The 57,671-nt window shown below is 57.5% G+C and carries 46 protein-coding genes and 12 pseudogenes (1 of these 58 running past the window's edge); 22 read left to right on the top strand and 36 right to left on the bottom strand.

Features of this window, described 5'->3' with window-relative positions; translation table 11 throughout:
* The 10 genes from H4V98_RS21520 to H4V98_RS21475 all read right to left on the bottom strand — a co-directional run.
* Positions 1-15, bottom strand: partial view of an acyl-CoA dehydrogenase family protein gene (locus H4V98_RS21520; RefSeq protein ID WP_280758072.1) — the 5' end (the start) only. The gene continues 1,179 nt to the left of window position 1, outside the view; 15 of the gene's 1,194 nt are visible here — the first part of the coding sequence; the start codon lies at positions 13-15; the stop codon falls past the left edge of the window.
* Entirely contained in the window at positions 16-894 is an 879-nt protein-coding gene (locus H4V98_RS21515) for a nitrilase-related carbon-nitrogen hydrolase (RefSeq protein WP_280758071.1), read from the bottom strand.
* 32 nt (positions 895-926) lie between these two features.
* A complete protein-coding gene (locus H4V98_RS21510; RefSeq protein WP_280758070.1) occupies positions 927-1,820 on the bottom strand; it encodes a glycine betaine ABC transporter substrate-binding protein in 894 nt (297 codons plus the stop codon).
* A gap of 31 nt (positions 1,821-1,851) precedes the next feature.
* Positions 1,852-2,586, bottom strand: a complete 735-nt coding sequence (locus H4V98_RS21505) for an ABC transporter permease (protein WP_348535243.1) — start codon at positions 2,584-2,586, stop codon at positions 1,852-1,854.
* A 2-nt stretch (positions 2,587-2,588) separates the two neighbouring features.
* Entirely contained in the window at positions 2,589-3,713 is a 1,125-nt protein-coding gene (locus H4V98_RS21500; RefSeq protein ID WP_280758068.1) for an ABC transporter ATP-binding protein, read from the bottom strand.
* 57 nt (positions 3,714-3,770) lie between these two features.
* Positions 3,771-4,421, bottom strand: a complete 651-nt coding sequence (locus tag H4V98_RS21495; protein WP_280758067.1) for an ABC transporter permease — start codon at positions 4,419-4,421, stop codon at positions 3,771-3,773.
* Between the two features lie 174 nt (positions 4,422-4,595).
* Complete coding sequence (locus H4V98_RS21490; protein WP_280758066.1) at positions 4,596-5,618, bottom strand: GlxA family transcriptional regulator; 1,023 nt, start codon at positions 5,616-5,618, stop codon at positions 4,596-4,598.
* A gap of 294 nt (positions 5,619-5,912) precedes the next feature.
* Entirely contained in the window at positions 5,913-6,335 is a 423-nt protein-coding gene (locus H4V98_RS21485) for a type II toxin-antitoxin system VapC family toxin (RefSeq protein ID WP_280758065.1), read from the bottom strand.
* Positions 6,336-6,344: 9 nt separating this feature from the next.
* On the bottom strand, positions 6,345-6,605 hold the full coding sequence (locus tag H4V98_RS21480; protein WP_280758064.1) for a hypothetical protein: 261 nt from the start codon (positions 6,603-6,605) through the stop codon (positions 6,345-6,347).
* A 370-nt stretch (positions 6,606-6,975) separates the two neighbouring features.
* On the bottom strand, positions 6,976-8,127 hold the full coding sequence (locus H4V98_RS21475) for a HAMP domain-containing sensor histidine kinase (RefSeq protein WP_280758063.1): 1,152 nt from the start codon (positions 8,125-8,127) through the stop codon (positions 6,976-6,978).
* Positions 8,128-8,689: 562 nt separating this feature from the next.
* Between H4V98_RS21475 and H4V98_RS21470 the strand changes: the two are divergent.
* Positions 8,690-9,172: pseudogene (locus tag H4V98_RS21470) on the top strand (IS21 family transposase); the annotation flags it as partial.
* A 109-nt stretch (positions 9,173-9,281) separates the two neighbouring features.
* Here the strand turns inward: H4V98_RS21470 and H4V98_RS21465 are convergent.
* The gene (locus tag H4V98_RS21465; RefSeq protein WP_280757966.1) at positions 9,282-9,902 is read right to left on the bottom strand and encodes a recombinase family protein; all 621 of its coding nucleotides are present in this window, start codon (positions 9,900-9,902) and stop codon (positions 9,282-9,284) included.
* 119 nt (positions 9,903-10,021) lie between these two features.
* Here H4V98_RS21465 and H4V98_RS21460 point away from each other — a divergent pair, with 119 nt between their 5' ends.
* The 3 genes and pseudogenes from H4V98_RS21460 (at position 10,022) to H4V98_RS21450 (ending at position 14,321) form a co-directional block, all read left to right on the top strand.
* Complete coding sequence (locus tag H4V98_RS21460) at positions 10,022-13,006, top strand: Tn3 family transposase (RefSeq protein WP_280757965.1); 2,985 nt, start codon at positions 10,022-10,024, stop codon at positions 13,004-13,006.
* Between the two features lie 63 nt (positions 13,007-13,069).
* Positions 13,070-14,122 (top strand): annotated as a pseudogene (istA, locus tag H4V98_RS21455) (IS21 family transposase); the annotation flags it as partial.
* Between the two features lie 22 nt (positions 14,123-14,144).
* Entirely contained in the window at positions 14,145-14,321 is a 177-nt protein-coding gene (locus tag H4V98_RS21450; protein WP_280758062.1) for an ATP-binding protein, read from the top strand.
* A 21-nt stretch (positions 14,322-14,342) separates the two neighbouring features.
* Here H4V98_RS21450 and H4V98_RS21445 read toward each other — a convergent pair whose 3' ends face one another.
* Entirely contained in the window at positions 14,343-15,413 is a 1,071-nt protein-coding gene (locus H4V98_RS21445) for an IS3 family transposase (RefSeq protein ID WP_196864798.1), read from the bottom strand.
* On the bottom strand, positions 15,410-15,916 hold the full coding sequence (locus H4V98_RS21440; protein ID WP_196864799.1) for a transposase: 507 nt from the start codon (positions 15,914-15,916) through the stop codon (positions 15,410-15,412). The genes H4V98_RS21445 and H4V98_RS21440 overlap by 4 nt, the downstream gene beginning before the upstream one ends.
* 66 nt (positions 15,917-15,982) lie before the next feature.
* On the opposite strand from H4V98_RS21440, the pseudogene H4V98_RS21435 reads away from it, so the two are divergent.
* A pseudogene (locus H4V98_RS21435) lies at positions 15,983-16,591 on the top strand (ATP-binding protein); the annotation flags it as partial.
* Between the two features lie 166 nt (positions 16,592-16,757).
* Here the strand turns inward: H4V98_RS21435 and H4V98_RS21430 are convergent.
* The 4 genes from H4V98_RS21430 to H4V98_RS21415 form a co-directional block, all read right to left on the bottom strand.
* Entirely contained in the window at positions 16,758-17,189 is a 432-nt protein-coding gene (locus tag H4V98_RS21430) for a hypothetical protein (protein ID WP_280758061.1), read from the bottom strand.
* A complete protein-coding gene (locus H4V98_RS21425; protein WP_280758060.1) occupies positions 17,186-19,618 on the bottom strand; it encodes an ATP-binding protein in 2,433 nt (810 codons plus the stop codon). The genes H4V98_RS21430 and H4V98_RS21425 overlap by 4 nt, the downstream gene beginning before the upstream one ends.
* A complete protein-coding gene (locus tag H4V98_RS21420; protein WP_280758059.1) occupies positions 19,615-20,706 on the bottom strand; it encodes a PAS domain S-box protein in 1,092 nt (363 codons plus the stop codon). The genes H4V98_RS21425 and H4V98_RS21420 overlap by 4 nt, the downstream gene beginning before the upstream one ends.
* Before the next feature lie 766 nt (positions 20,707-21,472).
* A complete protein-coding gene (locus H4V98_RS21415) occupies positions 21,473-22,849 on the bottom strand; it encodes an AAA family ATPase (RefSeq protein ID WP_280758058.1) in 1,377 nt (458 codons plus the stop codon).
* 185 nt (positions 22,850-23,034) lie between these two features.
* Between H4V98_RS21415 and H4V98_RS21410 the strand changes: the two genes are divergently transcribed.
* A complete protein-coding gene (locus H4V98_RS21410; protein ID WP_280758057.1) occupies positions 23,035-23,220 on the top strand; it encodes a hypothetical protein in 186 nt (61 codons plus the stop codon).
* Between the two features lie 293 nt (positions 23,221-23,513).
* Here H4V98_RS21410 and H4V98_RS21405 read toward each other — a convergent pair whose 3' ends face one another.
* Positions 23,514-26,261 carry a relaxase/mobilization nuclease domain-containing protein gene (locus H4V98_RS21405; protein WP_280758056.1) on the bottom strand — a complete coding sequence of 916 codons (2,748 nt, stop codon included), beginning with the start codon at positions 26,259-26,261 and terminating at the stop codon, positions 23,514-23,516.
* Positions 26,258-26,569, bottom strand: a complete 312-nt coding sequence (locus H4V98_RS21400; RefSeq protein ID WP_280758055.1) for a MobB mobilization protein — start codon at positions 26,567-26,569, stop codon at positions 26,258-26,260. Before H4V98_RS21400 ends, H4V98_RS21405 begins: the two co-directional genes overlap by 4 nt.
* Before the next feature lie 266 nt (positions 26,570-26,835).
* On the opposite strand from H4V98_RS21400, the gene H4V98_RS21395 reads away from it, so the two are divergent.
* From H4V98_RS21395 to H4V98_RS21385, 3 genes are read left to right on the top strand one after another with little or no spacing between them, the layout of a single operon-like run.
* Positions 26,836-27,279, top strand: coding sequence for a hypothetical protein (locus H4V98_RS21395; RefSeq protein WP_280758054.1), 444 nt, complete (start codon positions 26,836-26,838; stop codon positions 27,277-27,279).
* 19 nt (positions 27,280-27,298) lie between these two features.
* On the top strand, positions 27,299-27,982 hold the full coding sequence (locus H4V98_RS21390) for a protein mobD (RefSeq protein WP_280758053.1): 684 nt from the start codon (positions 27,299-27,301) through the stop codon (positions 27,980-27,982).
* A complete protein-coding gene (locus H4V98_RS21385; protein WP_280758052.1) occupies positions 27,982-28,833 on the top strand; it encodes a hypothetical protein in 852 nt (283 codons plus the stop codon). The genes H4V98_RS21390 and H4V98_RS21385 overlap by 1 nt, the downstream gene beginning before the upstream one ends.
* A gap of 138 nt (positions 28,834-28,971) precedes the next feature.
* Here H4V98_RS21385 and H4V98_RS21380 read toward each other — a convergent pair.
* The 9 genes and pseudogenes from H4V98_RS21380 to H4V98_RS21340 all read right to left on the bottom strand — a co-directional run.
* Positions 28,972-29,121: pseudogene (locus tag H4V98_RS21380) on the bottom strand (helix-turn-helix domain-containing protein); the annotation flags it as partial.
* 14 nt (positions 29,122-29,135) lie between these two features.
* Positions 29,136-30,322 (bottom strand): IS3 family transposase gene (locus H4V98_RS21375; protein WP_280758051.1). Its coding sequence is split into 2 segments (ribosomal slippage): positions 29,136-30,028 and positions 30,028-30,322, totalling 1,188 coding nucleotides; the frame shifts between segments, so codons are not numbered across the junction.
* A gap of 98 nt (positions 30,323-30,420) precedes the next feature.
* Positions 30,421-30,653 (bottom strand): annotated as a pseudogene (locus H4V98_RS21370) (recombinase family protein); the annotation flags it as partial.
* A gap of 403 nt (positions 30,654-31,056) precedes the next feature.
* Positions 31,057-31,296 (bottom strand): annotated as a pseudogene (locus H4V98_RS21365) (type II toxin-antitoxin system PemK/MazF family toxin); the annotation flags it as partial.
* A 41-nt stretch (positions 31,297-31,337) separates the two neighbouring features.
* Positions 31,338-33,596: pseudogene (locus H4V98_RS21360) on the bottom strand (Tn3 family transposase); the annotation flags it as partial.
* An 82-nt stretch (positions 33,597-33,678) separates the two neighbouring features.
* Complete coding sequence (locus H4V98_RS21355) at positions 33,679-36,681, bottom strand: Tn3 family transposase (protein ID WP_280758050.1); 3,003 nt, start codon at positions 36,679-36,681, stop codon at positions 33,679-33,681.
* 4 nt (positions 36,682-36,685) lie between these two features.
* Entirely contained in the window at positions 36,686-37,309 is a 624-nt protein-coding gene (locus H4V98_RS21350; protein WP_280758082.1) for a recombinase family protein, read from the bottom strand.
* Positions 37,310-37,420: 111 nt separating this feature from the next.
* Positions 37,421-38,237: pseudogene (locus tag H4V98_RS21345) on the bottom strand (DUF4158 domain-containing protein); the annotation flags it as partial.
* A complete protein-coding gene (locus tag H4V98_RS21340; RefSeq protein ID WP_280758049.1) occupies positions 38,234-38,827 on the bottom strand; it encodes a recombinase family protein in 594 nt (197 codons plus the stop codon). The gene H4V98_RS21340 and the pseudogene H4V98_RS21345, both read right to left, overlap by 4 nt.
* A gap of 297 nt (positions 38,828-39,124) precedes the next feature.
* On the opposite strand from H4V98_RS21340, the gene H4V98_RS21335 reads away from it, so the two are divergent.
* From H4V98_RS21335 to H4V98_RS21320, 4 genes are all read left to right on the top strand, one after another.
* Positions 39,125-39,520, top strand: a complete 396-nt coding sequence (locus H4V98_RS21335) for a transposase (RefSeq protein WP_280757188.1) — start codon at positions 39,125-39,127, stop codon at positions 39,518-39,520.
* Complete coding sequence (tnpB, locus tag H4V98_RS21330) at positions 39,517-39,864, top strand: IS66 family insertion sequence element accessory protein TnpB (protein WP_280757187.1); 348 nt, start codon at positions 39,517-39,519, stop codon at positions 39,862-39,864. Before H4V98_RS21335 ends, tnpB begins: the two co-directional genes overlap by 4 nt.
* A 137-nt stretch (positions 39,865-40,001) precedes the next feature.
* Positions 40,002-41,606 carry an IS66 family transposase gene (locus H4V98_RS21325; protein WP_280757186.1) on the top strand — a complete coding sequence of 535 codons (1,605 nt, stop codon included), beginning with the start codon at positions 40,002-40,004 and terminating at the stop codon, positions 41,604-41,606.
* Positions 41,607-41,650: 44 nt separating this feature from the next.
* A complete protein-coding gene (locus H4V98_RS21320; RefSeq protein ID WP_280757185.1) occupies positions 41,651-42,277 on the top strand; it encodes a plasmid pRiA4b ORF-3 family protein in 627 nt (208 codons plus the stop codon).
* Positions 42,278-42,454: 177 nt separating this feature from the next.
* Here the strand turns inward: H4V98_RS21320 and H4V98_RS21635 are convergent.
* From H4V98_RS21635 to H4V98_RS21300, 5 genes and pseudogenes are all read right to left on the bottom strand, one after another.
* Positions 42,455-42,535: pseudogene (locus H4V98_RS21635) on the bottom strand (type II toxin-antitoxin system PemK/MazF family toxin); the annotation flags it as partial.
* On the bottom strand, positions 42,532-42,753 hold the full coding sequence (locus H4V98_RS21315; protein WP_196870749.1) for an antitoxin MazE family protein: 222 nt from the start codon (positions 42,751-42,753) through the stop codon (positions 42,532-42,534). The pseudogene H4V98_RS21635 and the gene H4V98_RS21315, both read right to left, overlap by 4 nt.
* An 845-nt stretch (positions 42,754-43,598) precedes the next feature.
* Complete coding sequence (gene trfA / locus H4V98_RS21310) at positions 43,599-44,654, bottom strand: plasmid replication initiator TrfA (RefSeq protein WP_280758048.1); 1,056 nt, start codon at positions 44,652-44,654, stop codon at positions 43,599-43,601.
* A 45-nt stretch (positions 44,655-44,699) separates the two neighbouring features.
* Positions 44,700-45,008 (bottom strand): hypothetical protein, encoded by a 309-nt coding sequence (locus H4V98_RS21305; RefSeq protein ID WP_280758047.1) that lies wholly within the window; start codon positions 45,006-45,008, stop codon positions 44,700-44,702.
* Positions 45,005-45,634 carry a ParA family protein gene (locus H4V98_RS21300; protein ID WP_280758046.1) on the bottom strand — a complete coding sequence of 210 codons (630 nt, stop codon included), beginning with the start codon at positions 45,632-45,634 and terminating at the stop codon, positions 45,005-45,007. The genes H4V98_RS21305 and H4V98_RS21300 overlap by 4 nt, the downstream gene beginning before the upstream one ends.
* Positions 45,635-45,946: 312 nt before the next feature.
* Here H4V98_RS21300 and H4V98_RS21295 point away from each other — a divergent pair, with 312 nt between their 5' ends.
* The 3 genes from H4V98_RS21295 (at position 45,947) to H4V98_RS21285 (ending at position 48,470) form a co-directional block, all read left to right on the top strand.
* Positions 45,947-46,507 carry a recombinase family protein gene (locus H4V98_RS21295; RefSeq protein WP_280758045.1) on the top strand — a complete coding sequence of 187 codons (561 nt, stop codon included), beginning with the start codon at positions 45,947-45,949 and terminating at the stop codon, positions 46,505-46,507.
* 800 nt (positions 46,508-47,307) lie between these two features.
* Positions 47,308-47,757 (top strand): BLUF domain-containing protein, encoded by a 450-nt coding sequence (locus tag H4V98_RS21290; protein WP_280758044.1) that lies wholly within the window; start codon positions 47,308-47,310, stop codon positions 47,755-47,757.
* Positions 47,758-48,056: 299 nt separating this feature from the next.
* A complete protein-coding gene (locus H4V98_RS21285; RefSeq protein WP_280758043.1) occupies positions 48,057-48,470 on the top strand; it encodes a BLUF domain-containing protein in 414 nt (137 codons plus the stop codon).
* Positions 48,471-48,684: 214 nt separating this feature from the next.
* Here the strand turns inward: H4V98_RS21285 and H4V98_RS21280 are convergent.
* Positions 48,685-49,661: pseudogene (locus H4V98_RS21280) on the bottom strand (IS630 family transposase); the annotation flags it as partial.
* Positions 49,662-49,743: 82 nt separating this feature from the next.
* Between H4V98_RS21280 and H4V98_RS21275 the strand changes: the two are divergent.
* The 5 genes and pseudogenes from H4V98_RS21275 to H4V98_RS21255 form a co-directional block, all read left to right on the top strand.
* Positions 49,744-49,842 (top strand): annotated as a pseudogene (locus H4V98_RS21275) (transposase); the annotation flags it as partial.
* A 660-nt stretch (positions 49,843-50,502) separates the two neighbouring features.
* Entirely contained in the window at positions 50,503-51,108 is a 606-nt protein-coding gene (locus tag H4V98_RS21270; RefSeq protein ID WP_280758042.1) for a hypothetical protein, read from the top strand.
* Entirely contained in the window at positions 51,105-52,199 is a 1,095-nt protein-coding gene (locus H4V98_RS21265; RefSeq protein ID WP_280758041.1) for an XRE family transcriptional regulator, read from the top strand. The genes H4V98_RS21270 and H4V98_RS21265 overlap by 4 nt, the downstream gene beginning before the upstream one ends.
* The gene (locus H4V98_RS21260) at positions 52,196-52,717 is read left to right on the top strand and encodes a hypothetical protein (RefSeq protein WP_280758040.1); all 522 of its coding nucleotides are present in this window, start codon (positions 52,196-52,198) and stop codon (positions 52,715-52,717) included. Before H4V98_RS21265 ends, H4V98_RS21260 begins: the two co-directional genes overlap by 4 nt.
* Before the next feature lie 569 nt (positions 52,718-53,286).
* Positions 53,287-55,044: a hypothetical protein gene (locus H4V98_RS21255; RefSeq protein WP_280758039.1), complete on the top strand. Its 1,758-nt coding sequence runs from the start codon at positions 53,287-53,289 to the stop codon at positions 55,042-55,044.
* 78 nt (positions 55,045-55,122) lie between these two features.
* On the opposite strand, the pseudogene H4V98_RS21630 reads toward H4V98_RS21255, so the two are convergent.
* Positions 55,123-55,254, bottom strand: a pseudogene (locus tag H4V98_RS21630) (integrase); the annotation flags it as partial.
* 33 nt (positions 55,255-55,287) lie between these two features.
* Positions 55,288-55,863, bottom strand: coding sequence for a recombinase family protein (locus H4V98_RS21250; RefSeq protein WP_181375641.1), 576 nt, complete (start codon positions 55,861-55,863; stop codon positions 55,288-55,290).
* Between the two features lie 163 nt (positions 55,864-56,026).
* On the opposite strand from H4V98_RS21250, the gene H4V98_RS21245 reads away from it, so the two are divergent.
* Positions 56,027-57,671 (top strand): Tn3 family transposase (locus H4V98_RS21245; RefSeq protein ID WP_280758038.1); only part of this gene is annotated, 1,645 nt, incomplete at its 3' end.

The raw sequence follows: 57,671 nt of genomic DNA, 5'->3' as shown, positions 1-57,671 counted from the left end.
GAGAAAATCTTTCATTTAAGGCCTTTCGCCAGTATCAGGAAGGTCTCGCCGAGCCATCAGCCGACCCATTTCACGACGGACCAGTGGCAGGTTGGAGTCGCGCAGGGTCGGCAATTGAAAGCGTGCGTTTCGAACGCCGCTGTAGTTCAGTTCCGCCGTCAGCAAGCAGGGCTTGTCGTCGGACTGCGCCAGAATTTCGCCAAAAGGATCGACAATCCGCGAGCCGCCCCAGAAACGCGCAGCGCCTTCAGCGCCAACGCGGTTGGCCATGAGAACTGGTACGCCGTACATCATGGCGTAGAAGCGGGTGACCAGATCCCAACCCTTGGGATTTGAAAACTCGTCGCTGACAGCGCCGATGGCCGAATTGATAGGTGCCAGTAAAAGCGTCGCACCTTGCAACATCGACAGGTGTACCAGCGCCGGGTTCCACAGGTCGGCACATGTCAGCAGGCCAGCCGTCCAGTGCGAGGAAACATTAAAGGGATCTAGCTGATGCCCCGCGGCAAACAATTTACCCTCTTCCAGCCTGCCGTAAGTTGGCAAATTGACCTTGCGATGAAGGTGCACGAGTTGCCCGTTTTTGACCATTGCGGCGGCGTTATAAAACTGCGCGGCTGGCGCCTCTTCGACAAAACCGAACACCACGGTCATTCCCTTTGCGGCTTGCGCCAGGGTCTGTATGGTCACGGATTTGCGCGTCAGCGCAAGCTCGGGGACAGCGTTGCCCAGGCCGTACCCGGTAAGGGAAAGTTCGGGAAACAAAAGCAGTTCCACGCCTGCACTGCCGGCCTCGGCGATCAGCTGCAAATGGACCTGCAGGTTATGCGCCAGATCGCCCAGCTTGCAGTCGATCTGCGCAATACCTACTTTGAGACGAGTGTCTGTGCTCATGGTTTTCTTTGGGCTGATTGCGCTATGCCTGCTCAGTTCAAGCCGGCATCTTTCAGAAATTGAGTCGCCACGGCTTCAATCGTTTTTTTGTCGACGTCCACGCTGGCATTGAGCTTGCCCATGATGCTGTCATCGAGCTTGGCAGACAAGGCGTTCAACAGAGGGACAATTTTCGGATTGGCGTCCATCGCCTGTTTGCGGATCACCGGCGTGAGAGCGTAGGCGGGGAAAAAAGTCTTATCGTCCTTCAACAGCACAAAGTCGAATGCAGGAACGCGGCCGTCGGTGGCGAACACCAGCGCGACGTCAACCTGTTTTTCCTTCAGCGCCTGGTAGGTCAGCCCGCTGTCCATGCGGCGAACGTTGTCGCGGCTGAACTCAAAGCCATAAGCTTCCTGCAAGGGCTTGAGCCCGTCTGGGCGCGCGGCGAATTCTGCATTGCTAGCCAGTGACAAACCGGCGCCACCTTTCACCGCCTTGGCCAGGTCGCTCAGGGTTTTGATGTTTTTGCTTTCCGAGTCGGCCCGGCGCATCGCCAGCGCATAGGTGTTGTTGGCTTTGGACGGATTCAGCCAAACCAGACCTTTCGCGGCGTCGAGCTCCTTGACGCGCTTGTAGGTCTCGTCGGCCGTCAGACGGTCATTGATCTTGTTGTAGGTGATCAGCGAGGTGCCGGTGTACTCCCAGTACACATCAATCTGTCCGTTTTCCTGGGCTTGGCGTATCACCGCACTGCCAAGCCCGGCCTTCTTTTCAACCGCAATCCCCTTGGCCTGCAACAGCTGCGTGGTGATTTCGGCCATCAGCTGCTGCTCGGTGAAATTTTTGCCTCCTACTGTTAGCGCTTGCGCTGAATGAAAGCTCAGCGCCAGCGCGCCAGCGGCAAGCAGTGCGCCAAGGCGCTTGAAGGTCGTACGTGTGGTCATGGTTGTCTCCTGTGGGTTGTTTGAAAAATTCTCAGCGCTGGGGGTTAACCCCGCGCGGTACCAGGTAAAAAGCGATCAGGCTTACGGTAAAATCAACAATCACGGCCAGCCCCGCCGTGGGGAGCGCACCGGCCAGCATCATGGCCGGCTCATTGAGGTCGATGCCGGTGAAGATTAATTCCCCCAGGCCACCACCACCAATCAAAAAGGCCAGCGGGACCGTTCCCACATTGATGGCCAGGGCAGTACGCACGCCGGCCAAAATGACATACAAGGCATTGGGTAATTCCACTTGGACCAACAGCTGCACAGGCGTCATTCCCATGCCGCGCCCAGCCTCCAACAAATGAGGCTCAACGCCGCGCAGGCCGGCGATGGTGTTGCGGACAATCGGCAACAAAGTGACTGCCCACAGCGCAAAAACAGCGGGCCGCGTCCCAATGCCCAGCCAGCTCATGGAAAGCGCCAAAATGGCCAGCGTCGGGATGGTCGCGCCGAGATTGAGCACCTGCAACCCCGCCTCGGCGAACCGCGCTACTGAGTCCCGGCTCAGAATGATGCCCAATGAAATTCCGGTCAGTATGGCCAGCCCGCCCGACAGCGCTGCGAGCACAAGGTGCTGCTTGAGCAGGTGCGCAATATCCCCTCCGTACGTGTGCAGCATGCCAGGAAGGCCCAGCGGTATCGATAACAGCGCCAGAACGAGCAGGCCCAGCGCCCACGGCATCGCCGCGAGGCCGACGGATCGAAGTCTTGCGATTGGCATGGTCAAGCCTTCGCCTGTGCGTAGGTTTTGCCCAGCATGTGGGTGACTGTGCGCTGGTCCAGCGTTCCCACGAAGCGCCCGTCCTCATCCACGCAGGCCAGCCATTCGACATTGTTTTCAAACATCTTTGAAACTGCCGCCCGAAGGTCGGCCGTGATCAGAACGCAGGCCGTCAGCTCCGTGGAATGCTCCCGGCAAGTACCCCCGCGCGGCTCCGGGCTGGCGGCAGTGACAAAGCCTTCAGGTTGGCCTGCCGGGTTGGTCACCACCAGGTAGGCAGCGCCAGATTCACGCATCATGGCCTTGGCGTAAACGATGTCGGTTTCGCCTTTTGCGCTTGGCGCGGCTGAGGCCATCAATTCGGACACACGCACCAGGCCAAGTCGCTTGAGGGTTCGGTCGGCACCGACAAAATCAGCGATGAAGGGCTGAGCTGGATGCGCCAGCACATTGTCGGGGGTATCGAACTGCTCGAGCTTGCCAGCGCTAAAAATGGCGATCTTACTGCCCATCTTGACGGCTTCGTCGATGTCATGGCTCACAAACAGAATGGTTTTCTGCAACTTCTTTTGCAGTTTCAAAAATTCGTCCTGAATGGACGCGCGATTGATCGGGTCGATCGCGCCGAAGGGCTCGTCCATCAGCATGACCGGCGGGTCAGCAGCCAGCGCACGAGCAACACCTACGCGCTGCTGCTGGCCGCCCGAAAGCTCTTTCGGGTAACGCTTTAAAAATGTTGCCGGATCAAGCGCAGTCATCTCCAGCAATTCAGCGGCCCGCCTGCGCGAGCGGTTAATGTCCCAGCCGAGCAGTCGCGGCACGACGCAAATGTTTTCTTCAATGGTCATGTTGGGAAACAGGCCCACTTGCTGGATGACGTAGCCAATCTTGCGGCGCAGCTCGACGGTCGGCATGTCCGTTGTGTCCTGCCCGTCGATCAGCACCCGGCCGGAAGTGGGCGCAATGATGCGGTTGACCATCTTGAGCGTGGTCGTCTTGCCGCAACCGGACGGGCCGAGCAGCACGCAGATCTCCCCCGTGGCAACCTCCATGTTGATATGGTCGGCCGCCACAACTTGCCGCGTCGGGGTATTGAATACCTTGGTCAGTTGCTCTAGTTTGATCATGAAATGTCTCGTTGAAAACGACAGGGGTGCTGGCTGCGCGCGGGGTTGGCAGATCAACTAGCGGCGAATGCCGATGGGCGTGAGCCAATGCTGCAGCCGGGCCAGAAAGAAATCGACGAAGATGGCGAGCAAACTGACGGCCAGGGCGCCGGCGATCAGCTGGCGCGGGTCGGTCTGGGAGATGCCCCTGCTAATAAAGGTCCCCAGACCGCCAGCGCCGATGTACGCAGCAATGGCCATGATCCCGATGTTCATGACGACCGCAGTCCGCACGCCGGCCATGATGACCGGAATGGCCAGCGGAATTTCGACGCGCCTAAGGCGCTGCATCGGCGTCATGCCAAGGCCGCGTGCCGCTTCGCGCAGCGCCGGGTCAACGTTGTTGATGGCCGTATAGGTGTTGCGGATGATCGGCAGCTGGGAGTACAGCATCACGGCAATCACCGCTGGCAGGTAGCCAATGCCCTGACCAATCCTGGAAAGAATGGGGATCATGAAGCCAAACAGGGCAATTGACGGGATGGTCATGACAATCGAGGCGATGTAGAGAACAAACTTTGCAGCGCGTTCGTTCTGGGTGATGGCGATGCCTGTGGGTACACCCGTCAGCACCGCAATGCCGACGGCGACACTGACCAGCAGGACATGCTCAAGCGTCTTGGCGCCCAGCAATCCCAGATTTTCTAAAATGAATTGAATTGTCTCCATAGCCTTTTTTTGGTTGCCCCTCGGGGTGGCGCCAGCTTTCTTCTCAGGGGTTCAATGTAATTTTTGATCAACAAACGCAATGCAAAAAAAACGGCATTTAGCGATGTAAAAACGACATTTCTCTACGGTGCGGGTAATCCCTTATCGGTATTCGGACGCCGGTTTTACAGTCCGTTATACGGCACGCAAGCGCAGTCTTATGGCATGGGGCGAGCTGCTAAAAACCTGCACATAAGACGCCGAAAAGTGCGCTGCGGACGAAAATCCGCAGGCCACTGCTATCTCCAAAATCGACATGGATGTTTGCTCTAGCAGCGCTGTCGCACGCTCCAAGCGCATGCGTTTGTAAAAGCGTGCTGGCGTAGAGCCCAAACGATCCTGGAACAGCCGTTCGAAATGTCGTTGCGACAAGCCCACCAGTTCGGCAATCGTGGCGCAGGCCAGCGGATCTTCGAGGTGGGTTTCCATGTGGGAAATGGCCTCAACCAGCCGTGGATGATCGACACTGAACCGCACCGGCAATGCCATCCGCTGCAGATCGTGAGCAGGGCGAATTTTTGGATGAATGCACTGCTCCGCAATGGACTGCGCGAGTGCCTTTCCATGACGCAGGCCAATCAGATGCATCATCAAATCAAGACCGGCAGTTCCGCCCGAACAGGTAAATCGGTCGCGGTCACATTCAAACAGTTCTTCGCTCGTGAAAATGCCGGGATATTGCTCGCGAAATCCGTCCAAATTTTCCCAGTGAATGGTACTTTTATAGCCATTAAGTAACCTGGCGCGGGCCAGTATCAACGGCCCTGTCGAGGTGGCGCCAAGCCGCACGCCTCTTTTAACCATATCGCGCAACCAGCCAAATATTGCGGTATTGCAGTATTTCAGGGGATTGATGCCGGCGACAACGATCAGCGTGTCGATGTCGGCGCTTTCTTCACGCTGTCGGGTAGGCAAAAACTCGATGCCATTGCTCGGACGGATGACATCATCATCAGGGGAAAAAAGCTGCCAGTTGTAGAGTTGTACCTTGCTGATCCGGTTGGCCATGCGCAAAGGTTCCAGGACCGAGGCAAACGACAGCATAGAAAACTCGGGCATCAGCAAAAATCCGAAATATTCTGTCTTGCTGGGTGCTGGGGCGCTCGCAGCAAGGCTTTGGGACAAGCCCGAAAGAGGTGCTTTTCGCTTCGGTTTCATCTGTAGTTGATTGTCCTGTTGATGGAAAGTGTTGTTAACACTGACTGGAAATTGACCCCCCGCCGCACCCCCCCCCTGGGTCAATTTCCAGTGAGCGCCAACTTCCAGGCCAACCGCTTTGACTCTGATCCGTGTGTTTGGATTCGCTTTCACTCACTGAATACACAGGCGAGAACGCCCTGCCAGAACCAGGGAAGGTGTCACTCATGCTTGAGTGAACATAACGCCTGTCGGCAAATGCATGACTGGTGGGCATAGCAAGCCCGACATTTAGCGCAACTGGCTGCAAAAATCTCATGTCACCGCTTCGTGCCATGGATTCAACAGTGTCACCCCTGTGTTGACAAAATCCTGCGTATTGCGCGTGACCACCGTGAAGCCGTGCTCGATGGCCGTGGCCGCGATCATGGAGTCGCGCTCCGAGCGAGGATTGGGCACATGCAGTGAGGCACAGATCGTCGCCGAGTGGTCTGTAAAAGGCAGGATTCGCCCAGCGAATGCGGCTCGAACACCGGTCAACCAGACGCGCAGTGCGCTGCCTTGCGGCGGCGTGCGGCGCTCCAGCGCCAAGATGCCTTGCTCCAGTTCCAGAATCGTGATGGCCGAGAAGAATAGCCTGCCCGTGGACTGCGCTGCAGCCCACCGGCGCACTTCGGGCGACTGGTTGGGCTTGCCGTGGCGCAATTCTGAAATCACATTGGTATCGAGAATGAACATCCAGCGCCTTTAATCAAATTCAGCGGGTTGGATCTGGATGTCCAGTCGCGGCGGGTTGAACTCGATGCCGATTCCACCAGAAATGCCATCCATGACGCTCAGAAATGAGGGTTCGCCCTGGCCAACGATACGGTAGTAGTCCTCAATCTTGAGCAGTGCAAAAGCAGGCCGCCCCCGATCCGTAATGAAAACCGGCCCCTCTATGGCAGCCCGCTTGGCTGCCGATACGTCACGGGTGAAGTCCCGGCTGGAAAACGTGTGGACTGACATGATGATCTCCTTTCGAGGAAGCAATGTTTGTATGTTACGACAAACATTTCAAATCGTCAATTTGTTGGCTTTTGCAACCCTTGAGATATCGTTATGAAGAAAGGTACCTTTTCCTGTCATTGTTTTCTGGAGCGGTTTATTGACACTTTTCAGCCCAAAAACTCAATCTAATCCGAGCTTTTAGTGTGTCAACAAAACGACCGTTTTCGGGAAAGTTTCCACGTAGAAAATGAGCCACTGGTGCGACGTTTAGACGTGTAAAGGTTCTGATCTTGGCGCAACTTGCGCCGCAGCACGGCAAGCTCCTGGCATTGCCATGGGTTTGAAGAGGCTGCGATCAAGCGTAGAGGGCCGGGTCACTGTCCCCTACTCAGCCTAGAATTCTGGCGTTCTGAAACGGTCTGGCATCGACCGGCATGTCGATATAAAAAGTGGTCCCCCGCTCCAGCGAGCTGTCCACCGCGCAGCTGCCGCCATGACTCTCGGCAACTTTGCGGACAAAGGCCAAGCCGATGCCCCAGCCTTCCTTGCCGCCCTCTTTAGCCGCCTGCGCCCGGGCAAACATCTGAAACGCATCCTCCGTCTCGCTTAAGGGAATGGGGTTGCCCACGTTATGCACCGACACGATCAGCCGTCCATCGATGTGCTCGAGGCTGATCGCGATGGAGGTTGTTTGCTCCCCATACTTGACCGCATTGCCCAGCAAATTCTCCAGCGCTCGCTTGACATCCTCGCGGCTCCACAGCACCTGAACCGTGGCCCCGCTGACCTTGAACCTGGGCCCGTGCTGGGCCTCGAACTGCTCGGCCACCTCCTGGGCCAGCGCCAGCATGTCAAAACTGGACAGCTCCAGGCTCAGGCGCGAGCCGCCTTCAAACGTCAGGCCATCGAGAAGCTCACGCAGCATCTTGTCCATGCGCTTTGTATTGGCAAGGATGGTTTTCGCGCTGGCCTGGGCCTGGGCTAGTGAGGTGGTGCGCGTAATGAGCTCGGCCGCCATGCTCACCACGCCTACCGGACTTCTGAAGTCGTGCATCAAGGCTGAGACGATCTGCTCGCGCAGGGCGGCCACAGCGACCACGTAGGCCGTAACGCTCTGGCGGATGGCGCCCTCGATCGAGGTGGTGATGACCTGTAACTGCGCATGGTCAAAGCTCACGTCGTGGCGTTCCATAACGTCCAGTAGCACGCTTTTTAGCAGTTGGTACTCGGCAACGATGGCCTGGGGGTTGTAGTTCGTCAGTCGGGCGCGTTCACCGCCATGCTCGATTGCAACGGTGGTGCCGGCGATCGCATCCGCTCGCGGGTAGCTGGGGGTGATCGCTCTGGCCAGGTTGTCGTAAAACACTGGCAAGGTGTTGATGAGAATGGGCTGTTTGAGGGCGGTAGCTGGCTCAATATCGCTTCGAACGCGCTCGCTCCACTGTTCCAACACTTCGTGCTGCAGTTCAAGCATTCTTTGGGATGTGGGCGAGAGTCTGAAGTCAAGGCTGCCGGGGTTGGGTTCGGCTACAAAAGTCATGGGAAGATGCCTTTCAAGGCTGCACTGGCCTTTGCCTAGTGGCGTTAAAGGCAATATGTGCTCCACAACAGATATTACCTTGCCAGCCTGAAAACAAAGTGACATGGACAAACATCTGCCTTCGGATAGCTTGTTGCTGGTATTTTCAGTGGTCTGGATTACGAAAAAACTCCAGACGACGCATCAACAGAGGTCATCACAGCTTTAGCTGATGACCTGGTAAAAATGGACCCGGTTGCGTTGCTTTTGATTGCTTTGAAGCGTGCAGGGGTCATTCCCAGTGAGGACGTTGTGCCTCTTCATGTGAGTTATTTGCAAGAAAACCTCAATATTCGACTGGGTATTCCGGGCGAACGTGAACAGCCATTCCAGTGAACGTGAACGCTGGAATGAGTAGCTCGCGGGGACCGATTCCGGGCGCGTGAACGCTGATTCCGCTGGCGTGAACAGTGATTCCAGTCATCGTGAACGCGGCTCTGGCCTGGGTTGAAAGTGAAGTTGCGCAAGTCAAGACCACCCTGGCGGGTAGGTAGCCTCACTGCATTTAATTGCAGGAAGCCAGATGCCCGCCCGAAAGATCACCATGCGCAAGATCAAGGAAATACTCCGTTTGACCCTGGACGCCAAGCTGCCCTACGAGCAGATTGCCGCGTCGCTTCAGCTCTCCAAAGGCGTCATCTCCAAATACGTCAAGCTCGCCAGCACTGCCGGGCTTGATTGGCCAGCCATCGCGGCCATGGACGAAGGAGCGCTGGAGCGCCAACTGCTGGGCCCGGCAAGAAGCCCGGTCGTCTACGCCCCGCCCGACTACGGCCAGGTCCACGTGGAGCTGCGAGGCAAAGGCGTCACGTTGATGCTGCTGTGGGAGGAATACTGCGGCCAATGGGCCGAGGACGGTGAGGTCAAGCCTTACCGATACTCTCAGTTCTGCGAGAGCTACCGCCGCTTTGCCAGGACGCTCAAGCGCTCGATGCGCCAGGTGCACCGCGCTGGCGACAAGCTCTTCATCGACTATGCCGGCCCCACCATTGCGCTGTCAGGTGGGGCAGGCGTAAGGATTCGTTCGTAAATGAGTAAGATCGCCCGCAAACCCGCGCCCGGCTTGGATCTCAGGGATTTGAGAGATGCGTTTTGGTGAAACTATCCACTGAACTTCAGCCTGTAATCGCGGCTTGTTTCGCGCGGTCGCGCTTGACGATGTCCAAGACCGTGTTTTTGCTGATGCCCAGACGCAGTCCGACCTCCCGGTACGACTGCCCAGCAGCGACGAGCTCCAGCGCACGCTTTTGATGGCGGTCGGCTTTCACGCGCTGGCCGGGCTGGCGCCCGAAGCGTACGCCGCGCGCTTGCGCTGCGGCAATCCCCGAGCGCACCCGCTCGCGCAGCAGGTCGCGCTCGAACTCGGCCAGCACGGACATGAGCGAGGCGATGAGCTTGCCCTGCGGCGTGCCCAGATCGAACTGCAGGCCCGTCTGGGCGATCAGGGAAATGCCCCACGCCTGGAGTTCGCCCAGCGTGTGAAACAGATCGATCGTCGAGCGGCCCCAGCGGGTCAGTTCGGTGACCAGCACCACGTCGACATCGCGCGCCTGGGCCAGCGCCATGACCTTCTTGCGCTGGGCGCGATCATCCTTAGCGCCCGAGGCCGTTTCCTTCCAGACCCCGACGACCTCAAAGCCCGCTTTTGCGGCAAACGCCCGCAAATCCGCCTCCTGGCGCTCGCAGGTCTGGTCGGCCGTGGAAACCCGGCAGTAAATGGCCGCTCGCTGTCCCAATTGAATCCTTCGCGCAAAACCGCCCGCCAGGGCGCATGGGGCCGTGCCAGAATGGCAGTGCAAATAAAGTTTACTTTAAACGATACAGCTTTGGATTTCAAACTGCCAGGACCGCCCACTTGCAACCCAGCGATACCGCCTATCCACGCTTTAAAAGTCGCCCATCGCCTGCGGAGCTGGAGCGCTTCTATACGCCAACGGAGGAGGAGCAAGCCTATGGCGCCCTCGCTGCGCGCGCACCCACGACGCGACTGGGTTTTTTGCTTTTGCTCAAGTCCTTCCAGCGCCTGGGATATTTCGTAGTGTCGAGCCAGATCCCGCAAGTGATCGTCGAGCATATCGCCACGGCCATTGGGCGGCGCATTGATCGAGAAGATTTGCGCCGCTACGATGCATCCCAGGCGCGGCGAAAGCATCTGGCGGCCGTGCGAAAATTTCTCAACGTCAAGCCTTTTGCCGCCGCCGGCCAGGCGCTGCTGCGTGAGGCGGTCAACGATGCGGCGATGACCAAGGAGGATGTGGCCGACATCGTCAACGTCGGCATCGAGATGCTGGTGCGAAGCCGCTACGAGTTGCCCGCATTCGACACCCTGGTCCGGCAAGCACGCGCGGCTCGCGCAGCGGCCAATCACACCCTGTACGGGCAAGTTCATGGCGCATTGGACGAAGCTGGCGAGGCATTTCTCGATGCGCTGTTTGTCGTCGGGGACAATCCCCGACGGGTCAGTCCTTGGAACGACCTCAAGCAAGACCCCGTCAAGCCAACCGTTCACGGCATGCGCGAGCTGCTGGCACGCTTTGATCAGTTGAGCGGGCTTTCCCGCTACAACGCCATACTCAAATCGGTTCCGCTCATCAAGGTGAGTCAATGGGCGCTGGAGGGCAGTGCGCTGGATGCCGCCAGCATGGCTGACCTGGCAGCTTCCAAGCGGTACGCGGTGACACTGGCCGTGCTGCACCATCGACTCGGCGTCGTGACCGATGACCTGTGCATCATCTTTTGCAAACAGATGGACCGGGTATCGCATGCGGCTGCACAAGCATTGCAGCAGTATTTGGTGGACAACCAGGCAAAGACCGACGAGATTTTGCGCCGCTACGCCTCGCTCGACGCCTTGCTCAAGTCGGCCGAGCCGGGCCAGGCGCAGTTGCTGGCAGTTCGCCAGACCATCGCTTCGCGGCCCGACCTGTGCGAGTTCTCGCGCTTGCATGCCGAATACGGTGGCAAGAACGAATGCCGCTTCATGGCGCCTGTCTTTGCCAACCGGCGCAGCGAATTGCTGCGCATCCTGGGCGCACTGCAATTTGTCTCGACCAGCCAGGATGCCAGCTTCAAGCGCGCCTTCACCTTCATGCTCGCACAGCGGGCACGCTCGGGTGAGTGGATTGTGCTGCAAAGCGCTACGGCTGGGGGTTTGAGCTTGCTAGAGCTGGCCTGGGTGCCGGAGAAATGGTGGAAACTCATCACGGGCATGGCCCAGCGCGAAGCGCCCACGCGGCTGCATCGGCGCCAGTTCGAGGCCTGTGTTTGCGCGCAGATGGTTCGGGAGCTTAAATCGGGCGATATGTGCGTGGTGGGCGCCAATGCATACGCCGACTTTCGCGATGAGCTGGTGCCGCTGGACGAGTGCGCGCGCACCCGCGAGGTGTATGGCCAAGAGGTCGGCCTGCCGGTTCAGGAGAATGCGTTCGTGCAGCACGTTCGTGGCCTGCTGGAAGTGGCCGCGCGCAAGGCCGACGATATGTATCCTGAAAATCCATTCTTCAGGATCATTGATGGCCGTGCGAAGCTGGGGCGCCCTGCCAAAGCGCCGCCCCCCGAAGGGTTCGCGCTGCTGGACCAGGCCTTGACGGCCAAGCTCGATGGGCTGGGACTGTCGCTGCTCGATGTCCTTGCCGATACGTCGCAATGGATCGGCTGGGACCGGCATCTTGGACCGCTCAGCGGACACCAGGGCAAACTCAAGGAAGAGGCGCGGCGAAAAATCCTGACCACGTTTGCGTACGGAACCGGACTGGGGCCGACCCAGACTGCCCGCAATATCGCCGACATCAGCGCGCGGCAGATCTCTTTCGTCGATCAGCGCCAGGCGAGCACTGAAAAACTGGAGGCGGCGATTACCGACACCATCAACGCTTATAACCAGTTCCAGTTGCCCCGGTACTGGGGCGACACGCGGCGCGCTGCGGCCGACGGCACCCAGTGGAACCTGTACGAAAACAACCTGCTTTCCGAGCGGCACATCCGCTACGGCGGTCATGGCGGCATCGCCTACTACCACGTCAGCGATACCTATATCGCCTTGTTCTCGCACTTCATTCCGTGCGGGGTTTGGGAGGCCATCTACATCCTCGATGGCCTGAGCAAAAACGCATCGGACATTCAGCCCGACATCTTGCACGGCGACACGCAGGCGCAAAGTGCGCCGGTCTACGCATTGGCCTTCCTGCTGGGCATCAAGCTGATGCCGCGCATACGCAACTGGAAAGACCTCAAATGGTTCCGGCCCACGCCCCAGGATGCGTATGAGCATATCGACACCTTGTTCACCAGGGAAGCGATCGACTGGGACCTGATCGCCTGCCATTTGCCCGACATGCTGCAAGTGGCCCAATCCATCCGGGCCGGACGGATTTCACCCTCGACGGTGCTGCGAAAACTGGGCACGGCCAGCCGCAAAAACAAATTGTACTTCGCGTTTCGCGAGCTCGGACGGGTGGTTCGCACCACGTTCTTGCTCGACTACATTGGCGATGAGGACTTGCGCGGCATCATCCAAGCCGCGCAGAACAAGTGCGAAGGCTTCAACAATTTTTCCCAGTGGGCCTATTTCGGCGCCGACACCATCACCCGGAACGTTCGCGACGATCAACTCAAGATCATCAAATACAACCACCTGGTCTCCAACCTGGTGATCTTCCACAATTGCCACACCATCACGCGGGCGTTGAAGGAGCTGCAAACGGATGGCATAAAACTCACGCCTGAGCTGCTCGCAGGACTGAGCCCGTACCGCACGCATCACCTCAATCGCTTCGGACTTTACGAAATGAAAGAGCGCCATCCCCTGCCTGTGGACTATGGAGTCGGGTTCGAAACCTAAGCCTGGCGCGGGTTTGCGGGCGATCTTACTCATTTACGAACTAATCCTTACGCCTACCCAGGTGGGGGCAAGGCCAACATCTTCGTGGCGGCCATGGGCGCCTCGGGCTACGCGTTTGCTTGGGCAACGCCAGCGCAAACCACCGCCGACTGGCTCGAAGGGTGCTGCAGGGCGCTCGGCTTCTACGGCGGTGTGCCGCAGCTGATTGTTCCGGACAACCCACGTGCCGTCATTGCACAGGCCAGTCGCTACGAGCCGCGGGCCACCGACACCGTGCTGGACTTTGCGGTGCACTACGGCTGCAGCATACTGCCGGCTCGCGCCTACCACCCGCAAGACAAGGCCAAGGCCGAGTCCACGGTGCAAATCGTGGAGCGCTGGATCATGGCACGGCTGCGTCATCAAGCGTTTCATACGGTGCATGAAGTCAACGCAGCCATGGCCCCTTTACTGGAGCACTTGAACAACAAGCCGTTTCAGAAGTTGCCGGGCTCCAGAGCCAGCGTGTTTGCAGCCATTGACGCCCCGGCTCTGATGGCGCTACCGCTGGAGGCTTTTGAACTGGCGATCTTCAAGACGGTCAAGGTGCACATTGATTACCACGTCGAGTTCGAAGGCCACCGCTACAGCGTGCCCCACGCGCTGGTGGGCCAGACGCTGGAATTGCGCGTAACCCGCAACGCGCTGGAAATCCTCAATCGTGGTCAACGTGTGGCCAGCCACGCCAGGAACAGCCGGCGCGGCGGCTTTACCACCACCGACGAGCACATGCCCGAGAACCACCGGGCCCACGCACAGTGGAGCCCGGACCGCTTGATTGCCTGGGGCGAGCAGATCGGGGTGGCCACAGCGCGCACGGTGCGTCATCTGCTGGAGCGTCAGCGCCACCCTGAACACGCTTACCGGGCCTGTCTGGGTTTGCTCTCACTGAGCCGGCGCTACAGCGCAGCCCGTCTGGAGGCAGCGTGCCTGATTGCGCTGCAACTGGGCACCAGCAAATACAGCCATATCAAGGACATCCTCGTCAACCGCGGCGATCAGTTGCAAAAAGCCGAGGCGCCCGAGTGGACCAGCCCTCAGCACGCCCATGTACGCGGCCCCGGCTATTACCAGTAAGCAACAAATTGAAAGAAACACCATGATGATGAACACCACTTTGGCGCAACTGCGCGAATTGAAGCTCGAAGGACTGGCTGCGGGCCTGCAGGATCAACTCAGCCAGGCAGGCGTGAGTTCGATGAGCTTTGAGGAGCGCCTGGCGCTGCTGGTCGACCGTGAAATGCACTGGCGCCAAGACCGGTGGATGTCAAGCTAGTTGTCGCAAAAAGTTTGATGCTCAGGCGATCTTTTGGGTGAGTTGGTTCTGGTTTTGTTGTGTTTCCGGATTGAGGTGGACTTCTGCGATTCGGTCCCAATTGCGGGTCGGACCGGACCAGCGGTTTGGGTTGGCATCGCGCGCTGCAGCATACACTTTGGCGCGGTCATCCAGAAGTGCTTGATCGATTTGCATGTGACGTTGAGCGGGCGTCACAAAGCCAATCGCGCTGTGCCGATGCTCGTGGTTGTACCAATGCACCAACTCTGTCACCCAGCGTCGCGCCTGTAGCAAGCCATTGAACGGTTTGACGGGAAGTTGAGGCCGGTACTTCAGTGTCCGGAACAGGGCCTCCGAGTAAGGATTGTCGTTACTTACCGCCGGTCGGCTGCGAGACGCAGCCACGCCCAGGCGCTGCATGGTGGCGAGCATTGTTTCCCCCTTCATCGGGGAGCCGTTGTCCGAGTGAACAGTGAGCTGATTGGGCGTGATGCCCTGACGCTCGCAGATGGCCTGGAGCAGCCCGCTGGCCAGCTCAGCACTCTCGCAGTCGTACACCTGCCAGCCAACGATCCGGCGGCTGAACAGGTCCACGAACAGGTAAAGGTAGAAGTAGATGCCGCGGACCTCGGTGGGCAAGTAGCTGATGTCCCAGCAGTAAATCTGATCGGGCCCAGTGGCCACCAGCGCGCGTGGCTTGCTGCGTTTTTGCGCCACCCGCTCCAGGCGGCGGTGCGTCAACTGGCCGGCTTCACGCAGCAGCCGGTACAGGGTCGACTCACTCGCCACATACAGGCCCTGGTCAGCCAGGCGCGGCACGATCTGGCTGGGCGGCAGATCCTTGAACTCATCGCTGTTGACCACCTCCAGCGCAGCTTGTCGCTCCGCCTCACTGAACTTGTTGGGCGGCACGGTAATGCGGCGTTTGTCGCCCACCCGGAGGTCTCCCTGCTGGTTTTCCGGGCGTCTCCAGCGCTGAACAGTACGCGCATCCAACCCAATCAGGGCGCAGGCCTTTTGCAAACGTGCGCCGCTGTCGCAGGACTGTCGGATCAGCGTCAGCAGGGTCTGACGCTGTTGGCAACTGGTCATTTCTCCTCGTCCTCCCACAGGGCCTGGAACTTTTTTTGTAGCACCAGCAAGGCTGCGGCTTCGGCCAGCGCCTTCTCTTTTCGACGCAGTTCACGCTGCAGCCCCTCGTGTTTGACCTGCAGCTCACGCAACGCTGTCTTGGCTTGGCGCGATTCAGGCGCTGTGGCGCTGCAAAAAGCTTCACCCCAGGCCTTGAGCTGGTGCTCAAACAACCCCTTCTCCCGGCACCAGGCATGCAGCTGTGTGGGCGTCATGGCATGCGTCTGGTTCAGCGCAAGCAAGCGCTGGGCAGGGCCCCACGATTGGGCCGGTAAGTCGTCAGGCAGTTGCGCTGCGGGGCCACCGACTTCATGCTTTCGGTTGGACTTGCTGATCCATTTTCTCAAGGTGCCGACCGCCATATTCAGTTCATTGGCGACGTCCTGGACGCTGCGTGTGCCTCGTTGCCTGGCTTTGCTCAGGGCCTGTTCTTGGAATTCAGTTGAATGTCGATTTGTTGTCATGAATAGCGCTCCAATGCGGATCATCCGCAATCACGGGGGAGCGGCAACTAGTCTGACACAGGGGGAGACCGCCGTCATGTACGCCTGCTCAAGCAGGCGCGACTGAAATACCCGCAAGCGGCCATTGAAGATGTTGACGGCCGCGCCGGGCGCGGCATCCAGCGCAGCACTGTCATGACTCTAGCATTGGGCGATTGGGTACAAAGCGGCCATGCCGTCTTGATCACGGGCCCCACCGGGGCCGGCAAGTCCTGGCTGGCCTGTGCCCTGGCGCAGCACGCCTGCCGGCGCGGCTTCAGTGCGCATTACCAGCGCGTTCCCCGGCTGGGTGAAGAGCTGCGTATTCGCCACACCAACGCCACGTTCGGCAAGTGGCTGGAGCAGATTCGCAAGACCGATGTGTTGCTTCTGGATGATTGGGGGATGGCGGCTCTGGACAGCCAGACCCGGGCAGACTTGCTGGAGGTTGTTGATGACAGGGCATCAAGCCGGGCCACGATTATCACCAGCCAGCTGCCCATTGAGCACTGGCACGAGTGGATTGGCGACGCCACGATGGCCGACGCGATGCTTGACCGGCTGATGCAGAACCATCACCGCTTGACGATCACGGGGGAGTCTTTGAGAAAAAATCCGGCCGCAGGAAAACCCAATGCGGCCGATTTGAAGGAGTAGACGGGCTAATGACGGGGCGCCAAAAAACCGACAAACACACACGACGAAAGGATTCACCAAGCTGAAAAACCACCTCAGCCTACAATTTGAGCGCGTAACAACACATCAACACCGCCGCAGCGTTCACGTTGCCCGGAATCGCCGTTCACCATCCTGGAATGAGCGTTCACGTTCGCTGGAATACGCACGACCATGAATCAGTCGTTTGTACGACTGGGGTAGCTTCAGGAATTTTTCGCCAAGGATTTTTAAATACCATTAACTCTTGTAAACGAACGGTTTCGAGCAGTTTTTTCGAGAATTCATCCATTCCATGTGCAGTGCAGCATTGCAATCTTCTAGAAAACCGTTCTCGCATCGATTTGGCGACTTTGGCAAGTTTTGAAAAAAGCAACCGGCAGCAGGAGTGAAAACACTCCGCAAAGCCGCGCCAGCGCTCGATACCGTATTCTTCACCATACGATTTTTCCGTTTCCTGTGACGACCCTTCTTTGCGCTGACGCCGCGTCCCTGAGCGCTCTGGATTTTCCGAGATGCCATGAATTGCATAGCTACTGGCGCATGCACACCCTGCGTCAGCAGCCGTTTTGCTCTTCAAATCAGCGGGTTGTCCTGGCTCGGCGGCAAAGCCTTTTGGGTAACGGCTAGCAGCCTACTCAAGGCCGAAAAATCCACCGGCTTGACCAGGTGGTGATCAAACCCGGCCTCCTGGGATTTGCGCCTGTCTTCCTCCTGGCCCCAGCCGGACATGGCAATGATCGCGATGTGCTTGCCCCCCGGCTGCTGACGGATGGCACGACAGGCGTCGTAGCCGTTCATCCTCGGCATGCCAATGTCGAGCAGGATCACATCGGGCTGGAAAGCGGCGGCACGCTCGACGGCTTCCACGCCGTCATAGGCCGACTGCGTTTCGTCGCCGTCCATACCGAGCAGCATGGCAAGGCTGTCGGCGCTGTCGCGCATGTCATCGACCACCAGGATGCGGAGGGCCACCGTCGGCGGGACCGGTGCGGCAATCGGCGCTGGCCCTGCGGGACTTGCCGTTTCCAGCCACACCGGCAGACGCACGACGAACTCACTGCCCAGGTCTTTGCCCTCGCTGTAGGCGGTCAACGTGCCGCCGTGCAGCTCGGTCAGGCGCTTGGCCAGCGACAGCCCGATGCCCAGCCCGCCCTGGGAATGCTCCATCGAACTGCCGACCTGCGTGAACAGCTCGAACACCTGGTGCAGCATGTCAGGCGCGATGCCGACGCCGCTGTCCTTGACCGTCAGCGCGACTTCGTGGCCATGCCGCTCGGCGCTCAGCCAGATGTGGCCGCCCGGGCGGTTGTACTTGCAGGCATTGTTCAGCAGGTTGCTAAACACTTGCGCCAGCCGCATCGGGTCGGCATTCAGGGTGACCGGCTCGGGCGGCAACGTGACGTTCAGTTCGTGACCGGCGCGCTCGCAGAGCGGGCGGCAGGCTTCCACGGCGTGCTGCACCACTGATGCCAACTCGATGCGTTCCAGCCTGAGCTCAAGGCGATCGCGGGTGATGCGGCTCACGTCCATCAAGTCGTCAATCAGGTGCACCATCTGGCCCATCTGCCGCGCCATGGTGGCGTAAGCCCGCTCCATCAGAGCGGCGTTGCCGTTCGCCCGTTTCATCAACTCCAGCGAGGTGCTGACGGCCGCCAGCGGATTGCGCAGTTCGTGCGCCAGGGTCGCCAAAAATTCGTCCTTACGGCTGTCGGCAAGCCGCAGTGCTTCCAGCAGCGCGCCAATACGCTCCTCAGCCAGCTTGCGTTCGGTCACGTCAAGATTCGTTCCGACCATCCATTCGGCATGTCCCTCAGCACTTTTGCGGACGGTTTCCGCCGCGTGGATGTGGCGGCATTTCCCGTCGCTGCGGCGCTGAATGCGAAAGTCAAGGCTGCTGCTGCCGAGTCGGCGCACGGTGTCGCCCAAAGTGTCTTCCTGTGTATCGAGGTCTTCCGGCAGAACCGAGCCGCTCCAGTCGGTATATTGGACAACGCCATCGGCCGTGGGCGCGATACCGTAAATCCGAAACATCTGGGCATCCCAGCGAACCATGCCGGTGTTGAGGTCCCATTGCCAAACTCCGACGCCGGTCGCCTCGGTCGCCAGCCGCATGCGCTCTTCGCTGTCGCGCAGGGCCATTTCAGCCCGCTGGCGCGCGGTGATTTCGTGGAAGTAAGCGACCACGCCATGCTGGCCGTCGGGCAGCGTGACGCGCTGCGTCTCCCAGTCAAAAGCCTGGTCCTCGCCGATGTCAGCGCGCCGCTCGTAAAAGGGCGGCGACACATAGCGTTCACCGCTGGCCAGCGTGTGCCGGAAGATCGCCGTGACTTGAGCGCCAACCACCGGCCCCCACAAAATCTCCAGGATTTCGGCGAAATCGCGGCCAATCAGCGGATCAATCGTTGCAAAAACCGGTGCCGCCAGCGCATTCACCTGCTGCAGTCGAAATCCGGCGTCAACCACATACATGCCGGTTGGCGCCTGCTCAAGCAGCCTGGAAAATAGTCCAAGGTTTTGGGCCACAGCAGCTTCGGCGCGTTTGCGCTCGGTGATGTCGCTGAAGAGGATGCCGACATTGCGGCTTTGCGGCCCGCCGATCCGGTGCGCCTTTACCTCCAAAAAGCGCCCCAAGGGCTTGGCTTCGTTCTCAAAGCTTGCTGGCTCGCCGCTCAGCGCGACTTTTCCATAAATCTCAATCCAGAATGGCTCCAGGTCTGGCAGCAGCTCGCTAACCCGACGCCCCTTGGCGTCCTTGAGTCCGGATTGGCTTTCAAATGCCGGGTTGGTTTCCAGAAAGCGGAAGTCAACGGGCCTGCCGGCAGCGTCGAAAAGCACTTCAACCAGGCAATAGCCCTCCAGCATGCCGTCGAAAAGGCTGCGATAGCGCGCTTCCTGCTCGCGCAGCGCCTGCTCTGCCAGCTTGGCTGCCGTGATGTCGCGGGAAACCGCAATCAGGCGTTCTGCGGGGCCGTCGCCTGGCTCGGCGCTGATCGGTGCGATGATCACGTCCCACCACTTCGGCGTACCCTTGGCCGTCGGTGAAACGCCTGGAATCGCGCAGTTTCGCCGCGTTTGGCCTGCTCCACGGCTTCTACAGCCAGCGCAGCGAAGGGCTCTGGCTTGAGACTCCACCACGGCTGGCCGAGCCATGGCGCGAAGTCGTCGATTTCCATCAGGTGCTGACCGTTGCGGTTCATGGTTTGCCGCCGTCCTTCGCGGTCAAGCACAGTGGCGCAATCCGGACTGCTCTCCAGCACGCTCCAGCTGAATGCCTCGCTCTCGCGCAGGGCCTGCTCCCTGTGCCGACGCTCATTGATATCCTGGACCACGCCTATGCTGTACAGCCGCTGGCCTGTGGCATCGCGCACCATCCGCACCGTCACGCGCACCCAGCAGACGGAGCCGTCCTTGCGGATGTAACGCTTTTCCATGTCGTAGTGGTCCACGACACCGGCATGCAGCTGATCGATATTGAACTGGTTCGTCGCCCGATCGTCCGGGTGCGTAAAGTCGCAGATATTCATCCGCAGCAACTCGTCTGCCGCATAGCCGGTGATCTCGCAAAACCTCTGGTTGACTTTGGTGAAGCGCCTTTCGCCGTCGAAATTGGTCATGCCCACGGGCGAGAGATCGAACGCAAGGCGGTGAAACTCTTCGCTGTGCCGAATTTTTTCCTGCGCAGTTTTGCGCTCGCTGATGTCCAGCGCATTGCCGATGATCTGGCTGACTGCACCGGTGGCATGGCGCGCGAAGACGACATCCCGGTTTTGCATCCAGCGCCAGCCGCCGGAGTGCTCGCGCAGGCGGTACTCGAAGTCGGCGGTTTCATGGTCGGCCAAACTGCACAGGGACTGACGGTGCGCGACGAATTGCGGCAAGTCGTCTGGGTGCATCAGGGCTGGCACAAGCCCGGCGCCCATGTCCGCAATCTCCTCGTCACTGTAGCCGAGCTGCGTGGCGATGGATCGGTTGACGTACAAGGTGCGCTGCTGGTCGAGATCGAAAACCTCAATTGCACCCAGCGTGACATCCGTGAGGCGCCTGAGAAAGTGTTCGCTTTTCGCCAGCTCGGCCAGGGACGATGACTCAAGCATGCCGATGCCCGCTGTTGCCGGGCTGGATGTCGTTAGTTTTCAATGGAGTCTCCGATCAGGATTTTCTTTGACGCTGGTCATTTTAGCCAAGCCCTCTGGTTGCAAGCCCTTGCCGAGCCCGACGTGAATTGTTTGTCTGAAGCCTACGTCGAACAAGGGCAAGCATATACCCCTCGATGAATTCGTTATCCGTGCCTATTGCGAAATCTGTGAGGCCTATGCGGCGGTGGTGCGCACGCCTTTGCCCCGGCGTTGAGCGATCAGGAGGCGCTGACGCTTGAAATGATCGGTGCCTACCTAAGAATGCATCAGGACAAGCAGATATGGAGCTGCTTCAGGCTTTTTCTGACGATCCCCCACCCAACTTTCAGACTTCAACCTGACACACCAGCTGAGACCGTGCTTTATTTTTCCGAATTCTGAAACTACTCCAACAAGGCGGCAGCCGCCGCGACTGGCGTTATGTCAAATCGGGCGCCTTTGAGTTGTCCCCCCGCGCTGGGCATGACGCTGTTGATAGCTACTGGGATAAGCGCCAGCAATGGCACCAAGGCTGGCTTTGCGGGCGACGCTTAAAAATCAGGCAGTGAGAGCCGCGTGGCGTTGCCATGCCGCAATCCACCATATAGAGATGACCCGTCAAAAGCTACCTTAACTTCAGTTTTGAACTGTCCAGAATCCGGGGGAAACGTCAGGCAGTCCGACAAAGAGGCTCACGCCCGAGTGCTCCCTAAATCGGCCAGCCTCGACATAGCTGCCTGACAGGTCAAAATCCGATCGAGCGTTTCCCAGAAAACTGAGGCATCACGATGTAGGCCAGCGGCGCGCCAAGCTGCATTGCTTTCGCAAACGCTTCCTTGACCAGCCGCGAGAGCCTTCTGAGGTCAATGTCCATGCGCTCGGCCAGCAAGTCGCATGAGCCTTTGTCCATCACAATTCGCGTTTTGGTCTTAAGGCACAACTGATCCATTACCTGCTCGATGATGCGCAGCCGCTGGGCAGGCTCGGGGCGCGGCACCTCGAAAATCTCGACCCGTGACAACAGGGCCGCCGGCACGCCATCCAGGCTGTTGGCCGTCAGGATAAAGATCATGCGGCTGGCGTCGAATTCCATGTCCAGAAATTGATCCTTGAATGCTTTGGCGGTGTTGGGCTCCAGCAGATCGAGCAACACCGGCAGCACGGGGTACTGAACGCTGGCCCCGATTTTATCGACCTCGTCAATGACCACCACAGGGGAGGCTGACCGGCCTTCTGCCAGCAATGTGACGATTGATCCTGGCCGCGCGCCGGACCAACTGTTGTGCGAGCCAGTGAACTGAAAGCCGCCTTGTGCGCCGCCCGCACTGATTTTTTCGGTGGCAACGCCCAGCGCCTCGGCCAGCTGTGTTGCCAAGTAGGTTTTGCCAATGCCGGGCTCTCCCAGCAGCAAGATGGGGTTGATGTGAAAGTCTTCCGGGTCCATGGCTGCGGCCAGGACCAGATCAATTTGCAGGCGGGTAATAGGCTCCACGAGGTTCTCGAACCTAGCTTTGGCTTCTTCGAGTTTGGCGCTGGCTTGGCAGGCATCGGCCACTGCCCGGTAGCCGTCATCGGCTTGGGCGTTTTGCAAGATGCGCTCGGCGCCAGCTTTTTTGTCGGACGGGATGCTGCTCACCATTTGCACGGCTTTGGCAACGGCTTGCTGGTTGAACACCGCAATGCTGCAAGGTGGCTTGGCCATGACCTCGACCCCACCGGCCACGGCAAAGGCGTTTTTCCAATGCAGGTAGCAGCGGTTGACCATGCCTTGGGCTGCATCGTCTGCAATTCTCGTTATTTTGCTGGACAACCCCTTGCGCCAGCGGGCAGCATTTTTTTGCTGAAACGCTTGCGGCTCGTGAGGAAAAAAACAGAGGATTTGCATGGCACTGTCCCACGTCGGATCGACCAGGAAAAACAGCACCTCGGCCAGCGTCTTGTCGCGCGTCCCGTAGGCCGTTGTCAACAACACCGCCACCAGCAAATCGGATGAAAACTGGCGCGTCACGAAGTCCAGGTCAGGCGATGTTTTGTTGAGCAAGCGGGATGCCAGCGCCACCGCGTCTGCCAGGTCGTCCTCGGTGCCGATGCGAATGCACGAAAGATCCACGTCTTTTTTCATGTTTTCTCCCAGGTTGATGCAGCAAACCCTTCACCGCATGCATGGATTGTACACATTTACACAAATGATGCAATGTGCAAATGATCATTAAAGCAACAGTGGGAAACGCATGAAAAAACGATTTACTCAATTACACATACACTCGTAGCCAAAGTGACATGCCAGAACGCAGGATGGAAAAAAACATGCAGGAAAAACCCGCCGAGCTCGCAGTTGTGCCCACTACCGGTACACAAGAACCCGTTGTGTTGGTGCGCATCAACGCGCAAGTGACAGAAGCCGAGCACCAGAAGTTGAAGATTTATGCCGCGAAAAACAGAACCACAATTTCGGAACTTTTGCGCAAGTTCATCGGGACGCTTAAAGACTGAACGCTTACTGCGCAAGAACCCACTGCACGGTCACGCAGCAATTCCGTGACGGGTCTGACCTTTTTAAAAAAGTCATCGACAGATTTCCAATGGCTACTGAAGGTTAGTGACTCATGCCGCGGCTGCGAACGCGGATCTTTTCAAGGCCGCAGACCACCGCCATCAAGCCTGTATATCCCTACGGTCCCGATCTTTGCCGTCACCGGAAATACAGCGTGAGGTGAGGAATTTTTCGTTCCTTACGGGGGGTCGGCGGCTTTTCCAAATTTGTCATGGATTGATCCCGGTGGGGTTTAGCGCCCTTGGCTTTTGCTTTTTGCAAGTACACGCTGCCTTTTCTCTTCGGTCTGCATGGCTTGGCGTTCTTCGCTGAGCAGCGTTCTCATGCCGTCCTTGCCGTGCTTTCGCTCGATCTCGTTGCCCGGTGCAAACCGCCCGTGCCTAGTGTCAATGCCGTCATATTGGAGGTTTTCAGTGAGTTCACCCGTCTTGTACAGCCTCACTTCGTCCCGCCAGCGGACGGCCACGAATGCTTCGTTGGAGGCCACGACAACGCCATTGGCCGGTGCCTGGTGGTCGGCCTGTGTTGTTGTTGATTGCGCCAAGTTGCTGCGCGGCTCGGCGGCGGCTTTGGCCGCGTCAATCCGCTTGTGAATATCGGCCAGCTGGACGGGTTCTGAAAGCCGGTGTTCTTCGGCAGCATTCTCGGCATCCGCGACTTTTTGAGCTTCAGCAGCTTTGGCCTGGGCGGCTTGCTCGGCTTCAGCTTCGGCTGTTTCGGCTTTTCCTTCGTGCTCCAAACGGTGAGCTTGAGCCGCTTCGGCCTGGGCGGCTGGCTGGTCATTCTCGGGCGCCTGGGAGGTAACAGCCTCCTTGACGGGGGTAGGCACCAAGACCGGTTTTATGGGCTTGGCCCTGGGGCCTGGCGCCATGCCCTGTTCTGCAGATTGGTTGGGTGGCGTCAAGACCGCTTCGCTGGCCTTTTCCAGCGCTCTGCTTGCCAAGCGCTCGGCTTGGTATTTTTCGGCGTGCAGCCGCTCGCGCAGGACCTCCAGGGCCGGATCTGTAAACCGGCAGGTCAACCCGTTGGCCACGGCCAGGGCGACAGCGTTGTGCTGAAACTCTGCCGGGCCCGTAAGGGTCAGCACATTGCCGAATTTCGACTGTCCCAGCGCCAGTGCGGCGGCAATGCCGGCGTCGGAATTCAGATCCAAAATAGCGATCGTTCGTCCTTCGTCCCTGAACACGTCTTTTCGGAGCAACTGGTAAGTGATGTGCTGGCGCGCATCCACCGTGCTGGTGAGGATTCGCAGCGTGTTGGCAACTGAGCTGGTGCTCGCGACTGGGCTTCGCTCGGTGACGTGCAGGACATGCAGGCCGACAATTTGCGGCTGAGCTTTCCATGCTTTGTAAACAGGCAGCGGTTTGTAGGTGGCTTGCAAAGCCTTTTTTTCATTCCGTTGCCGCGCTTGCAGCTCGAGCTGTTCAGCGGCTTGCACGAGTGCCATGAGGCTTTCCAATGCTTTGCGCTCCGCGCCATTGTCTTTCCCGCTTTTTTTCAGGGCCTCGGTGCGCTGCGCTTTCAGCTTCGCCAGGAGCGCGGCCCGTTCGTCGCTGTGGCGTTGTTGTAGCCCAATCGTGTCGTGCGTTTTGGCCGCCTTCAGGGCGTCACGGATGGCGGTGTATTCGCGCCAACCCGGCTGGTGGCCAGTAAGCGGCTGTCGGCTTTGGCTTGGTCCTTGTCCGCCTTGGCCTTGTCTTTGTCGGCTTTGGCCTTCTCTCTGGCCTTGGCCTTGTCCGCCCTGGCTTGCTCCTTCTCCATTTTTTTCGATTGCGCGTTCGACCAACTGTGCGCTTTGACTTCCAGCTTCTCCAGGATGGCGTTCTCTCGCGCCTCGATCTGCGCGGTCGCGATGGCTTCCCCATCGCACTCCATCAACTCTTCTGTAATCAAGACTTTCATCAGACTGCAATAAATTTTCAGTGTGGTGTTGTTTTCGTTTTGTATTCTTGGCGACATCCAAATGGCTGCCGGGCAGATCGTGCAAAGTGTGGAAGGTAGTAAATCCAGCCGCAACAACGTGCGGCTCGTCAAAGCCGGTTTTGAATCGTTTGTCCGTGACAAGTCGAGTTCTGTGAAAGGGGTCATGTTTGATCTCAAGTTGTTGGGGTGATTGGTAAGGTCCAAGGCGTCTTTGCAATGCGCCAAAATTGTTTTTGCGGTCCACCACATCACTGGCTTTGACACCAATACGGTTAATAAACAGTTTGGCGCCGCTGCCTTCTTGCCTGTAGTCAATGCCCACTATGGCGAGTGCTGCATGCAACTGCTTCCAGCTGGTGGACGCGGCAATGATGGGCGCGGCCAGCTCGATGCAAAGACGCTGTGCCGACTTTTCGCCGGTCTGGATTTCTTTGTCTCTGACGGGCCCGGTCGGCGCTTTTGGCTGGTGTAGTTGGTTTAACTGGTTTGGCTTGTCAAAAACCTGGGGGCGCTTTTTGCTGTCAGTGATCAAGTGTCCAAACTCGTCCGTTTTGAATCTTGAGCTGGCGTGCGTTTTCCAGCCCTGAACTTTTTCAACCATGGCCGCGGCCTGCTGGATGGCATTGTTCTGAAAGCCTTTGTTGATTTCAACCACTTTGAAGGTTTGCGGATGAACCCTGTTCACTTCAATGTGAATATGAACATGGTCAGTGTCCGAGTGCATTCCCCAGATGACCTGGTGGCCTTCGAGGCCCAGGTGCTTGAGCGTGATGTGCACGGCTTGGCGTGCCTGGCCAATGCTGGGTTGTTCGCCTTCTTGCCAGCTCAACACATAGTGGTCGATGGGGTCCTTGCTTCGCACGGCTGAATGCGACAGCGCCACCATCTCCAAAGTCTGGGACTTCAGATCATCGGTGATGAAGTTTTCAGCTTCATAGTGGATGCACTTTTCCCGGCCATTGGCCAGTTCAGGACGAGTGATGTAGGCAGTCAACGCTGCAACACGAACCGCTTTGCTGCTGGACTTTTTGGGGTTGGGTGCTTTTTTGCCGATCATGCCGACCGGCTTATTTTTTTAATGGTTTCGATGATGAGCAAAACGGCCGCCGATGTGTCGGCGCTGTACGCGCCGTGGCTTTCGTTGTGAACGGTCTTCAGCATGCCCGTGAGGCGGTTCAAATGGTTGATCATCACGAGATCGGTGTTGGCCACAATCTTGCGGCCAAAGTATCGGGCCCGGACAAGCGCCGACATGGACAAGCCGGCCATTTCGGCATCTTGTGCAAGGCGCTGCTTTTCTTCTGCGGTCAGGCGAACGGCAATTTTTTCGTCCAGGCTTTCTTCACCAATTTTCTCGAATGGCATGGGGCTCCTGGTGCCTGGGTTGGTGGATATTCATCAGCGGGTTCAAGGGCGCAGCCATTGCAAGGGGAGTCAACAGGTGAGAAGCGAAGCGCCGAATGGGTTGACGTGGGTTGTTTGGCATGGGAAGCGCGAAGCGATTCATATGTCAGACAACCCCCACCTTGTATATTTACCATTGCTGTCAATGTTACCAAATTATATAATTCTGTAAACAAATATTTCTGCTACCCTACAAAAATCACAAACAACTGTCAAAGAAAATAAAAATGACAAGATCAGTAAAAAAGCAAATCTCCTACACAGCAGAAGAAGTTAAAAACCTGTTTGATCACTTGAAGTCGCTCCCGAAAATTGAACGCCCTGTTGTCAAAAGCAGGCAAGAGGTTGTTACAGCGATGCTTGAAGAAATTGAGTCTTTGAAGACTCGCGGGTACAGCTTGAACATGATTGCAGAAGAAATCACCAAGGGCGGTCTTGCCATCACCGCGCCGACACTCAAGAACTATTTACAGCGGGCAAAACCAGTACCCAAAGCAAAGCAGGGTGCAAAAGCATCAGTACCCAAACGGGGTGCAAAAACACCCACAACAAAACAGGCTGAATCGTCTTCAGTTGAACCTGAAAAGGCAGTAACTGAAACACAAGCTGAAACGCCAGCACACAAGCAAGGCAGTGGTGAGTTCAGATTGAACCGCCGTACCAACGTCTAAGAAACAAGAGCCAATAAAAATGTCAACTATCTATTTTGTCGGTGGCTGTAAAGGCGGTGTTGGCAAGTCAATGCTGGCAAACGGGCTGCTTCACTATTTGCTGGAAAAAAACAAACAGGTGGCACTGGTTGAAACTGACACCAGCAATCCTGATGTCGCTTATGCCTATGAAAATGAAATTCCTGTCAGGAATTTGAATCTGGATAAAAAAGAAGGCTGGCTGGACTTGATCACGTTCTGTGATGAGCAGTCCGGCAAAGACATTGTGATCAACACCGGGGCCAGAAATGAAGCCGGTATGAAAGCATTTCACAAGATTTTCAGCGATTCGATGAGGCAGCAGCATTTCAACATTGTGATGTTCTGGGTCATCAATGCAAATCTCGACTCTGTCAATCTGGTCCGCAATTTCATGGAAATCATGCCCCAAGCAAAACTGCACATTGTCAAAAGCGGTGTGTTTGGCAATGAAGATGATTTTGAGATTTACGACGGATCAGATACCAAAAAAATGATTGAGGCGGCGGGCGGTCAATCGGGCTACATGTACAAGCTGGCCAACCGTGTGGTGACGCGCTTTTACAACCAGAGCGAGAGCATCGGAGCCATGAAAAAAACAATGACGATTGGCGACAGGGCAGAGCTGTTTCAGTTCACCAACGGGCTTGAATTGATGTTCGATGGAATGATCGGAAGCCAATAATGGATGTGTCGCCTTTTGACGTGGTGGTTCAGCGCGCTTCTACCGATTCAGAAAAGCAGCATTTGCACAGGATGCGCAAGGAGTTGAACCTGCATGACCGCGATCCGGTCTGGCAAATCTCCATGATGAATGAAGCATTTTTGGTGCGGCTGCTGGAGGTTTCCCGTTCAATCACAACGGCCGGCTCAAAAGGTGTTGAAACCATCAACAAGATGGGATCGCTTGTCATCAAGGATGTGGACAAGCAGGTAGAAAAAGCCATTGAGCTGCAGTTAACGCAAGCAAAGCGCAACATGCACAGGGCAGCGGTGGAAGTCTTTAAAGACTTGAATGAAGAAGCAAAAAATGCGGTGATCAACGCAGGCAAGGACATTGCAGCGGTCGATAAGGCAACTGTTGAGGCGATGGTCATTCGTGATCAAGCCATCTTGATGAAGCGCTACGCTTTCATGGGCATCGGACTTTTCCTGGCCGCCTTGCTGGCGGGTGTGGGCATGGGGATCGGCTACAACGCACTGCACGTATCTGGCCTGCGCCAGGAAGTCGGCGCGGCCCATCTGGCGAGCCAGGCCGCAGCAAACCGGGCAACGGCGGCGCAGTTTGACTCTGCTGCTGCGGTGGCTGCGGCAACCAAGAAAATTGGCGCTGAGCTTGCAGCTGTGCGTGAGCGGGCGGGCTGGGCGGGATCAATTGACGGCGCCAAAGTGGCTGGCTGCAAGCTGCCTGGCTGGGAACAGCGCACAGACACAAACACTGGAAATCCATTTTGCATCGTCCGTCAAGCTGAAAAACCAACGTTTGGGGCAGACATCGCACAAGTCGATTTTTGGATGCCAAAAACCAAAAAGTGAAGCCGCCGAATTTTTTTGGATGAACAAGTGGCACGAACGCAATCCCAGTTGCCACAACCGCTCTTCTTGGGGTCTGAGGTGCAGTGGAACGGAAAACCCCGTTAGGGGGTCGTCTCAGAATTCGGAATTTAAAGCACGCTAAGCGCGCGAGGATGCGGGGATCCAGCGGTACAGAGTGGGCACGGACACGCCCAGGTTCTTGGCCACGTCGCGCGGCGGCACGCCATTGGCCAGCAATTTTTTGGCTGACTCGATCTTGCTGACAGTCATCCTGAACCTGCCTCGTTTTCACGTACATCAAGTCATGCAGCCACAAAGCTGCGTTCTTTTGCGACTGGGGCGAGGAACCCGATGGCCGTATGCATGCGCACGCGGTTGTAGTAACCCTCAATCCAGTCCACTATGTCCAGCCGGGCTTGGGCCCGGGTGTCATAGCGTACTTGGTAGATCCGCTCGACCTTGAGCGTCTTGAAGAAGCTCTCCATGGCCGCGTTGTCCCAGGCATTGCCCTTTCTGCTCATCGACATGATGACCCCGAAGTCTGCCGCCAGGCGCCGGTATTCATGACTGGCGTATTGACTTCCACGATCTGTATGTACCAGCAGCCCGGCAGCAGGCTTGCGTTGCCAGTATGCCGACCTCAAGGCTGCGCAGACCAGCTTCGCATCGATGGTCTCTGACATTGACCACCCTACGATACGCCGACTGGCCAAGTCCATCACCACAGCCAGATACAGCCAGCCTTCATTCGTTGAAACATAAGTAATATCACCCACCCACGCCTGATTTGGCTCCCAGCTGTCGAAGCGGCGGTCCAGCAAATTGGGGGCCACTGGCAGGCAGTGCGCCGAGTCGGTTGTGATCACGTACGCTCGCCGGTAGACAGGGCGCAGCCGTTGGCGGTGCAGACTTTTGCGCACCCGCTCGGCGCTCACATACTGGCCTTGCTGGCGCAGTTGTTGCACGATGCGCGGCCGCCCATAACTGCGCCGGCTGCCTTGATGGATAGCAGCGACCTGGGCGTCTAGCGCCTGGTTGGCCAGCGCTCGGGCACTGGGCGAACGCACGCGCCACTGACAGTATCCCGTGCGGGAAACCGACAGTATCCGGCACAGCCGGCTGACCGTGTACTCGTCGCGATTTTTCTCGATCCAGGCGTACTTCATCGCGACCCCCTTGCAAAGTACGCCGTCGCTTTTCGAAGGATCTCCACGTCCAGCTTCGCGTCGGCAAGCTGCCTGCGCAACCGGCCGTTCTCGGCTTCCAGTTCATTCACGGGCCGGCGCACTGGCAAGGCTGAAGCGTTGGCTGCCACTTCGGGTACTGCAAGGCCTGCAGCCGCTCGCCGTCGCTTCCAGTTACCCAGCGTCGCTACCGGCACGCCTAGGCGCCTTGCCGCTTCATGTACCCCGACCGATTCGCCCAGCCTTGCCGCCTCAGTCTTGAACTCTTCTGTGTACTGCCTCTTGGGCACTGTTCTATCTTGCATTTTGATTCTCCATACAGGTGAAGTTTCCAACTTCTTGCTGTACGTAAAATCAAGGCAGGGTCATCCTCCTTTTGCGCCCGCCCTTGCGGCCCAGCTGGCGGGGTACCGGTGTCGATGGCGTCGGTCAGGCTCTTGAAATGCACACCCTGCCGGTGCAACTGGCTGACCAGGTCCACCAGGTGCTTGACGCTGCGGCCAAGCCGGGCCGTTCGGCCCGGCTGCCGCTCATCTTGTCCTCAAAGAGTTTGTGGCAGCCCGCCTTGGTCAAAGCGTCGATCTGTAGATCAAGGTGTTGATCCAGCGTAGAGACACGCGCATAGCCGATCAGCATGCCGGACCGCGATTGAGTAGTTCCATCTTTAATTCCTTCTCGAAACTCGTTTTGATGGTAGAGCTTCGAGAATATAGTTTCAAGAACTGTTTCTGAGAATCAAAGAGCCTTGATTCTGCGTGCGGCATGAGGCTTTCAGCAAACCTTCTCAAAAACCTCCGTTTTCGATAAATGTCGATCCGGACCATATCGCTAACGTACGCTGTGATCCGTTTCCTGAAGCTACCCCGAGATGGCAAGGGCAACTCGGTGACAGGTTGGCACGTTGGAAAATCTGCGGGTGGCACACCGTCCATGAAAATCAATGTGTCCTGGTTCGATAGCTTGTTTGGGAGTGATGCTTGAAAAAGTCGCTGCGGCAATCTCTGGGGTCCTCGGTTGGGCCCAATGTACCTGCGGTCACCTATTTCGCAATGCCGAGAAATACCGCCAGGCAGCGCTCAATCTCCAGCATGCCATCGGCGTTAAGATGCCCGAAAGCCTCTCCGAGTTTGTCTTTTTTGACGGTCATGGTCTTGTCTACCATCACCTGGGATACCTTCTGCAACCCGTTCTCGGGGTTGGGCTTCACGGTCACTCGCAGCAGCGGGGCATCGACCAGGGCGCTCGACACCAGCAACACAGTCACGCTCGCGTGCTCGTTGAACTGGTCGGGGGTCTAAGCCGGAACCGCCGAAAATTCCGTCATCTCAACTCCAGCCCGGCCACGAGCGCGTCCAGGTCGATCATCTTGCCGCCGCTCTGGAAGGTGTAGTGCCCGTTCAGCAGGATGTGCCGCCAGGCTACCGGTGAAATCTTGGTGATCAGCGCCATGGCCTTGGCGTTGCCGCTCGCTTCGCACTTCGTCAGCAGGTGCGACAGAATGGCCGAGTTGTAGTAGATGATCGCGTTGGCGATCAGCCTGGCGCACTGGTTGCTGATCTCAAATTCGATGTCGGTGCGCCCGGTCAATTCCTTCTTCCCACCGACCTGCGCGATGGTCGAGCGTAGCTGGTGGTAGGACTCGACGCGGTTTTGCGAGCGATGCACGCTGCGTTCCAGTTGCGGATCGCGCAGGTAGCGCAACGTGTAGATACTGCGCACCAGCTTGTCGAACTCTAAGATCGCGCGCCGTGTCGGATTCGGCGCGGTGTAGGTGCACAGCTTGCGGATCAGCGTGCCCTGGGTCATTTCCTTCAGGCCCAGCGTGGCGACGATTTGGTCGATGTTCGGCTTCTCGCTGATGATGAGCTTCTGGTCGATCTGGCCGACCGGCCGGATGAGGCACTTCTCGTACAGCACCGGATCATCGGCACAGTACAGCGCCTGGAGTTGGTCTTCGAGGTTGGTGAAACGTGGCTCGAAGCGCAGCCCGAACCAGCGCAAGATGGCGAAGTTCGCCTTGTTCACGCTGTGCATGTCGCCGGTGATCGCGGTCGGCACGATGTCCGACGTGTTGCGATACCAGATGTCGAACACGTGGTGCGCCTCGAAGTCGTGCGCGCCGATCAGGTAGCCGTTGAGCGGCACGTGGTTGCACAGCAGTGTGTACGCGACGACGCCCTTGCCGCGACCGAAATATTTGCGCGAGTAGCGCGCCTTCACGGTCGGCCGTTCAACGCCGAACTTCTGACCATCGACAGCACCGTACAGCGTATCGAGGTCGAACGAGTAATGCGGGAAGATTGGCAGCGCGGCGATGGCGTTGCTGATGCAGTCGTTGGCCGCATGCAGCGATGCCTGGCGCAGGTACTGCTGGTAGGTCGTTTCTAGCACGTGGTAGGGGATGTCGCTGGTGCGCGCCATGACCTGATTGCCGTGGTTCATCGCCTGCGCGATGATGACCGCCATCAAGCTGTCGGCGTCGGCCACCTTCTTCGCATAGCGCGGCTGCAGCGGCGTCAACGCCGACAGGAACTGGCACTGGCCGTTGACAAAGCGGAACACGTCGGCGACATCGCAGTACGGCAGTTGCTCGTAGAACGTCTGCTCGCGGACCTTCTGGTTCTCGCCCTTGAGCTTGCGCCAGATCAGCGTCTGCTTGTCCTTATCGTAGTCCAGGTGCGTCAGCTGACCCTGCTTCAGTTCGCGGTTGAATGCCAGCCACTGCGCGCCCAGCTCGACCGTCAGCGCATCGAGCTGGGCATCGACCGGCTGCCGCAGGAAGGGGATGTCCATTTGCGCGAGCACGTCGGCCTTCTCGTCCATCGAAACCAGTTCGTCGGAGAAGTGGCGGTGTTGCAGGCTGTCGTCGAGATAGATTTCGCCCGACTTGAAGCGCTTCCTGATCTGCCGATACAGCCAGAACTCGTAGCGGTCGGCGTGCAGTCCACTCGGCTTGCCGTTGGTATCGAAGGTCAACAGGTAAGGCCGCAACCGCTTCGGCAACGTGGCCGCCGGACATTCGGCCAGCGGCCGTTGCGACAGACGCTGCTGCTTGGCGAACACGCTCTTGGCCCAGGCCAGCGCCGCGAGCCACGGGCTGTCGGGGGCGGTGCTGGCAAAATCGAGCGCGACATACAGTGGTCGCAAATGGCGGCGGATGCGTTCGGCCAGGCCGTCCACCGCCTGCCAGTGCAGGGTCAGCTTGCTCGCCGGCTTCACACTCATGCGCTGGCCGGTGAGGGCAAGCGTGTCTTTCGGCATGATCTTGTACGCGCGCTGCCGCACGTTGCCGAACGGTGTGGCGTCGGTCACCGTGTCATCGACATAGAGCAACAGGAGGCGGCCAACCTGCGGCGTGTCTTGCTGACGGCGCACCTGTTGCGCTACAAACGACTTCTGCGCGCCCGCACTGCTCTCTTCCTCCAACTGCTTCATGTGATAGGCCATTGCATCGACCAGGTTGTCGCAGAGCTGCCGGTAGCGCACCCAGGCGTAGCACAGCAGGTAGAGATGGGTCTGATCCGCCTTGAGGTTGCGCAGGTCGTGCACAGTGTAGAAGTTCGCCAGGCTCGCGTAGTAGGGGTCTGAGGTGCAGTGGAACCGTAAAAGCAGTTAAGAGGACAAGATGAATGGCCAAATGAAATTTGGGCCTGGTCTGACTTCACGCAAGACCGTCAGCCGGATCGCGCAAGGCCCGCAGTTCGCCCTTGGCAACGGCGTCGGGCACCAGGAACGAATACCGACCCAGCATGTTGATGTGCTCGTGCAATAGTGGTGATAGGCGGGCCACGTCATCGTCGTTTACGCAGTAGCCCTGCGCACGCAGCTGACTCAGCGCGGCCTGCATGTAGAGGGAGTTCCACAGCACGATCATGTTGAGCACCAGGCCGAGCGCGCCCAACTGGTCCTCCTGTCCTTCGCGGTAGTGCTGGCGTAGCTCCCCGCGCTTGCCATGGAATACTGCACGCGCGACGCTGTGGCGCGCCTCGCCGCGATTGAGCTGGATCAGCGTTCCCCGTCGTTTGGCCTCGTCATCGATGTAGCGCAGCGTGTGCAACGTCTTGTCGATCCGCCCGTACTCGGCGATGGCTTGCGCCAGACGGGTGGGCTGGTCGCCGACCTGCAGCGTGCGCATGATGCCGCTGGCCGATACCTGGCCAAGTTTGAGCGAGCCGGCCAGGCGCAGCATGTCATCCCAGTGCGGCGCGATGCGGTTCATGCGCAGAAGGTTGGCCGACATCGGGTTGAGCAACCCATAGTCTGCGTGCGGGTCAATTCGCCAAAAGCGTGTGCCGCCAACATCGGCCAGGCGCGGGCAGAAGCGATAGCCCAGCAGTCGAAACAGGCCGAATACCACGTCACTATAAGCGCCGGTGTCGGTCATGATCTGCGTCGGTTGGAGATCGGTTTGCTGCTCAAGAAGAACGGCCAGCAGAATCAGACTGTCACGCAACGTGCCTGGCACGGTGATGTCGTTTAACCCGGAGAACTGATCCGACAACATGTTGTACCAGGTGACGCCACGGCCGACGCCGAAGTATTTCGGATTGGGTCCCGCATGCACTGTGCGCACCGGCACCACGAAACGCATCCCATCGGCTGAAGCAACCTCACCACTGCCCCACAGGCGGGCCAGCGCCAGGCGACTCTGAGCCGACACCAGTAAACCATTGGCAGCGGTTAGCGTGTCGTCACGTACGTAGTTCTGATCCACCCAGGACAGCCGATCGCGCTTGAGGGCGGGAACGTCGTTGCGGATCAGCGGTTCCATCCCGGTATTGCAGGCCTCGGCCATCAACACCGCACACACGCTGACGTGCAGATCTGCAGCGCGAGCCGTGTGCTCCGAGAGGTGCGTGAAGGCGTCGGTGAAGCCGGTGCGCGCGGCGATTTCCAGAATCAACTCCGGCAGGTCCACGCGCGGCAGCATGCTGCTCACCTTCTGGCGCAACGCAACCAGCGATGGCGGCTCTTGCATCATGTCAAGCGTGCTGAGCACCAGCTCTTGCTTGCCCGCAACCGTCTCGAAGCGCACCGCCTTGTTGCCTGGCAGCCGTGCCGCCACGCCGCGATAGGTCAGGTCCAGTTCGCTGGCCAAGGCGGCCAGCATGGGCTCGGGCTTGACCGACAAGCCCAGCGTGCGACAGATGATGGGGCGAGTGGCTTGCCACTCGGCGCCATCGAGAAGGCCAGCACGCGGATCGGCATACCGCCAGCTCGGCGCTACAAACACGTCGCGGCGCTTGAGCGAAGTTTGCAGCTTGTTCAGCACGCAAAAGGTGTAGGCACGCAGATCGACGCCATCCTCCTCACCACCACTAAAAACATGCGACTGCCAGGCCTTGCCAACCACCTCCCGCGGGGCGGCGCTGGCGGGCTTTTTGAGCATCAGATTGACTCGCAGCCAATCAATGGCCGCGACAAGCGGCTCGCCCGCCACATTGGTGCCGAAATGCACATGCTTGAGCAACATTGGCAAGAAACGCCGAACCGTTCGGTATTTGCTCTGCAACTCGCTGTAGTACACGTTGCTGGCGGGCCGGATCAAGGCTTTGACGCCATCGACGGCTTGCGTGAGCGTCTGGCGTGGGATATTGCCGAATAGTTTGGTGCGCAGTTCGGCGTCCGAAATTTCGGGGTCGAGCAACATTTGGCAAGCACTGGCCAGTATCGCCGCGGCCCGATCCAGATCCTTCAGCGTGCGCAGACGGGCCTTCTTCTCGGCTCGGGTTGCCTCGCCGAACAGCTCGCGCAGCAGCGCCTCCAGCACTTCCAGGACATCATCCTGTGCCGAGGCTTCAAAGCAATGCGCAAAAGCCACCAACGTGGCCAGGCGCCGCAGGTTTGGCAACCTGGCGACCGCGCTGACCTTGGCCGCGCCCGCGAACCGAGCCAAAGCGGCCACACGGGCGGCTGGAATCCGTGCCGAGGCAGGCAATCTGACCCCCAGATCGCGAACCGAGTTCAGCCGCTCCAAGGCCTGAACCAACGAGACGCTGCTGACCATGACCGGACCCGTGCGAAGACGATCCAGCAGAGAACTTCGTGTTCCCGCAGTGACGCTCAGCAGTCCCTCCAGCTGGGCCTGCTGGTGCGTGCTGATGCTGCTGGCCAGTGAACGCCACAGTCGCTCCTCCACGCGGTTGCGCAGACGAGCCACATGCCGTTCGAGGATGCTGCATCCCGGTAGCAGCACTTTGTGCGTCACCAGCCAGGTGGTTGCCCGCTCGAACAACATGCCAGGCCTGTCCGTGCCGGTCCAGCACAGCGCATACAACCACCGCGTCAAACGCCAGCCTACCCGAGGATTGGTGATATCGACGTAGCCATAATGGGCGCAAATTTCTTGCGTGTGCTGCAAGCGTTGGCGGCCATCGCCATAGGCCTGGATGGCGTTGAAAGATGGAACATACAGCTGCTTGGCCAGCGTCTGCAGCACGGGCGTCGGCACCTCCATTGGATCGTCCAGGAAGGTGCCGAGGTAGCGCACCGTGCCGAGTTGCACAGCAAAGCCGAGCCGGTTGTGCTCTCCACGCTTGGATGCGATCAGCGCCATATCGGCATCGTCGAGGTGAAAATAGCGTGTCAGGTCCTCGGGCGATGGCGCCCCGGTGTAGCTGCCATAGTTCTCGCGCTGCGCGGGAGTGAGAAAGCCAACAGGCATGGGGTCAGGCCCCAGCTGGTTGACGTTGGAGGGCCCATACTCGTTTGACTTGGCTGGTACTACAGCCGGCAAGTTCAGCCGTGCGCTTGATTGTCAAGCCGGTGCGGCGTAGCCCAACGATGCGCTCGTGAGTCGCTGTGTCGGGGATACGCCCGGCGTACTTATGGGCATTTTTGGCAAGCTGCACACCTTGGCGCTGACGTTCGCGGCGTGTCTCGTAGTCGTCGCGGGCCATCTGCAGGGCCAGCTTGAGGAGCAATTCCTGCACCGACTCCAGCACGATGCGGGTTACAGAATCAGTAGCCTTTGTGAGGTCGGTGAAATCGACCACGCCAGGCACGGCCAGACGCGCGCCTTTAGCGCGGATCGAGGCGACCAGCCGCTCGGCCTCAGGCAGCGGCAGTCGACTGATGCGGTCGATCTTCTCGGCCACAACCACCTCCCCCGGTTGCAGGTCAGCAATCATGCGCAGCAGTTCGGGACGATCAGCACGTGCGCCGGACGCCTTTTCACGATACACGCCAGCGATGTAATAGCCGGCCTGGCGCGCGCTGTGCTCGATGTCGGCTTGGCGAGCAAGGTCTTGTTCGTCGGTGCTGACGCGTAGGTAGAGTCGGGCAATTTTCATGGAGTTGATGGCCAAGATGGGTATACATCACTTGACCACCTCCCCATGACGCGGCCAAGAACCAAAAAGCCAATGTAATTGGGCCTCACCCTATTTGACCATCTATCTTGGCCTCTTAACTGCTTTTACGGTTCCACTGCACCTCAGACCCCTAGTACAGCAGGTTCTGCTGCGAGACGCCAAGCTTGGGCAGCAGCGCCTTGGCGATTCTGTGCAGCGGCTCCAGCAAGGCGCGCTTTTCGCGCTCACGGATCATCTGACGCCAACCGAAGTCTTTGGCATCCTGCTTGAGCGCCGCTAGTTGAGACAGGGTTTCGTCGCGTATCAGGAGTTGGACCAGCGCGGCCTTGGACGCGTCGTCCAGGACTTCCGACAGCAGGCCACCCAGCCGCCGACGTTCGGCAGATAGCGTTTCGCTGACCAGCTCTTGCAGGGTGGTGTAGCCGGGCCGGATGATCTTGCGCTCGTTGAGCCAGACGATCAGCTCGGCGGCCACGAATCGTGGCGTCACGTCGCGCCTCGCGGTCTGCGTGGCATGCTGCCCAAGCTGCGGCAGGAACTCGGCCGTCCACAACCGGTAGCCGAACAGCTCGGCGACCCCCTCGCGCTGAGTGTAGTGCTCATGCTTGGTGATCGGCTTGCGTTCGAACGCCTCGCCATGGAAATAGCGACTCAGCACGAAGGCGCAATCGTCCTCGACCTCGCTCCAGTCGAAGCGGAAGAATGCATGCTTGGCCTTGAAGTAGCCGATCTGCAAGAGGCAGTAGACTTGGGTATCGAGGCCGGGACGGTTGCTGGCGAGCGCCAGTTCGGTTTCCGTCAACGCCAGGTATTGCAGCCGCTGTGCATCGTCAAAGTCCGGCAGGCCGTACAGAGCTTCCTGTTCGGCATCCGGCAAGACGGTCAAGCGCTCGCTCTTGGCAGTCATCGTGATGACCCTCCACGTGATCCCGTCCAGCCAAACCGCGCCAGGGTTTCGATCAAGGTGGTGCGCTTGACGCCGAAGTTGCGGCACACCGCCGCCTTGGACATGCCGCCGTCCAGCGCGGCAGTGATGGTGTTCAGCTTCTCACCAGTGATCGCCTGTGGCCGCCCGCCGATGCGGCCTCGCCGCTTAGCGGCGGCCAGACCGGCGACGACGCGCTCCTGGATCAAAGCGCGCTCGTACTGCGCGAGCGCGCCAAACACATGGAACAGCAACTCGCCCGATGCGGTGGCGGTGTCCATGCCCTCGGTCAACGACCGGAACGCCACCTGTTTGTCCTTAAGCGTATTTACGATGGCGAGCAGGTGTGACAACGAGCGACCGAGCCGATCCAGCTTCCAAACCACCAACACGTCGCCAGGTCGAACGAATTCGAGTGCCTGCGCCAAGCCTATGCGGTCATCCTTCGCGCCGGAGGCGTGATCCTCGAACAGGTGCCGTGCATCGACGCCGGCGGCCAACAGCGCGTCGCGCTGCAAATCCGTGCTCTGTCGGTCAGAGTCCGATGACACGCGCATGTAGCCAACCAACATAAGCGGAAAACTATCAAGTTGAGGTTTCCGCATGGTAGCAAATAGCGACATGGTTTTTCGCATATTTTTAAGGCACCACACGAACGTTTTTGCTGGTTCCCGGCGGCCTGTCGCCAAACACCTGTTTTACGTCACGCGCATCAGCTCCAAAAGGTTTGCGAGAAACAGGTTCAAATGGCGGCTGGCGAGTAAGCGTCCGACGAATACCATTCTTGCGCGAGGTTGATGGGCCGGGCAGTATCCGGGGAGTTGCACGCCATCATGGTGTGCACTCAACCCGGACAAGTGCACACCGTCATGGAACCTCCCAAAGATCCCCTCAAGGCCACCAAGCGCAGACACAGCGCAGCCTTCAAACGCAAGCTCGTCAAGCTGACCGAGCAGGCCGGCGCCTCGGTCGCGGCCATCGCGCTGGCGCACGGCATCAATGCCAATTTGCTGTTCAAGTGGCGGCGCGCACAATCTGGCCGCCCGGCGCGGCTCAAGCCCGTCACGCAGGCCGTACTGCTGCCGGTCACGATGGATCCCTTGCCACCGGCAAGCGCGGTCATCGATTTGCCAGCGCCAACGGTGCGGGCACCGGCGGCCGGCGTCATCGAGATTGAAGTGGGCGGCGCGCGCGTGCGACTGCGCGGCAGCGTCGATCCGGCCAGTGTGCGCTGCGTGCTCCAGGCCCTGCGGGACGCGCCGTGATCGGCCTGCCGGCGGGCACGCGCGTGTGGCTGGCCGCTGGCCTGACGGACATGCGCCGAGGCTTTGACGGCCTGGCCGCCTTGGCGCAAGGCGCGCTGGCGCAAGATCCCTTCTCGGGCCATGTGTTTGTCTTTCGGGGCCGGCGCGGTGACATCGTCAAACTGCTGTGGTGGGACGGCCAGGGCATGTGCCTGTTTGCCAAGCGCCTGGAGAGGGGCCGCTTCGTCTGGCCGCAGGCCGACGCCGGGGCGGTCTCGCTGAGCCCGGCGCAGTTGTCCATGCTGCTCGAAGGCATCGACTGGCGCATGCCGGTGCGCACCTGGCAGCCCACGCTCGCTGCCTGAGTTCATGAACGGATGACCTGCTCTGCCGAAGGGGCGCGCACGGGGAGCCGGGTGGAGGTAACACCACATGCGGGGGCTACCCGCAACCGTGAAACCCCTTCTTTTGGCGTGCCGGTTTTGCTGGCAAAGTGGCGCCCATGAGTTCACACGCGCTGCTGCAACAAATCGATGCCTTGAAGCAAGGCGTCGCGCAGCGTGACGAGCAGATCGGCGCGCTGCGCCTGGCCATCGACAAACTCACGCTGGAGCTGTTCCATCTCAGGCGCATGCGCTACGGGCGCTCGAGCGAGAAGGTGGACAGCGCCCAGTCACAAGTGCAGGCGCCTGGCGTGGCACTCGTGCCAGCGGGTGACGCGGGGGAGGCCTTGCAAGGCGCCCCCGTCGCCGACCTTGAGGACGCCCGCAAAAAGCGCCAGGCCGCTTCCCGCCGCACCGCCCCCCGCCAACTGCCCGGGCATCTGCCGCGCCAGGAGATGATTCACCTCGCATCAAGCGACTGCACTTGCCCGGGGTGCGGCACCGAACTGCGCCAAATTGGCCAGGACACCTCCGAAGTGCTGGAGTACCAGCCTGGCAGCTTCCGGGTCGTGCGCCACGTGCGCCCCAGACTCGCCTGTGTCCGCTGTCACACGATCGTGCAGGCTTCCGCGCCGAGCCGTCCCATTGATCGTGGCCTGGCAGGCGCCGGACTCATCACGCAGGTGTTGGTGGGCAAGTTCTGCGACCACCTGCCGCTGTACCGCCAGAGCCAGATCTACGCCCGCCAGGGCGTGGTGCTTGAGCGCTCCACGCTGGCGGACTGGGTGGCCGGCGCGGCGCGGCTGCTCCAGCCTTTGGCCGATGCCGTGCGCCGCTACGTCCTGCGGGCGGGCAAGATCCACACCGATGACACGCCCGTGCCGGTGCTCAGCCCGGGCCGTGGCACGACCCGCACGGCCCGGCTGTGGGTGTACGCGCGCGATGACAGGCCAAGCGGCGATGCGTCGCCGCCAGCGGTGTGGTTTCAGTATTCCCCGGACCGCAAAGGCGAGCATCCCAGGGGCCACCTCGCGGGCTTTGCCGGCACCTTGCAGGCCGACGCGTTCGCGGGCTACGACGCCCTGTTTGCCGATGGCCAGGTCGTCGAAGCGGCTTGCTGGGCTCATGCCCGGAGAAAGTACTATGAAATCCACAAGGGACAGGACGAGATGCCCGGCACGCTGGCCCATCAGGCGCTGCTGCGCATCGGGGTGCTGTACGCCATCGAGAAAGACATTCGGGGCAAGCCCGCAGAGGAACGCCGGCGCCAGCGGCAAAGCCGCGCCAAACCCCTGGTCGAGGCGATGCACGGCTGGCTCCATGACGCCCTTGGCCAGCTCTCGGCCAAGTCGTCCATGGCGCAGGCCATTGGTTACTCGCTGAACCATTGGCAGGCGCTCACGCGTTTCGTGGACGACGGGCACATCGAGATGGACAACAACGCGGCCGAGCGGGCGCTGCGCGCAGTCGTCCTCGGGCGTAAGAATTACCTGCACTTTGGCTCAGACGCCGGCGGCGAGCGCGCCGCCGTGATTTACACCCTGATCGGCTCGTGCAAGCTCAATGGCATTGATCCCCAGGCCTACCTGCACCATGTGCTGGAGCGCATTGCCGACCATCCGATCAACCGGATTGACGAGTTGCTGCCCTGGCGGGTGGCCGAGCGGCTCCGGCCTGCGTGGCCAGCAGCCCAGCAAACGCAGGACATGGCGCGCGCAGCCTGATGCGGGCCACGGCCTGTCCACCGATTTCGCTACAGTAGCCAAACATGACTGCCAAGCTGCACCGACTGCCAGGAGGCGCGAAGAAACCCGGGGCCAAAACCGCAGCCAATGCAAATGGCGAACTGCGGGCGTACCAACTCCATGTCGAGCTTGAATGGGTGTACCCCAAGGTCTGGCGCCGCCTCTTGGTGCCCACCACGATCGACCTCTCGCGCCTGCATGTCGCGCTCCTGTGGGGCACGGGCTGGCAAGGCGGGCATCTGCATGAGTTCGTCTTTGCCGATGCTAATTACGGCCCGTTGGAGCCGGATTGGGACTTGCCTGAAGGCGTGATCGATGAGGCCAGCGTCACGCTTGAAGAGGCGCTGTGCGCGCGCAGGACGTTCCTCTACGTCTACGACTTCGGGGACAACTGGCGCCACAAGGTCAAGGTGGAAAAAACCGTCACGCTTGACGCGCCGCTGTCGCTGGCGTTGTGCCTGGCCGGAGAAAACGCCTGTCCGCCTGAGGATGTAGGCGGCGCGCCGGGCTACGAGGACTTCGTGCAGGCATTGGCCGATCCAGCCCACCCGGAGCACGACGAACTTAAAAAATGGATCGGCCGCCCGTTTGACCCTGCCGCATTCGACGTGGCCCAAATCAACCAGTGGCTCAACCACACAGAGTCTTGAGTTTCAATACGGGTACTGGGCGGACGCTTACGCTGGCGACACGACTGCTTGTTTTACCCCGCATCGGAGTACGTGAACGGAGCGTTCGGACATTTAGTCGAGCGCATTAAGCATGCTTGCCGGTTGATCGTCTGAACGAGCGACGGAATTTTCGGCGGTTCCGGCTTACAACCCCTGGTCGGACTGAACGATCAAGGCGGGCCGGGGTTTACCAAAATCACCCTGCATGGCAATGGTGACGAAGTCGCCTCGCCTCATGCGCTCCAGCCGTCCGCATCGGCCAGCGCATCATCCATGAAGTTGAGCAAGTCCACGTCAGCCATGTCAGCTTGCGCGGCCAGCCTGGACTGACGGCGGCACTCGGCCGCGAAGTCAGGACGCCGGGTGTCAGGCACCCAGATTTGAACCGGGCGAAGCCCGGCCATGCGCAGTGCATCGCGACGCTTTTGAACGCGTACAGCCACGGAAAGAGCCATCGCAAACCTCCTTTTCATTAGTTACATGTAACTAATTTAGCAGATTTATAGGTTACATGCAACGCCATCTGATCGACTAGCGTTTTTCGCAACGTTCTAAAACCGGATAGTGCCTCAAGGACGCCGCAAAAGGCTTATGGCTACCACCCCCTTGGTTTCCAATCAATCGACGCAGGAAGGCCTGTTCTGGCGAACTCAACAGCCTTTGCACCCTCCCCTCTTGCTCGACAGGGTATTTCGCCCCCTCGTGTAGAGGGGGTCGGGGGGTTAGTCGATCAGAAGCTGAAGTTTGTTTGCTTCACTGGCCATCGCTGCGGTACACGAAGTGCCCGCACTTGTGGCTGTTTATGCGACCTCTGCAAGGGGTCTGTTGTTGTGTTGGGGATGCCGGGTGGGGAGCGCGAAGCGCGGGCGCAGGCCGAAGGCCGGAGGAGCTGGCGGGGCGAAGCCCCAAGAGGCGGTGCTAGGTTAAGTAAAGGTTAAATACGGGTTAGCACTGTTTTCAATCGGGCTGTAGGCCACGCCAGTCATGGCGTTGAGAGTTATCCACAGTGGGTCTAAACTCAATAGTTCATGTGTCTAAACTCAATGATTGATGTGTCAAAGATCAACGGTGTGGATAACTCCTAAGGCGAATGTGAAATGTCCCTAAACTCCTTGTCGCGCATAGGTTTTAGCCAAAACAGGCATGTGTCAAAACTCAAGGGTGTGGATAAGTTGTCCAAAGTGGATTTAACAGTTGTTTAACACCTGAAATATGAGTTTGAAATGCTTCAAACTACATCTCGAACGTCTTCTCAATCATTGGAATTCATACTTTTATGGGTCAAAACTCAATAGCGTCATCAGCATTCTGAATATTTATTGTTAGTCCGTTTCACTGTGACTAGATCTTCATAGACATCGAATTCTGTTAAAAATCCACAGTTGACTAAATTTGTTAGTGCTCGTTTTACAAGCCTTCGAAGTTCTGGCTTATTGGTTTCGGTCAATCCGGCACCAAAGGCAATCGTTTCAATTTTTATTGGATGCGGTATCCGATGGGTTGCAAGATACCCATGGAGCCATGTTGCAAGACCATCGGGTAGTTGCAGTCGTTGTTTCCATTCCAGTCTGGTGAAATAGTTATCGCCAAATAGCTCGACTAGCTCGGGAGCAATGCGCACCCTCCAGCGTTGGAGCTTTTTTTGAGTTTCGCTATCTTCATACTCAAAAAATGGAATCATGGACAGACTAACCCCTCGTTCAAGACGCTTACTGTAAACATCAAGGCTAGTGGCCTGCATCCGACGCAAACACTCCTTGAGGCGGAGGTAGCTTTTGCTATTAATTGACCACTCAATGTCCTTGCAGAACGAGTACGCAGTGAATTCGATAAGCTGGCCAGCTACATGGCGACGCGCCAGATGAACAAGTTGCAGCCATACCGTTTCATCATCCTGGCGTAGCTCTTCACCTCGGTAACTGATTCGTCCATCACCGATGACTGCAACGGGTTCGCTTTTCATCATTGCACGAGGATTTTTTCGATTTCGTGCGTTAAAAAGAGCAGAACGAAGAATTTCGTTTGGAAGTGATCGCATCACTTCTGGCCACAGCGGCAGCTGGCTAATTTCAACAGTGAGTGCAGTTGATAAGGCAGGCTCTATTTCTGATAGAGGCAAAAGAACATCTGCAAAAAAATCACTTTTTTTTGCAGAATTCAGTTTCGTTTTATTGCTCAAACTAGACAGAATTTTCGGTTTAGGTGCTGACTTTACGTGCTTAATAGCGGCCATCTTTTGCACGACAGCTAACGCTTCTACCTCTGTCATTCCGGTCTTAATTGCTTTTTTCACCCATGCTTCTTGAGTGCGTTTTGTCGTCAGCTTTTGATCGATCATTTTGTCTATTCCCATCATAAACTCTATATAAATAGATAGCTATATAGTTATCTATCCATCTAACTATTTTTTCAAGAATTCTCGTAATGACTGCTCTACTAGTTCCGTTTCAGTTACACGAAAGCCTGCATTTACAGATCGTTCATATGCCTCACGTTTGAGTTCATTAATCACATCAAGAGGAAGTCGGAAAATTTTTTGTTCACGATGCACCTTAGTTTCTACTGCTGGTTGAGCAATTAGCCTTTTAGGCGTCTCAGGTGCTGGTTGTGTAATTTCTGTCCTGTCAGCAGTATCAGCAGCACCGCCTTCGAGAAACTCAGATGGATCTTTTTTCAACCTAAATTGATCAGTATTGGGTTTGGCCTTCATGCTTGAACCTCACGAAAGAAGGCTTCAATTTCAGCAATAGCAGCTTGATCCTTGCCCAACTCTTGGACAACAACCCCCTCGCCAATGGCGCGACGGAAAGCAACGCGCTCGCAAATTTTCGTTGGCAGCACCGTGAGGTTTTGTTCGGCCAGAAATTTCAGCATTTCAGCGGCATCCTTGGTACGCGGATCAACACGGGTTAGCAATATACGCACATCCAATTCTGGGTTGTAATCGCGACTCAATTCGACTACTTCCAGTAAATCCGTCATGGCTGCAGCATCAAGGCTACTTGCACCAATTGGCACGATCGCTATGTTCGCCAACAACAGGGCAGAACGCAGGCCAACGGAATCACGGCCGCCAGCATCAACCACCACATGCTCATATTTGGCTGCAAGCTGTTTTCCTTCAGAAAGAATCGCTTTTCCGGCAAGACATGTTGTAGTCGGGCTTGGACCATGCGACGAATTGTCACGCCGCCACGCCGCCCAACTCGCAGCGCTAGCTTGCGGATCGCCATCAATTAACAAGGTTTCGCCCAAACGCGCAAGCATTGTTGCTAGATGGACTGCCGTCGTAGTTTTCCCTACTCCACCTTTGGTATTTACGATTGCATAAATCATCGACATCTCTCCTAAATAGCTATCATTATATATAGCTATCTATCTATTTATTTATCTATCTAAAAATAATGTTTACCTAAAAAAATTACTCAATTTAGCTCAAAGCTGCGGGCATCGGGGTTTAGGGAGCAGCGGAACGCAAAACCCAGTTAAGACCGTGCTCGTCGCATTGGTCAATGCGTTTTGCCATAGGAGAAACCGTGCACAAACCTTCCTTTGCGCAACGATGACTGAAGGACCGTCCATCAAGGCATTGTGTGTTGCACAAATGTATTGCAAAATAGAATTAATTTGCAATAGGTTTATGCACCAATGCTGATTGGCTACGCACGCGTCTCAACCCAGGATCAGGAAACGGCGGCACAAATTGCCGCGTTAAAAACAGCCGGGTGTGAACTGATATTTCAGGAGAAGGCCTCGGGTGGCCGGTGGGACCGGCCGGAGTTGCATCGCCTGCTCGGGCAGTTGCGCAAGGATGACGTGCTGGTGGTCTGGAAGCTCAACCGCCTGTCACGCTCACTGAAGGATATGCTCAGCCTGATGGAGAAAATCGCTCAGGCGCAGGCTGGCTTTCGCAGTCTGACCGAAGCGATTGACACCACCTCCGCCGGCGGCCGCATGATGATGCAGATCGTCGCAAGCTTTGCCGAGTTCGAGCGTGCAATGCTGCGCGAGCGCACGCGCAGCGGTCTGGATGAAGCGCGCAAGCAAGGCCGGCTTGGAGGGCGACGCCACAAGCTCAGGCCCGACCAGCAGAAAGAAATTGTCAGCCTGATTCACACGGGTCAGAAAACCGCAGCAGCAGCAGCTCGACTGTTTAATGTTCATCCCGCGACCATCTCGCGTCTTTTGCAGCGCAACAAAATTCCTTAACCGTGTTTTGCGTTCCATTGCGCCCTAAACCCCAACATCACGCCGACATCGCCAAAGTCCAGGAGTGGCTCGGGCATGCGAGCATCAGCACCACGCGCGTCTATGACCGGCGTGGCTCGCGGCCAGAGGACTCGCCGACTTTTAAGGTAGCTTACTGAGTTTTGAATGCAAATCCCAAAGCTTTCATCGCGGTTTTTAGGGTTTTATCGATTTCGCATAGGCCTGCTAAAGGTCATTTCTTTGTCGAGGCCTGTCTGTACCCTGCGAATGGTCCCCTGATCCCCCCCCCGTGAGCTTGGATGGTCCTCATTTCCTCGGACCAACGCAAAAGCTGAGCACCATACCTTTGCCTTCTGGCATGAGCAACACGAAATGCTGCTTTTTGGCCTTTTCCGAAAGGCGACACGTGACAGGGCTTGTTAAAGCAGCTTGGCGGAATCGAGCAGGCAGTCACAAACGCCTCGATCTCGATGGTCTGAGTGCGGCATCAGTTCACACATAAGGCAGCTTAACTTTCTACGCGTAATTTTTCATTTCAGTTGTGAGCCTAAAGCGGCACTGAGTTAGCGATTTCTGATGTATTTTTTTGGTATGGAAAAAAATTCCCAGGTTCCCCCTAAATTTCTGCCGCAATTAACCGTTATGTATCTCAACATATCCGCGAAATTGCTTTTTCATATCTCCACTCTATTTGCCAAGCTCCGCAACCTAGCAGGGTTCAGCCAAACACTTGCTTAAATCATCAGCACTTCACGAGTTGAAAATGAGGGCATCCGTTGATGCATTCACACACAAAAAAAATGAAAAAACTTACCCAGCTTGTCTATATCAGCCGCTCAACTTCGGTCAGGCCGGAAAACTTCAAGGGGATAGAGCCCACTGTGGGTCGCATTCTCCTGAAGTCCCGAATCAACAACAAGAGAAGTGGTTTGACGGGTGTTCTTTATTTTGGCGACGGTTGCTTTTTCCAGTGCATTGAGGGTGAAGAGGAAGCAGTCCTTGATCTTCTGCAAAAGATCAAAGACGATCCCCGGCATAGCGACATCACTGTGCGTTCACAAAGATGGATAGAAAAACGCTCTTTTGGAAGCTGGGAAATGAAGTTCGTGGCAATCGAGGCGCCGTTGACAAAACTACTCGAGTCGCGAGGATACAAACGGTTCGATCCTTATCAGTTTGACAACCAAATGGATGAAAGTGTGCTGCATTTTCTTGGCGCTGCCACGGCCGTTGACACGATCAGTGAATAGGGCAGTTATCACAGCGTATCTGCCCGCTCCTCATCATCCGCACTACCCCCAATCCGTTTTACGGTTTCGTGATCCCTGAAAACCGAGAACTACGAATCATCGATACCCCAAACCAAATCTCGGAAATTTATAGAAAGGAAATTGCTTATCAATTCCGGTGCTCGAACATTGAACGCCGTTCGCTTTCGCGAGTTGCCGAATAAAGCATTGCGTTGTGCAACAAAGTTAATTTGTGATTCGATATTCTTTCATCCTGCAACTCCAGGCCCTGTCGCTTCTCTTCAATCGTTAAAATAAAAATGTCAATAAATCAACTTATTTATATCAGTCAAGCTGTTCGGAAAATGTCTTCGGCAGAACTCAGCGCCATTCAAAATATATCCAAAGCCAATAACGAACTGATCGATGTAACGGGTAGCCTGTTTTACAATGGAGGCTGGTTTTTACAGGTCTTGGAGGGCCCAGCAGCAACCCTGAACGCTCTTTTTCACAAAATAGAAAAAGATTCCCGTCATAAGAATTCGCGTCTTCTTTACAGCGAACCCGCGAAATTTCGAACCTTTACTCGTTGGGGCATGAACATGACTAATTTAGAAGATCGACAAGCTGACAAATATGATGAGCTAGTTGAAGTCATCGAAGCTGCAAAAACGGATCGAAAAATTGGTTCTGCGTCTCCTGCGGTGACATTGCTCAAGATTTTCAAAAGTTAAGCGCCACTGCCAGTCCTTTCGCGCTAGGCGCTCTTTTTTTGAGTTGTTCTTGTAGAGCGTCCACATTTCCGCAAACAGCTCTTTCAGGGAAACGTTACAACGCGCCGCCTTTATTTTCACTTTGACGGCGAGTGAAGGCAGGCTGAAGCCGACGATTTGGCGGCAACACATGTGGTTTCAGCATGCTTTCTTGCTATTACTCACTAGTGTCGCGTCATGAGGTAGTTGTCGGGTAAAGCCGTTTTAGCTTGATTCGCGCATTCTTGGTCGTGAATTGCCAGTTGACTTTGGCCTGAAGGTTGTCGCGGCGACTCTGCCAGGCAGCGACTTCGCTTCGCACCGTCTCGATGTTGTCGATGCGCCGACTCAGGCACTGGCCCACCATGACGTTGATCTCGATCTCGGCCATGTTCAGCCAGCTGCCGTGCTTCGGGGTATAGACGAACTCGAAGCGGTCCCACAGCGCCTTGGCCTGCTCGGGGGCAAACGTCTCGTACAGCGAGCCCGGGGTGTGCGTGTTGAGGTTGTCCATCACCAGCGTGATGCGCTCGGCGTCGGGGTAGCTCTGCGCGATGTCCTGCACGAACACTGCCCAGTCCGCTTTGGTTCGGCGCTCGGTGACCTTCGTCAAACGTCGCCCAGCCAGCGGCTCGCTAGCCATGAACACGTTGCACACGCCGCAGCGTTCGTATTCGTAGTCATGGCGCTCGGGCCGCCCGGGCGCCGCTGCAATGGGCTCGCGGGTCTCGCGAATGAGCTGCCGGGGCGTCTCGTCCATGCACACCACGGGGTGCTTTGCATCGTAGGGCCGACTGTAGATGTCCAGCACCTTTTCCATGGCCGCCACGAATGCGGCGCTGGCCTGCGGGGCAATCACCCAGCCAACTTTCCTCCACGGCTTGAGTTCGTTTTTTTGAGCGCCCGCCGTACCGTCTCATGAGACACGCTGTCCACCAATTCGAGCTCGACCAGCCGATCGGCCAGCAGCCGCAGCGACCACCGTGCCTGGCCTTCGGGCGGCGCCGAGCAGCTCAGGGCCAGCAGCTGCGCTTCCAGGCGGCCATCAATCTTCAGGTCGTACTCGCACTTGGAGGGCTGGCGGTTCAGGGTCAGCTCCAGGCCTTCCTGGACAAACTTCTTCTTGACCCGATCGACCTTGCGCTCGCTCACGCACAGCATGGCCGCTATGTCGGTCTGACTCAACCCAACGGGCCTCCACAAAACCCAGGGCGATTCACATGGGGGAAAACGCACCGTTCGGCTGCCCGGCGTGGAGTTCGTGCGCCGCGTCCTGCAGCATGTGCTCCCCAGCGGCCTCAAGCGCATTCGCCACTATGGGGTGCTCGCTTCGAGCTGCAAGGCGGTCAAGCTGGGTGCTGCGCGCCTGGCCCTGGAGATGCCAGTCATCGACCCTCAGATTACTGAGCCGGTCAAAGCCTTCATGGCAAGGGTGGCCAGGTTTGACGTGGACCTGTGCCCGTGCTGCGGGACGGGACGGCTGCATGTCAGCGGGACACTGCCGGGCGCCAGACAGTTGCTAGCGCCCGGCGCCACTACGGTATGGCCACAAATTCGGGGGCCGCCATAACGACGGAACCCGGATCCTCACTGCCACTGCATGGCACGCCCTGGCGTTACTGGCCGTGCTGTGCGCGGCATTCTCACATCTCGGCGCGAACCATCCCAAATGACCACGCCATCCCAGATTTGAGGCCGCGTTGCGTGAGTGGCGTCCTTGCACCATGCCCGTTTGCAGCGCCAGCGCCCTCTTGAACTGATCCGGCTGGCACAGCGAAGCTTTCAATCCCCTCTTCTTGCCGCTGTCCAGGGCGGCGGTTCAGTCCAACAGGTTTATCTGCCGCTGATCAGCAGCAGTGAGCCTTGCTGGTATCGTGGCAGCGGCCGATAAACGCTATTCGTTATCAACAGTTGAGACGGTGTTGTAGTGCGTATTCGACAAAATGTTGGCGGGGATTGACGAACTCAAAATTTCGCACATAATGCATTGACGATTTAACCAAAATGCACAATCATGAAACTTCAACCGCCTGTTGATTTCCAGCCATCGTTGACCACCGAACGGCTCTCTAAAGTAGCCGAATGGCTGTTAGAGGAGTGGTATGCCACTGAGGATGACTTGGTTCGCGACACTGATACTCCGTACACGCGGGGAACAACTCGCTTTGGGCGGCAAAAGCAAAGAATCGTCAATGAGTACCTCAAAGGTACACATGATTGGCTCAGTATTGAAAATAGCACCTTCGATTTAGTGTTTTCGATTGGTGGGATTCCCTGCCGGTTCAGCAACGACAATGCGTCGGCTCCTACAAAACGTGCAGTGCTTGAAGTGCATCGATTCCAGATGCCGTTAATTGAGTTTGCAGAGCCTGGCCAGGCCGTACGTTTCTGCTTTGTGATTGACTGCGCAATGGATGAGTTTTCTGGGCCGTGCGTGGAACTTCTGGGATTCACTGCCACGGATGGCCTAGTTTGCCGCTGGAAATCGAAGGCGTTGGTTCGTACGCTGATTGACGTTAAACAAGCTGTACCAGACCCCGTCGAAATCTCGAAACCTATCGTTGCGCCGAAGCGCCGCAGCTTAGGAGCCGATGTACAAGCCGCTCCAGGAGGCAAATGAACGCCGTACTAGGCTCCAATATTCGGCTTGCGCGCCTTTTCCATGGCCTTTCCCTATCTGACCTAGGCGAACGGCTGGGGAAGTCGAAGCAATTTCTAAGTCGAATTGAAACCGGTGCAGAGCCGGCTTCGTCGGCACTTGAGCAAGCCCTTGTCGATGACTTGCAGATCCTTCCAGAGTTTTTACGGCATCACGATCCGATGCCACTGACCGAAGAGCAGTGCCATTTTCGAAAGCAGCTGACGACGAAGGCGACGCTCCGTCAATATGCGCGAGCCCGCGGTGAAATGCTAAAGCGTCTTGTATGCGTACTAGACCAGTATCTGGAAATGCCGCCTTACCAAATATCAGAAGCTGATCCATCATCAGATGAAGCTATAGAGCAAGCAGCTGAGCGCTGTCGTGGTCAATGGGGTTTAGGCTGGGGGCCGATCAGCAACGTTACCCGGGTTGCAGAGAATGCCGGTGCCGTTGTCATAAGGGTGAACGGTATGGCGAACGAAGTGGATGCCGTTTCCTTTGCGACTAGTCGGCCCGTCATCGCGTTGAATGGAGCAGGGCGCTCGGCGTGCAGGGGGCGGTTTGGTGTCGCGCATGAACTGGGGCATTTTGCGTTGCATATCGGCGTACTGACAGGTGACAGGCTCACTGAGGCGCAGGCAAATCGTTTTGCCAGTGCTTTTTTGCTGCCTCGAACCTCATTCGTAGCGGAGAGCCATCTCGCGCTCCGACGGTCCAGACTGAATTGGGACGGCTTGAGCGAGCTAAAGATGCGCTGGGGTGTATCCAAGGCCGCCCTTTTATATCGTGGCCGCCAGCTTGGTGTTTTTACTGACGAGCAATTTCGGTCTGGGTATATCGGACTGAATCGCCATGGCGAGGCGATTGAAGAAGTTGAGGATAAGAATATTGCAGTGGAAATTCCGGAAGTGGTCTCTGAAGGGTTTCGTGTTCTGACAGATCACTTTGGTGTGCCGGTCGCGACAGTGGCGCGGGAAATGCATGTCCAGCCACATTTACTTTTTGATCTGCTTGGCATGAGTACACCTGAGGCGACAAACAACGTCGTCAACCTGTTCGCTCCTGCATGACGAAGCTCAATCACAATCGGCCGCTTCTGCGATACCTTGACAACATCCGCAGAGAGATAGCTGTCGAGGCAAGCAAAGCTGATAATTTGTTCAGAGATACCCGAGCCTCAATACCGATAGCAGAGGGCAATATTTTTCCCCTTAATGCAATCGAATCAGCGGTATTTTCAAGATTCTTTAGTGCGATAAAAAATCATCTCGATATCGAATTCACCTTAATTGCAGCAGGTATTAAGGGGGCCTCAAGGCAATCCAAATTAGCTGCCAAGCAGGCAAATCCAGAGGCTGCAGAAGTTCAGCTCAAGGCTGCAGCCTTGGCATTCTCCGCTCAGATGTTTTTGTCAACACTAAACGGTCGAATGAATCTGCTCAATCTCTACAAAACATTGGAGGAGGAAATAAAAAATTCTGACTTTTTCCTATGGAAAATGATCAACGATGTGGCTATGAAGGACGCCATGCAAGAGATCGCTGCTCTGGTTGATAAGCATACTCATGGCATGCCATCCAAGGCCTAGCCCCTTCACACTGTTCCGCAAGCATTACTGATCACCAAGAGTCGCCTTGAGTATTCAGTTCGCCGGCGCCTTCTAGTTCAACGGCAGCATGACACCTACACGCTTGTAAAGGGTCGTGCGAGACACGCCGTACCTCTCGGCAATGTGCTTTTTACCTTCACTGCTGGATCCCCGAACGGGTTAGCTCAGTTCAATGGCCAGCTGACACGTTTGCCACATAGGCTGATTGCCGTACATGTCCGACTCTACTCATTGATTTATAAAAGTTTTTTACAAAACGAGAAATGGGCCGCAAACTGCGGCCCATTTTGGTGTAGGTGGAAGAGGAGAGTACAGCGGTCTTACCCAGCCTGTACCTCCAATTCCTGGCTTTTTCGGTTGCGTAGCTCTTAAGAAACCTTACGTCATAAAGCTATGCTATCACAACAATTTGAACTTAGAGCAACATGCGGATCGATCAGCACCTACAAACTACAACACTTGGGATCAACACCCGACAGCATTTTTTCTTGAGTGCCTGGTTCAATTTGGTGCATCAACATTCGCTCGACTCCTACCGCGTCCGAGTGATGAACCCGCTCAACATCCTACGTGAGCTTCGGCGAATGTTCGATCCGCCAGCCGATGACAGTGATCGAAAAGTGGTCGCGGAAGAGGCCATGGAAATTTTTCAGGGGCATCCAGTCATCACAGCTAACCCTTCACACTACCCTGCGCTTCACGACGCGTTGTCGCTGATTTCCGAAGCTTTGCAGCAAAAGGAAGGCGGCTTTAAGAAGAACAGTTTGCTTCTCAAATCGTTCATTAGAGAGTTTGACTCATCGCTCAAAATGTACTTTCTCGAAGACTGCTTCGCATGGATCGAGAATTCATTGGCGCTGATTCCAGCAGGAGAAACGCCAGCACAACGCGAAGATTGCCAATCGCAAATTCAGAGGGTTTGCCGTGACATTTTGAGCGTAGCGCACGACGAGGGGTTCAGTCTTGAGAGTCTTTTTCACCTTTACCGCCATCTAGCTGATGGTGAAAGCGCAAATCAAGAATCCAACAAAGCGTTTGTAGATGCAGCTTCAGCATTTGAGGTTATGCCGCCACCACTGGCACCAGCCCCTTATAGCTTCGTTGAGCGATTCGCACGAGTGAAAAACGAGATTATGGCGCCGGCGAAAGAACATCACGTCATCTTCGTAATTTCTGGCGCTTCAACCGCGCAGATAGGGAAAGTTTGCGGTGAATTCGGCAGCATCACCATCTCCGAAGACAGCATAGATTTACCAGACGATGTCTCGAAAAAAGTTGTTCTTCAGTTTTCGAAAGCCCGTAGCCGATTATTTGCTTCCGCCGTAGTCACCAGTAGGGATGGTCGATCTGCGGGCTTAGATGCGTACCGCCAGATTGGCCAAGTCCTGGATCTAATGCGGTTCGAATACGATACGCCGAAAATTTCTGTAGATACTCGCTTCCTCCTTAGAGACGGCAACAAATGCCTATTCATAAGTCTTCCGCAATTGATCCCTAATCCTGAGGCTGAACCTCCAACGAGAAGTCTTGAGGAATTTGTCAAGCATTTGGATGGACTCGCTACTAGAGACTCGTCACAAACCGAATCGAAAGACCGAATTTTCTCGGCCTTCCGTCTTTATCGAATCGGAACAAGTGCAAATATGTTCGAAAACAAGCTTGTGAACTGGTGGACTGGCATTGAATATCTCACCAGTGGAGCAAAATCCAGCGGCAGTATTGGTGAGACGGTTAAAGGCGCGCTGGCACCCACCCTAGCCTTAACCTATTTGTCAAAACATTTAACTGCATTTCAAAGTGCACTTGCAGATATAGATGGTGAAGTGCTGATTGATGGCGTGATGATCAAAGTGAGAGACTGCTCGAATGCAATCCTCTACAAAGCGCTGAAAGACGCAGCGCAAAAACCAGCGCTAGAAATTTTATGCCAAGGCAGTCCATATCTTTGGACTCACCTCTTGACCTTCATTGAAAATCTAAGCACCCATGCGAAAACAGCTGCAATGCTGAAAGCACACGATCGACGCGTGCGGTGGCAGATCGAGCGAATCTACCGTGCACGCTGCGACATCGTGCACGCTGGCGGCCAAGTCGTAATGGCCAGCCTGCTGTGCGCAAATCTCGAGTTCTATCTGCGTATGACATTGAAATCAATGCTGAAGGTGTTCGGAAGCGTCCCTACACTGACCGGACCTGCAGAATTCTTCGAAAGGCAGCGCCACCAGTTTGCGCAGGTCTTGCAAGCACTGGAACCCATAGACAAAAAGATTTCGTCGGACTTTCCGCTGTTGGCTACGTTAAATTGAAGACGTTCTCCGTTCAGTTTAAATTTAGCCTAAACTTCTGGGAATGGCCAAGGAGCAAACGTCAGCAATAACCCTGGATCAGATCAAAATCCGCTCTACCTCGTCAAGCGAGACCTGGTCGTTTCGCCGGTCATAAAGGCCCGTCGTGCGGGCGCTTTCATGGTTCGCCATCTGCTGGGCAATCTCCAGCTTGCCGCCATTGCGCAGGTAGGGGTCGTCACAGAAAACGGAAAATAAAGCACGTTAAGGCTGATGGGGCGACATCGCCTTGTTCTTGGCCAAGAGCCGTGCGACCGTTGAAGGGTGAACATTGAACAGGCGTGCGGCATCGGCTGCAATTTTTTGCCCGGACGCGACCAACTGCACGATTTCCTGTTGCTGGCGTGGGGTGAGCTTGGGGCGCCGGCCCCCTACACGGCCTTCCTTGCGCGCGACGAGCAAGCCGCTGCGTGTGCGCTCTCGCAGCATGGCACGCTCGAATTCGGCGAACGAGCCCACGATCTGCATCATCATCCGGCCTGCTGAAGTGGTGGTGTCGATGGCTTCGCCCAAGCTGTGAAAGCCGGCGCCCAACAGCTGCACCTTTTCCAGCAGCATCAGCAAGTCCTTGAGCGAGCGCGACAGCCGGTCGAGCTTGCAGACCACGAGCACATCGCCGTGGCGTAGCTGATCGAGTAGCCGATGCAGCTCGGGGCGATCCCAACGTCCTGCCGATGCTTTTTCTTGAAAAATGCGTGTGCAACCGGCCGCTTGGAGCGCTGCAATTTGCGCGCTGTTGTCCTGATCCTGGGTGGAAACACGGGCGTAGCCAATATGCATCTTGAGGTTTTCTTCAAAAGGATGGGGAGCACCTATAAACCTGTTGCCATTCGTTTGAGTAATGCAATATATTTGCGCAACTCATGCTCTCCCGTGGGATTCGAGCATTGCAGCATAGCTGCGCAAACGATCGTTTGCGCACCAGCATAACCAGGAACCCTTGATGCCTCGTCGTTCCATTCTTTCAGCCGCCGAGCGTGAGAGCCTGCTGGCACTGCCCGAGGGCAAAGACGAGCTTATCGGGCTTTGCACCTTCAGCGATACCGACCTGGCCATCATTGGACAGCATCGTGGGCCAGCCAACCGGCTTGGCTTTGCCATCCAGCTGTGCTACTTGCGATTTCCCGGCGTCATTCTGGGCGCCGATGAATCCCCATCGCCTGCCTTGCTGCGCATGGTGGCCGCGCAACTGAAGGTGCCAGTAGCTTGTTGGGATGAGTACGGCCAGCGCGATCAGACCCGCCGTGAGCATCTGGTTGAACTGCAAACGGCGTTTGGTTTCAAGCCCTTCACCATGCGCCATTACCGGCAAGCCGTCCAAACGCTGACAGAGCTGGCGTTGCAGACCGACAAGGGCATTGTGCTGGCCAGCACGCTGGTCGAAAACCTGCGTCGTCAAGCCATCATTCTCCCGGCCATGAATGCCATTGAGCGAGCCGGCGCCGAGGCCATCACGCGTGCCAACCGGCGTATCCACGCAGCGTTGGCCGATTCACTGACGCTGGCACACCGCCAGCGTCTGGACGAGTTGCTCCAGCGCAAGGAGGGCAGCGGGCTCACCTGGCTGGCGTGGCTGCGGCTGTCGCCGGTCAGGCCGAACTCGCGGCATATGCTGGAGCATATCGAGCGCCTCAAGGCCTGGCAGGCGCTGGACCTGCCCACCGGCATCGAACGGCTGGTCCACCAGAACCGGCTGCTCAAGATCGCCCGCGAGGGCGCCCAGATGACACCCGCCGATCTGGGTAAATTCGAGCCGCAGCGGCGCTATGCGAGCCTGGTCGCGCTGGCCGTGGAGGGCATGGCCACCGTCATTGACGAGATCATTGACCTGCACGACCGCATCATCGGCAAGCTGTTCAATGCGGCCAAAACGAAGCATCAGCAGCAGTTCCAAGCGTCCGGCAAGGCCATCAACGACAAGGTTCGCCTGTACGGGCGCATTGGTCAGGCGCTGGTGCAAGCCAGGCAAGGCGGCAGCGATCCCTTCGCGGCCATCGAATCGGTCATGTCCTGGGACGCGTTCACGGCCAGCGTGACGGAGGCGCAAAAGCTCGCGCAGCCCGAGAGTTTTGACTTCCTGCCACATGTCGCCGAAGGCTACGCCATGCTGCGCCGCTACACCCCGCAGTTCCTGGAGGTGCTCCAGCTGCGGGCCGCGCCCGCTGCCAGGGATGTGCTTGAGGCCATTGAAGTGCTGCGCGGCATGAACACCGACAACGCCCGCAAGGTGCCAGCCGATGCGCCCACCGGCTTCATCAAGAAACGCTGGGAGAAACTGGTGATGCCCGATGTGGGCATTGACCGGCGCTACTACGAGCTGTGCGCGCTGTCCGAGCTCAAGAACGCGCTGCGCTCGGGCGATGTCTGGGTGCAGGGCTCGCGCCAGTTCAAGGACTTCGAGGACTACTTGGTGCCGGCCGGCAAATTTGCCAGCCTCAAGCTGGCCAGCGAGTTGCCGCTGGCCGTGACCACCGACTGCGACCAGTATTTGCAGGAGCGCTTGTCCCTGCTGGAGCAGCAGCTGGCGACGGTCAATGCCCTGGCGGCAGCCAACGGCCTGCCCGACGCCACCATCACCACCGCGTCCG

It is taken from the genome of Polaromonas sp. CG_23.6 (assembly GCF_029892315.1).
Classification (GTDB): Bacteria; Pseudomonadota; Gammaproteobacteria; order Burkholderiales; family Burkholderiaceae_C; genus Polaromonas.
The sequence above is the reverse complement of the archived record's forward strand: the minus strand, read 5'-3'. Positions and strand labels throughout refer to the sequence as shown.

Bases quoted from the DNA above. Each gene is read 5' to 3' on its own strand.
- H4V98_RS21515 (WP_280758071.1), bottom strand. From the start codon at position 894: ATGAGCACAGACACTCGTCTCAAAGTAGGTATTGCGCAGATCGACTGC.
- H4V98_RS21510 (WP_280758070.1), bottom strand. From the start codon at position 1,820: ATGACCACACGTACGACCTTCAAGCGCCTTGGCGCACTGCTTGCCGCT.
- H4V98_RS21505 (WP_348535243.1), bottom strand. From the start codon at position 2,586: ATGCCAATCGCAAGACTTCGATCCGTCGGCCTCGCGGCGATGCCGTGG.
- H4V98_RS21500 (WP_280758068.1), bottom strand. From the start codon at position 3,713: ATGATCAAACTAGAGCAACTGACCAAGGTATTCAATACCCCGACGCGG.
- H4V98_RS21495 (WP_280758067.1), bottom strand. From the start codon at position 4,421: ATGGAGACAATTCAATTCATTTTAGAAAATCTGGGATTGCTGGGCGCC.
- H4V98_RS21490 (WP_280758066.1), bottom strand. From the start codon at position 5,618: ATGAAACCGAAGCGAAAAGCACCTCTTTCGGGCTTGTCCCAAAGCCTT.
- H4V98_RS21485 (WP_280758065.1), bottom strand. From the start codon at position 6,335: ATGTTCATTCTCGATACCAATGTGATTTCAGAATTGCGCCACGGCAAG.
- H4V98_RS21480 (WP_280758064.1), bottom strand. From the start codon at position 6,605: ATGTCAGTCCACACGTTTTCCAGCCGGGACTTCACCCGTGACGTATCG.
- H4V98_RS21475 (WP_280758063.1), bottom strand. From the start codon at position 8,127: ATGACTTTTGTAGCCGAACCCAACCCCGGCAGCCTTGACTTCAGACTC.
- H4V98_RS21450 (WP_280758062.1), top strand. From the start codon at position 14,145: ATGATGATGAACACCACTTTGGCGCAACTGCGCGAATTGAAGCTCGAA.
- H4V98_RS21445 (WP_196864798.1), bottom strand. From the start codon at position 15,413: ATGACCAGTTGCCAACAGCGTCAGACCCTGCTGACGCTGATCCGACAG.
- H4V98_RS21440 (WP_196864799.1), bottom strand. From the start codon at position 15,916: ATGACAACAAATCGACATTCAACTGAATTCCAAGAACAGGCCCTGAGC.
- H4V98_RS21420 (WP_280758059.1), bottom strand. From the start codon at position 20,706: ATGCTTGAGTCATCGTCCCTGGCCGAGCTGGCGAAAAGCGAACACTTT.
- H4V98_RS21415 (WP_280758058.1), bottom strand. From the start codon at position 22,849: ATGAAAAAAGACGTGGATCTTTCGTGCATTCGCATCGGCACCGAGGAC.
- H4V98_RS21410 (WP_280758057.1), top strand. From the start codon at position 23,035: ATGCAGGAAAAACCCGCCGAGCTCGCAGTTGTGCCCACTACCGGTACA.
- H4V98_RS21405 (WP_280758056.1), bottom strand. From the start codon at position 26,261: ATGATCGGCAAAAAAGCACCCAACCCCAAAAAGTCCAGCAGCAAAGCG.
- H4V98_RS21400 (WP_280758055.1), bottom strand. From the start codon at position 26,569: ATGCCATTCGAGAAAATTGGTGAAGAAAGCCTGGACGAAAAAATTGCC.
- H4V98_RS21395 (WP_280758054.1), top strand. From the start codon at position 26,836: ATGACAAGATCAGTAAAAAAGCAAATCTCCTACACAGCAGAAGAAGTT.
- H4V98_RS21390 (WP_280758053.1), top strand. From the start codon at position 27,299: ATGTCAACTATCTATTTTGTCGGTGGCTGTAAAGGCGGTGTTGGCAAG.
- H4V98_RS21385 (WP_280758052.1), top strand. From the start codon at position 27,982: ATGGATGTGTCGCCTTTTGACGTGGTGGTTCAGCGCGCTTCTACCGAT.
- H4V98_RS21355 (WP_280758050.1), bottom strand. From the start codon at position 36,681: ATGCCTGTTGGCTTTCTCACTCCCGCGCAGCGCGAGAACTATGGCAGC.
- H4V98_RS21350 (WP_280758082.1), bottom strand. From the start codon at position 37,309: ATGAAAATTGCCCGACTCTACCTACGCGTCAGCACCGACGAACAAGAC.
- H4V98_RS21340 (WP_280758049.1), bottom strand. From the start codon at position 38,827: ATGTTGGTTGGCTACATGCGCGTGTCATCGGACTCTGACCGACAGAGC.
- H4V98_RS21335 (WP_280757188.1), top strand. From the start codon at position 39,125: ATGGAACCTCCCAAAGATCCCCTCAAGGCCACCAAGCGCAGACACAGC.
- H4V98_RS21325 (WP_280757186.1), top strand. From the start codon at position 40,002: ATGAGTTCACACGCGCTGCTGCAACAAATCGATGCCTTGAAGCAAGGC.
- H4V98_RS21320 (WP_280757185.1), top strand. From the start codon at position 41,651: ATGACTGCCAAGCTGCACCGACTGCCAGGAGGCGCGAAGAAACCCGGG.
- H4V98_RS21315 (WP_196870749.1), bottom strand. From the start codon at position 42,753: ATGGCTCTTTCCGTGGCTGTACGCGTTCAAAAGCGTCGCGATGCACTG.
- trfA (WP_280758048.1), bottom strand. From the start codon at position 44,654: ATGATGGGAATAGACAAAATGATCGATCAAAAGCTGACGACAAAACGC.
- H4V98_RS21305 (WP_280758047.1), bottom strand. From the start codon at position 45,008: ATGAAGGCCAAACCCAATACTGATCAATTTAGGTTGAAAAAAGATCCA.
- H4V98_RS21300 (WP_280758046.1), bottom strand. From the start codon at position 45,634: ATGATTTATGCAATCGTAAATACCAAAGGTGGAGTAGGGAAAACTACG.
- H4V98_RS21295 (WP_280758045.1), top strand. From the start codon at position 45,947: ATGCTGATTGGCTACGCACGCGTCTCAACCCAGGATCAGGAAACGGCG.
- H4V98_RS21290 (WP_280758044.1), top strand. From the start codon at position 47,308: ATGAAAAAACTTACCCAGCTTGTCTATATCAGCCGCTCAACTTCGGTC.
- H4V98_RS21285 (WP_280758043.1), top strand. From the start codon at position 48,057: ATGTCAATAAATCAACTTATTTATATCAGTCAAGCTGTTCGGAAAATG.
- H4V98_RS21270 (WP_280758042.1), top strand. From the start codon at position 50,503: ATGAAACTTCAACCGCCTGTTGATTTCCAGCCATCGTTGACCACCGAA.
- H4V98_RS21265 (WP_280758041.1), top strand. From the start codon at position 51,105: ATGAACGCCGTACTAGGCTCCAATATTCGGCTTGCGCGCCTTTTCCAT.
- H4V98_RS21260 (WP_280758040.1), top strand. From the start codon at position 52,196: ATGACGAAGCTCAATCACAATCGGCCGCTTCTGCGATACCTTGACAAC.
- H4V98_RS21255 (WP_280758039.1), top strand. From the start codon at position 53,287: ATGAACCCGCTCAACATCCTACGTGAGCTTCGGCGAATGTTCGATCCG.
- H4V98_RS21250 (WP_181375641.1), bottom strand. From the start codon at position 55,863: ATGCATATTGGCTACGCCCGTGTTTCCACCCAGGATCAGGACAACAGC.